The organism is Ensifer sp. 38_S197, assembly GCF_056924495.1.
This window is the reverse complement of record NZ_JBXOVZ010000001.1, coordinates 172,077-229,747: the sequence shown is the minus strand read 5'-3', so window position 1 is coordinate 229,747 and position 57,671 is coordinate 172,077. Positions and strand designations below refer to the sequence as shown.

At 57.5% G+C, this 57,671-nt stretch carries 45 protein-coding genes, 2 pseudogenes and 1 riboswitch (3 of these 48 running past the window's edge); of the genes and pseudogenes, 27 read left to right on the top strand and 20 right to left on the bottom strand.

Translation table 11 applies throughout. The annotated features are described in order from the left end of the window. Positions 1 to 24 carry the final stretch of a class I SAM-dependent methyltransferase gene (locus tag AC1Z3V_RS00860; protein WP_483496676.1) on the top strand. Its footprint begins 813 nt before the window's first position, so only the last 24 of its 837 coding nucleotides appear in the window; the start codon falls outside the window, past its left edge; it ends in the stop codon at positions 22 to 24. Further along, positions 1 to 1,111 carry the 3' portion of a hypothetical protein gene (locus AC1Z3V_RS00855; RefSeq protein ID WP_483496675.1) on the top strand. It extends 32 nt beyond the left edge of the window, so only the last 1,111 of its 1,143 coding nucleotides appear in the window; its start codon lies beyond the left edge, outside the window; it ends in the stop codon at positions 1,109 to 1,111. The genes AC1Z3V_RS00860 and AC1Z3V_RS00855 overlap by 56 nt, the downstream gene beginning before the upstream one ends. A 77-nt stretch (positions 1,112 to 1,188) precedes the next feature. Next, on the top strand, positions 1,189 to 2,400 hold the full coding sequence (locus AC1Z3V_RS00850; protein WP_483496674.1) for a KpsE/RkpR family capsule polysaccharide export protein: 1,212 nt from the start codon (positions 1,189 to 1,191) through the stop codon (positions 2,398 to 2,400). A 9-nt stretch (positions 2,401 to 2,409) separates the two neighbouring features. Then, positions 2,410 to 3,063, top strand: a complete 654-nt coding sequence (locus AC1Z3V_RS00845) for an ABC transporter ATP-binding protein (protein ID WP_483496673.1) — start codon at positions 2,410 to 2,412, stop codon at positions 3,061 to 3,063. 39 nt (positions 3,064 to 3,102) lie between these two features. Continuing rightward, complete coding sequence (locus tag AC1Z3V_RS00840) at positions 3,103 to 4,371, top strand: KpsE/RkpR family capsule polysaccharide export protein (RefSeq protein WP_483496671.1); 1,269 nt, start codon at positions 3,103 to 3,105, stop codon at positions 4,369 to 4,371. 102 nt (positions 4,372 to 4,473) lie between these two features. After that, the gene (locus tag AC1Z3V_RS00835) at positions 4,474 to 6,657 is read left to right on the top strand and encodes a glycosyltransferase family 2 protein (protein WP_483496670.1); all 2,184 of its coding nucleotides are present in this window, start codon (positions 4,474 to 4,476) and stop codon (positions 6,655 to 6,657) included. A gap of 780 nt (positions 6,658 to 7,437) precedes the next feature. Further along, complete coding sequence (locus AC1Z3V_RS00830; protein ID WP_483496669.1) at positions 7,438 to 7,620, top strand: transposase; 183 nt, start codon at positions 7,438 to 7,440, stop codon at positions 7,618 to 7,620. Between the two features lie 45 nt (positions 7,621 to 7,665). After that, the gene (locus AC1Z3V_RS00825; RefSeq protein WP_483496668.1) at positions 7,666 to 8,052 is read left to right on the top strand and encodes a transposase; all 387 of its coding nucleotides are present in this window, start codon (positions 7,666 to 7,668) and stop codon (positions 8,050 to 8,052) included. Then, a complete protein-coding gene (gene tnpB / locus AC1Z3V_RS00820) occupies positions 8,049 to 8,393 on the top strand; it encodes an IS66 family insertion sequence element accessory protein TnpB (protein ID WP_483496667.1) in 345 nt (114 codons plus the stop codon). Before AC1Z3V_RS00825 ends, tnpB (AC1Z3V_RS00820) begins: the two co-directional genes overlap by 4 nt. A gap of 75 nt (positions 8,394 to 8,468) precedes the next feature. Beyond that, positions 8,469 to 10,088 carry an IS66 family transposase gene (gene tnpC, locus AC1Z3V_RS00815; RefSeq protein WP_483499495.1) on the top strand — a complete coding sequence of 540 codons (1,620 nt, stop codon included), beginning with the start codon at positions 8,469 to 8,471 and terminating at the stop codon, positions 10,086 to 10,088. A gap of 234 nt (positions 10,089 to 10,322) precedes the next feature. Here tnpC (AC1Z3V_RS00815) and AC1Z3V_RS00810 read toward each other — a convergent pair. After that, a pseudogene (locus AC1Z3V_RS00810) lies at positions 10,323 to 10,514 on the bottom strand (transposase domain-containing protein); the annotation flags it as partial. Positions 10,515 to 10,707: 193 nt separating this feature from the next. Between AC1Z3V_RS00810 and tnpA the strand changes: the two are divergent. The 4 genes and pseudogenes from tnpA to AC1Z3V_RS00790 form a co-directional block, all read left to right on the top strand. Next, positions 10,708 to 11,055, top strand: coding sequence for an IS66-like element accessory protein TnpA (gene tnpA / locus AC1Z3V_RS00805; RefSeq protein WP_483496666.1), 348 nt, complete (start codon positions 10,708 to 10,710; stop codon positions 11,053 to 11,055). Next, a complete protein-coding gene (gene tnpB, locus AC1Z3V_RS00800) occupies positions 11,039 to 11,392 on the top strand; it encodes an IS66 family insertion sequence element accessory protein TnpB (protein WP_483496665.1) in 354 nt (117 codons plus the stop codon). Before tnpA ends, tnpB (AC1Z3V_RS00800) begins: the two co-directional genes overlap by 17 nt. A 44-nt stretch (positions 11,393 to 11,436) precedes the next feature. Further along, a complete protein-coding gene (tnpC, locus tag AC1Z3V_RS00795; protein ID WP_483496664.1) occupies positions 11,437 to 13,029 on the top strand; it encodes an IS66 family transposase in 1,593 nt (530 codons plus the stop codon). A gap of 48 nt (positions 13,030 to 13,077) precedes the next feature. After that, positions 13,078 to 13,650: pseudogene (locus AC1Z3V_RS00790) on the top strand (transposase); the annotation flags it as partial. Between the two features lie 7 nt (positions 13,651 to 13,657). Here AC1Z3V_RS00790 and AC1Z3V_RS00785 read toward each other — a convergent pair. Continuing rightward, a complete protein-coding gene (locus AC1Z3V_RS00785) occupies positions 13,658 to 13,942 on the bottom strand; it encodes a class I SAM-dependent methyltransferase (protein WP_483499493.1) in 285 nt (94 codons plus the stop codon). A 211-nt stretch (positions 13,943 to 14,153) separates the two neighbouring features. Here AC1Z3V_RS00785 and AC1Z3V_RS00780 point away from each other — a divergent pair, with 211 nt between their 5' ends. The 3 genes from AC1Z3V_RS00780 (at position 14,154) to tnpC (AC1Z3V_RS00770) (ending at position 16,509) form a co-directional block, all read left to right on the top strand. After that, the gene (locus AC1Z3V_RS00780; protein WP_483496663.1) at positions 14,154 to 14,501 is read left to right on the top strand and encodes a transposase; all 348 of its coding nucleotides are present in this window, start codon (positions 14,154 to 14,156) and stop codon (positions 14,499 to 14,501) included. A gap of 11 nt (positions 14,502 to 14,512) precedes the next feature. Further along, entirely contained in the window at positions 14,513 to 14,842 is a 330-nt protein-coding gene (tnpB, locus tag AC1Z3V_RS00775) for an IS66 family insertion sequence element accessory protein TnpB (protein ID WP_483496662.1), read from the top strand. A 74-nt stretch (positions 14,843 to 14,916) separates the two neighbouring features. Next, positions 14,917 to 16,509 (top strand): IS66 family transposase, encoded by a 1,593-nt coding sequence (tnpC, locus tag AC1Z3V_RS00770; RefSeq protein WP_483496661.1) that lies wholly within the window; start codon positions 14,917 to 14,919, stop codon positions 16,507 to 16,509. Positions 16,510 to 16,825: 316 nt separating this feature from the next. Here the strand turns inward: tnpC (AC1Z3V_RS00770) and AC1Z3V_RS00765 are convergent, their stop codons facing one another. After that, positions 16,826 to 17,671, bottom strand: coding sequence for a hypothetical protein (locus AC1Z3V_RS00765; RefSeq protein WP_483496659.1), 846 nt, complete (start codon positions 17,669 to 17,671; stop codon positions 16,826 to 16,828). Between the two features lie 339 nt (positions 17,672 to 18,010). On the opposite strand from AC1Z3V_RS00765, the gene glmS reads away from it, so the two are divergent. Beyond that, on the top strand, positions 18,011 to 19,837 hold the full coding sequence (gene glmS, locus AC1Z3V_RS00760) for a glutamine--fructose-6-phosphate transaminase (isomerizing) (protein ID WP_483496658.1): 1,827 nt from the start codon (positions 18,011 to 18,013) through the stop codon (positions 19,835 to 19,837). Positions 19,838 to 20,126: 289 nt separating this feature from the next. Beyond that, positions 20,127 to 20,267, top strand: a complete 141-nt coding sequence (locus AC1Z3V_RS00755; RefSeq protein WP_483496657.1) for a hypothetical protein — start codon at positions 20,127 to 20,129, stop codon at positions 20,265 to 20,267. Here the strand turns inward: AC1Z3V_RS00755 and AC1Z3V_RS00750 are convergent. Both AC1Z3V_RS00750 and AC1Z3V_RS00745 read right to left on the bottom strand, forming a co-directional pair. Beyond that, positions 20,248 to 20,892 (bottom strand): class I SAM-dependent methyltransferase, encoded by a 645-nt coding sequence (locus AC1Z3V_RS00750; RefSeq protein ID WP_483496655.1) that lies wholly within the window; start codon positions 20,890 to 20,892, stop codon positions 20,248 to 20,250. The two genes, AC1Z3V_RS00755 and AC1Z3V_RS00750, sit on opposite strands and share 20 nt — an antisense overlap. Positions 20,893 to 21,141: 249 nt before the next feature. After that, positions 21,142 to 22,476, bottom strand: coding sequence for an ISNCY family transposase (locus tag AC1Z3V_RS00745; protein WP_483496654.1), 1,335 nt, complete (start codon positions 22,474 to 22,476; stop codon positions 21,142 to 21,144). Positions 22,477 to 22,917: 441 nt separating this feature from the next. Between AC1Z3V_RS00745 and AC1Z3V_RS00740 the strand changes: the two genes are divergently transcribed. Continuing rightward, on the top strand, positions 22,918 to 24,651 hold the full coding sequence (locus AC1Z3V_RS00740; protein ID WP_483496652.1) for a hypothetical protein: 1,734 nt from the start codon (positions 22,918 to 22,920) through the stop codon (positions 24,649 to 24,651). A 70-nt stretch (positions 24,652 to 24,721) separates the two neighbouring features. Here AC1Z3V_RS00740 and AC1Z3V_RS00735 read toward each other — a convergent pair whose 3' ends face one another. From AC1Z3V_RS00735 to AC1Z3V_RS00710, 6 genes are all read right to left on the bottom strand, one after another. After that, positions 24,722 to 26,776: a polysaccharide pyruvyl transferase family protein gene (locus tag AC1Z3V_RS00735; protein WP_483496650.1), complete on the bottom strand. Its 2,055-nt coding sequence runs from the start codon at positions 26,774 to 26,776 to the stop codon at positions 24,722 to 24,724. A gap of 74 nt (positions 26,777 to 26,850) precedes the next feature. Beyond that, a complete protein-coding gene (locus AC1Z3V_RS00730) occupies positions 26,851 to 29,667 on the bottom strand; it encodes a glycosyltransferase (protein ID WP_483496649.1) in 2,817 nt (938 codons plus the stop codon). 92 nt (positions 29,668 to 29,759) lie between these two features. Next, positions 29,760 to 30,716 carry an NAD-dependent epimerase/dehydratase family protein gene (locus AC1Z3V_RS00725; protein WP_483496648.1) on the bottom strand — a complete coding sequence of 319 codons (957 nt, stop codon included), beginning with the start codon at positions 30,714 to 30,716 and terminating at the stop codon, positions 29,760 to 29,762. 271 nt (positions 30,717 to 30,987) lie between these two features. Continuing rightward, positions 30,988 to 31,791 (bottom strand): ABC transporter permease, encoded by an 804-nt coding sequence (locus AC1Z3V_RS00720; RefSeq protein WP_483496647.1) that lies wholly within the window; start codon positions 31,789 to 31,791, stop codon positions 30,988 to 30,990. A gap of 139 nt (positions 31,792 to 31,930) precedes the next feature. Continuing rightward, positions 31,931 to 33,544, bottom strand: coding sequence for a glycosyltransferase family 2 protein (locus tag AC1Z3V_RS00715; RefSeq protein WP_483496646.1), 1,614 nt, complete (start codon positions 33,542 to 33,544; stop codon positions 31,931 to 31,933). Between the two features lie 43 nt (positions 33,545 to 33,587). Further along, a complete protein-coding gene (locus AC1Z3V_RS00710; RefSeq protein ID WP_483496645.1) occupies positions 33,588 to 34,757 on the bottom strand; it encodes a glycosyltransferase family 4 protein in 1,170 nt (389 codons plus the stop codon). Positions 34,758 to 35,598: 841 nt separating this feature from the next. Next, positions 35,599 to 35,701, top strand: a riboswitch (TPP riboswitch). A 253-nt stretch (positions 35,702 to 35,954) separates the two neighbouring features. Between AC1Z3V_RS00710 and thiD the strand changes: the two genes are divergently transcribed. Continuing rightward, positions 35,955 to 36,764, top strand: a complete 810-nt coding sequence (gene thiD, locus AC1Z3V_RS00705) for a bifunctional hydroxymethylpyrimidine kinase/phosphomethylpyrimidine kinase (RefSeq protein ID WP_483496644.1) — start codon at positions 35,955 to 35,957, stop codon at positions 36,762 to 36,764. Between the two features lie 156 nt (positions 36,765 to 36,920). Here thiD and AC1Z3V_RS00700 read toward each other — a convergent pair whose 3' ends face one another. From AC1Z3V_RS00700 to AC1Z3V_RS00660, 9 genes are all read right to left on the bottom strand, one after another. Then, entirely contained in the window at positions 36,921 to 38,222 is a 1,302-nt protein-coding gene (locus AC1Z3V_RS00700; RefSeq protein WP_483496643.1) for a glycosyltransferase family 4 protein, read from the bottom strand. Beyond that, entirely contained in the window at positions 38,219 to 40,438 is a 2,220-nt protein-coding gene (locus tag AC1Z3V_RS00695; protein ID WP_483496642.1) for a hypothetical protein, read from the bottom strand. The genes AC1Z3V_RS00700 and AC1Z3V_RS00695 overlap by 4 nt, the downstream gene beginning before the upstream one ends. Positions 40,439 to 40,446: 8 nt before the next feature. Beyond that, on the bottom strand, positions 40,447 to 41,178 hold the full coding sequence (locus AC1Z3V_RS00690; RefSeq protein ID WP_483496640.1) for a hypothetical protein: 732 nt from the start codon (positions 41,176 to 41,178) through the stop codon (positions 40,447 to 40,449). A 113-nt stretch (positions 41,179 to 41,291) separates the two neighbouring features. Next, positions 41,292 to 42,554 (bottom strand): glycosyltransferase family 4 protein, encoded by a 1,263-nt coding sequence (locus AC1Z3V_RS00685; RefSeq protein ID WP_483496639.1) that lies wholly within the window; start codon positions 42,552 to 42,554, stop codon positions 41,292 to 41,294. Beyond that, positions 42,551 to 43,396, bottom strand: a complete 846-nt coding sequence (locus tag AC1Z3V_RS00680; RefSeq protein ID WP_483496638.1) for a class I SAM-dependent methyltransferase — start codon at positions 43,394 to 43,396, stop codon at positions 42,551 to 42,553. Before AC1Z3V_RS00680 ends, AC1Z3V_RS00685 begins: the two co-directional genes overlap by 4 nt. Next, positions 43,393 to 45,645, bottom strand: a complete 2,253-nt coding sequence (locus tag AC1Z3V_RS00675; protein ID WP_483496637.1) for a glycosyltransferase family 2 protein — start codon at positions 45,643 to 45,645, stop codon at positions 43,393 to 43,395. Before AC1Z3V_RS00675 ends, AC1Z3V_RS00680 begins: the two co-directional genes overlap by 4 nt. A gap of 67 nt (positions 45,646 to 45,712) precedes the next feature. Continuing rightward, the gene (locus AC1Z3V_RS00670; RefSeq protein ID WP_334198563.1) at positions 45,713 to 46,372 is read right to left on the bottom strand and encodes a calcium-binding protein; all 660 of its coding nucleotides are present in this window, start codon (positions 46,370 to 46,372) and stop codon (positions 45,713 to 45,715) included. 293 nt (positions 46,373 to 46,665) lie between these two features. After that, entirely contained in the window at positions 46,666 to 48,084 is a 1,419-nt protein-coding gene (locus tag AC1Z3V_RS00665) for an HlyD family type I secretion periplasmic adaptor subunit (RefSeq protein ID WP_483496635.1), read from the bottom strand. Further along, complete coding sequence (locus tag AC1Z3V_RS00660; RefSeq protein ID WP_483496634.1) at positions 48,081 to 49,826, bottom strand: type I secretion system permease/ATPase; 1,746 nt, start codon at positions 49,824 to 49,826, stop codon at positions 48,081 to 48,083. The genes AC1Z3V_RS00665 and AC1Z3V_RS00660 overlap by 4 nt, the downstream gene beginning before the upstream one ends. A gap of 232 nt (positions 49,827 to 50,058) precedes the next feature. Here AC1Z3V_RS00660 and AC1Z3V_RS00655 point away from each other — a divergent pair, with 232 nt between their 5' ends. The 6 genes from AC1Z3V_RS00655 to AC1Z3V_RS00630 all read left to right on the top strand — a co-directional run. Beyond that, positions 50,059 to 50,631 (top strand): MarR family transcriptional regulator, encoded by a 573-nt coding sequence (locus AC1Z3V_RS00655; RefSeq protein ID WP_429817970.1) that lies wholly within the window; start codon positions 50,059 to 50,061, stop codon positions 50,629 to 50,631. Between the two features lie 45 nt (positions 50,632 to 50,676). Further along, on the top strand, positions 50,677 to 51,930 hold the full coding sequence (locus AC1Z3V_RS00650; RefSeq protein ID WP_483496633.1) for a glycosyltransferase family 4 protein: 1,254 nt from the start codon (positions 50,677 to 50,679) through the stop codon (positions 51,928 to 51,930). A 176-nt stretch (positions 51,931 to 52,106) separates the two neighbouring features. Continuing rightward, complete coding sequence (locus AC1Z3V_RS00645) at positions 52,107 to 53,579, top strand: DUF6212 domain-containing protein (RefSeq protein ID WP_483496632.1); 1,473 nt, start codon at positions 52,107 to 52,109, stop codon at positions 53,577 to 53,579. After that, a complete protein-coding gene (locus tag AC1Z3V_RS00640) occupies positions 53,566 to 56,247 on the top strand; it encodes a glycosyltransferase (protein ID WP_483496631.1) in 2,682 nt (893 codons plus the stop codon). Before AC1Z3V_RS00645 ends, AC1Z3V_RS00640 begins: the two co-directional genes overlap by 14 nt. A gap of 38 nt (positions 56,248 to 56,285) precedes the next feature. Continuing rightward, complete coding sequence (locus AC1Z3V_RS00635; RefSeq protein WP_483496630.1) at positions 56,286 to 57,464, top strand: polysaccharide pyruvyl transferase family protein; 1,179 nt, start codon at positions 56,286 to 56,288, stop codon at positions 57,462 to 57,464. Positions 57,465 to 57,616: 152 nt separating this feature from the next. Beyond that, positions 57,617 to 57,671, top strand: partial view of a polysaccharide pyruvyl transferase family protein gene (locus tag AC1Z3V_RS00630; RefSeq protein ID WP_483496629.1) — the 5' portion only. The gene runs 1,118 nt beyond the window's last position; only the first 55 of its 1,173 coding nucleotides appear in the window; the start codon lies at positions 57,617 to 57,619; its stop codon lies off the right edge, out of view.

Sequence of the window (57,671 nt, the reverse complement as noted above, 5' to 3'; positions counted from 1 at the left end):
TCATTATTGGCCAGACGCCGTTAGTGTCGCGAGAAGCTGTTACCTCGACTTGAGGCTGAAAAAAGTGCTGTTTAATGTCGAACGTGATCTCGGTGATCTCATCGAAGGGTACCTCATCCCCGACGGTTTTTCAGATCACCCATCGATCATTGTATCTGGTATTGAGGGAACACTCGCGCGGTTAGCATGCGATCAGTATCGTGAGGCAGTGGTGGAGTCTGGGCGCCATGGAACCGGCTTGGTAGGATTCAGGCTTGATAACTCTGTCGTTGCCGACCTTGCTCACCGAGAAATACTGGCGGTTCATGACGCTAAAAGTGGATTGCTCATTTACCGACGAATACCGGCAAGCAATAGGAAAAGCCTGAAGATTGTCCGTCTCGAGACACAAATAGTTCCCGCTACACGGTTGGATCGGTTTTGCAGTGAAGGATTCCAGTATGAACTTCATTCGGCGGAACGGTTTGGCCACGAAACAACATTGCAGGCATTCCACCTTGATACGTTGGATTCGGTATACATCAGTGGACGCTTGCTCCTGAAGAACTACGAGGCTTTCTTAGACCGTGGCTTTCAAGCGGTCGCACTGCTTACCGAACCGTACTACGAGATGGCTGCGCGCATTTTCGTTTTGAAAAAGATGGGGCGCGTGCCTCTGTCCTTTCTAGGGGATCGTGATCGTCTGATTTTGACCCCGGCGGCGGAACATTTCGCCGACGTGGATCTGCACAGTGAAGCGTCGCTTAAGTCGGCGCTTAAAAAAGCGCCGCCAAAAGTACGGAGTGTCTTGACCTCACCGATGACACGCCAGCTCGTTTGCACGACACCCGAGCAGTTTGTCACCAAGGCCGATGTGGCCGCCGCTATTGAGCTGCTTTCTCGTTTCACGGTAGTTGGCCACGACAGCGAACCCTCGCTGTTTCAGTTTGGTGTAGCTGAACTTTTAGGCCGTCCGGCCGAGGATATTCCGCTGCCAACGCGGCACAGAGTATTGGAAGAAGCGGCAGTTCGGTTGCGTGAGATACCTGCCGCCGAATCACTTGTGGAGCATGACCTTATTTTTGACCACTATGTGCGACAGGCGTTGCGAGTGGGGAACTTCGAAAGCTAGCGATGGGTGCGTGGCGGATACAACAGAAGCAAGTTGAAGGGAAAATAGTCGAGGCTCAGACTCGGCGCGAGCACTCCATGGGTGTGCGTCAGGTGCTACCGACAATCCTACGTCGACGAGCGCTGCGATCGCTTGGGAATGGAACGGTCGACTTAGAGGCAATTGATGTTGACCCTGGGGAAGCTCGTCCTCAGACCGGCGGGAAATTTCCTGTTTGGTTGTCGACCTTTCTTGCGATGGTTGTTTTGCCTTTTTTGCTAAGCTCACTCTATTTTCTTTTCATCGCTTCTGATCAATTTACTGCGGAGGCGAGGTTTGCCGTGAGATCGCTGGCTGACGACGCTTCCAGCGAAAGTCCGCAAAGTAGCAGCGTGCTGACAATGAGGTCTGCTAGTCAAGATGCATACGTCGTCACGAGCTTCATTCATTCAGCAGAGCTTCTAAAGCGGCTTGAGGGAAAGATTGACTATCGCGGAATGTTCGCGCGGAAGAGTATCGATTTCTTCTCGTCTTTTAGCACCGAAGGGGCAAACGAAGACTTCTTAGACTATTGGAAACAGCAGGTCACAGCCTATATTGACGGTCCGTCAGGCATTGTAACGCTTAAGGTGCGAACGTTCAGCCCCGAGGATTCAGTGACCCTCACTTCTGCTATTGTGGAAGAGAGCGAGCTACTTATTAATGAAATGTCTGCAAGGGCGCGCAACGATGTGCTTGCTAGCGTACGCGCAGAGGTCGAAAAAGCGGGGGACGTATATGGTAACGCCCTTGGAGAACTTAATCGTTTCCAGGATGACTCTGGTATTTTAAGTCCCCAGATGCAGGCTCAAGAAACCGGGAAGCTTGTTGCGAAACTCTTAGGCGAGAAGCTTGATATCGAAACTCGCCAATTTGTTGCCAAGCAATCGTCAGCCGATCAGTCACCTGCTTATCAGCAACTTACACTAGCGCGCGAAAGCGTAGATGGACAGATTGAGCGTCTCAAGGCTCAATTGACCGGAACGTCGGACGAAAGTCTCGCAAAGGCCCTTCTTCGCTATTCTGAACTAGAGACAAATCGGGTTGTAGCGGAAAAAATCTATGAATCGTCGCGACAGGCCTATGAGGCTGCGCTCGCGGAGTCACTTCGAAAGGCTCTCTATGTCGTTGTTTTTGTGCAGCCAACTCTCCCGGAGAAGTCCCTCTACCCGCTTCGGATCTTCTCGCCTCTAGTAATCTTTCTTGGGCTGTCTGTGCTGTGGTCAACGTTGGCGCTCACTTGGGCTTCCATACAAGATCACCGGCTCTAGAGGAAATCGATGATCCGATTTACAAACGTTTCGAAGCACTTCAAGACGCAGTATAATAAAAAAATAATATTGGATAGAGCAAATGTCGATTTTTTGCCGGGGTATTCTTATGGTCTACTTGGTGTGAACGGTGCCGGCAAATCAACGACGTTGCGAATGATTTCTGGCACGATACTGCCGAATGCCGGAAAAATTCACAAGGATTGTAGGGTGTCGTGGCCCTTGGGGTTCGCTGGGGGATTTCACGCGGCGATGACGGGACTAGACAACCTTCGCTTTGTTGCTCGTGCATATGGCGAAGATGTTCGGCGCGTCTCGCGTTTTGTGGAGGAGTTTGCTGAGCTTGGGGACTATATTCACGCCCCCGTGAGGACATACTCATCTGGAATGTTGGCGCGGCTTGCATTTGGTCTGTCAATGGCAATTGAATTCGATTGCTACTTGATTGACGAGATCACAGCGGTTGGCGATGCGCGATTTCAAGAGCGGTGTCGCGAAGCCTTTGAAAGACGTCGCAAGAATGCGGATCTTATAATGATCTCGCACGGTATGGACACGATAAAAAACTACTGTGATAAGGGTATGGTGCTCGTCGACGGACGATTAATCGTGTTCGATCAGGTAGAGCATGCCATAGAGGCGTATTATCGCCTGAATCGGTGAGGTGATCCATCGCCCATTCGCTCTGGAACTGAAAACACGATGCCTCATCAATCTGAATTTCGAGTAAACAGCGCTGAGCAAACTGCGCTTGAAGTGAGCCGGGGTGTTTCTGTCCGCTTGGCAGCAACTGCTCGAAAACTTCGCTTCTCAACATCGAGCCGTAGTGAACACTTCAAGGTTGCAGGGCTACGGCCGAAACTTTCTGAGCGACTAAATCGAATTGCGTTCGTCATCTGTACCGTTTTCCTTCTGATTTTCCCTAATATATTTTCGCTGGTTTACTATGGTTTTATTGCGTCTGATCAGTATCAATCGGAAACTCGGTTCACGGTACGTACGTCTACTCCGGCGCTGGGCAAGGATCAGCTTGGGAAGGCGACAGGCATACCAGCTGCGAAGATAGCTCAGGATACGCAGATCGTCGCCGAACTCATAACGAGCAAAGCGATGCTCGATTCCCTCCGGAAACGAATCGATCTTCGGGCTGTGTATGGACGTTCTGATATCGATATGATCTCGCGTCTGGCGAAGGACGCGCCGTCGGAAGATCTACTATCCTTTTGGCAAAAGATGGTCTCAACGTCGATTAGCCCTTCGAGTGGCATCATTACCGTGAAGGCTCGCGCGTTCTCTTCGGAGGAAGCACAGCGAGTATTGACGGAAATCGTTCGCGCCGCGGAGACTGCGGTCAATGACATGAATTACCGAATCTGGCGGGACGTAACAGACACTGCGCAGAAAAACCTAGATCGTGCTGCGGAACAACTGCGGCTCGCCAGAGGAAATCTGCAAGTCGCGCGGAACCAATCCGGGATGCTTTCCGTGGAAGGCACAGCGACCGTTATTGCGGCGTTGATTGAAAATGTTGAGCGCGAAAGGCTTGATCTTCAACAGAAGTACGATGTTCAGGTTCAATCTGTCGGCAAAGATGCGCCCCAACTGCGTGTGCTGCGGAGAGAGATCGCAAGCAAAGAGCAGCAAGTCAAGGAACTGCGTGTTCAGCTCGCGGGTGGGTTAAGCGAAGGGGAGAATCTTGCGCAGACCTCTACAACTTTCGCGCAGCGCCAGATGGAGCAGGCGCTGGCAGAGCAGCAGTTTGCAAGCAGCGTGAAGACGATGGAACAAATTAAGTTTGTAAGCCGGCAGCAATTGCTATATCTCGACGCATTCCTCCTCCCGGACAAGCCGGATAAAGCGAAGTTCCCAAAGCGGGTATTTTGGATATCAGTAACATGTGTTGGTTCGCTTGTTCTGTGGGCAATGGCGATAGGTACGCTGGCGCTTGTTAGGCGACGCATTCACCAATAGTGAAAATTAGAGTGGGTAAGCCGACTTAATTGCGGACCCACTGCCTCTGGAATCCGACGTGTTCTACTGCGGTCGGTCGGACGATCTTTGAGAGTGACAATAATGGCACTGCTAGTAACACCAAACGATGAATTGAAACAAAGCGGTGAAAGTACTACTGGCGCGCAAATCTGGAGCGCGCAGGGCGATGACCCGGCGTTTAAGATCTCTTACTCGTTTCTGCGGAAACCGATTGTCATAGTCAGTATATTCGGGATTTCGGGTGCCATCGACCCAAAGATCTATATTAACCGCGGAAGCGGATTTGCCGAACAAGACGCCGTCTCCTTTCAAAAACGAAACGGTTTTGTCTTCATTCTGGATGTAGGAAAGATTGGGTCGCTTCGCGCGCTGCGCGTCGATCCAGCAAGTTTACCAATTGATTTCGAGTGGCGGGTTGAGTCGTTTGAAGACCGCCGAGCAGGTATGCATCGAGCGCGGGAATTAATCGGGGGGCGGCCTGACGCACAACTCGTTGACGTCGGGCGCATACCCTGCTTCACGCGACCGAAATTCAAACTCCCATCATTTCGTCGAATAGAGGACAGCGTCAAAACCTATATTCAAGCCAACTATGCGCTCGCCGCGACCAGGGCGACGCCTGCGTTCTGTGAAAACGGCTCGTGTTGGTTGAGCGTGGTAGTGCCGGTTTATAACACTCCAGTCAGATACTTGGACGAATTGCTTGCTTCGTTTCGATCCCAAGGAGTGGAGGGAGTTGAGCTAATCCTTAGCGATGATGCCTCAACGTCGAATGACACGCTTACCTGGCTTGAGGCTCATGGAGGCGACGGGGTCGTCCAAGTGGTCTTCAACCCGCAAAATAAAGGCATTGCAGCGGCGACGAACGCTGGTTTGAAGGTGGCTCAAGGGAGCTGGATAACATTTCTCGATCACGATGATCTAATTGCTCCTCATGCATTGAAGGTTTTGGCGACCGAAATCGAAGCCTTCAAAGAAGCTTATTTCTTCTTTACAGACGAAGTAGTCGTAGATGACCGGCTCCACGCGAAGGGTTTGATGCTCAAGCCGAGTTATGATTCGGTCCTCCTGTCCGGGGTGAACTACATCAATCATTTCTCCGTTTATCGGCGTAGCCGCCTCGTTGAGATCGGATTTTTGAGGCTCGGATTCGATGGATCGCAAGACTACGATCTTCTCCTTCGGTATTTGGAAAACATCCCTGAGGACAAAATTCGCCACATTCCCTATCCTGCTTATTGGTGGCGCCATACGGGACAGAGTTATTCCGCAAAGTACATTGATAAGGCGACGCACAACGCGCGAAAGGCAATTGTAGATAGCTTTGCGCGATCTGGGAAAACGGTCGATGTCCTCGAAGCCGCGACTAACACCCTCCATAGAGTCTCGTTTCAACAACCTGAATGGCGGTGGCCAAAGATATCCATCATTATCCCGAGCAAGAACTCATTAGATCTCGTCACACGAGTTTTGGGGGGGATCTTTTCTCAGACAGACTATCCGAATTTTGAGGTAATTGTTGTCGACAACGGCTCTGACGACGGCCGAGTTCTTGAACTTTATCGGCGTTACAAGTTGCAATACAACAACTTCACTTACGATATCTTCCGATCTGAGTTTAATTTCTCATATTCGGTGAACCGTGGTGTTCGAATGGCATCGGGAGAACATGTTCTGTTGCTAAACAACGATATTGAGATCATTGAGGCAGACTGGCTTAAGGAGATGGTACAATGCTTAGCATTCCAGCGGACGGGGATTGTCGGTGCAAAACTATTGTATCCCGATGATACAATCCAGCACGCGGGGGTTATTGTCGGATTTGGCGGATTAGCCGGGCATTGGTATTCTAGAAAACCAAACAATTTTGGGGGACCTATGAACCGGCTGCATGTGCGCAATTCCATGAGCTGTGTGACGGGTGCGGCAATGCTGATATCGGGAGATTGTTTGAAGCGTGTGGGTCCGTGGGATGAGGTGAACTTTCCAGTAGCCTACAACGATGTAGATTATTGTCTGCGAGCTGGAAGTGCGGGATACCGAATTGTGTGGACGCCGTTCGCCTGCTTGTATCACCATGAATCAGTTTCGCGCGGTTCTGACGCTACTGGTTCGCGCCGCAGACGATTCGAGCGCGATAAGGAACGTTTGCGCTCTATTCACGCGACGTCTTCTTTTCGGGATCCAGCGATCAATCCTGGGTACTCAATAGACCACTCGGAACCGGTAGTACTGGAACCTACGAGCCTATTTTCATCACGCTGACCTGTTCTGATTAATGGCAACAATTCGTGCTTGACGAAGGGCGCGAGCACCTTAGAGGTTATGGATCTAGTTTCCGTAGGACTCGAACAGGCCCGCCGATAAGTATCTCTCGGTCCATAGCTGGGATATCTAACCAATAGGATCTGATCGCAGCTTCGGCGGAGGCAAAGCTTGCGTCTTGGCGTGTGCCGAATAAGTTCCATGAAGCGAGATGTCTGGGCGCGTCAGGGTCGATCGGCCGGATTGCATATATTATTGAAGTTGGCGCTTGTGACTGATGATAAATTCTTGCCTCTTCCTCTGTGGGAAGTGCAAAGACACTGCTGAGCCGAGAGGGCGCGTTCGGTCTAAGCGCGAGTCGGGCGAATTCGAAGATCAACTCGGCCTGGGTGGTTCTATTGCTTTCGTGGGGAAGGAAGGTGCGCTTGGTGATCCTCCCCCAGTTTCCGGGTTCTATGATTGCATCGGGGGCCAGCAGAATAGGAGCACAGTGAAAAAATGTATCCAACATCTGCATGCCACGTTCAAATCGGTAGTCGGGGTCGTTTAGCATGGCTTCCCCCTTGGGCTTGGCCGTAGCTACAAGGGATGTCTAATTTAGGCATGACTTGCAAGCGATTCTTTATTGACCGCTCGGTGGCGGCGCGATGCACTCCGATGCGCACTATCAGTTTTCCGGTTGAGAAGATATTGGTATCCCTTCGGCGTGAACAGCCTTGCGAAGTTCCGCGTCTCCCGTGAGTCTGCACTCTTAAGAGTGGACTTAAGAGTGCATTGAGCATGGGACATGCAGTTTGGCTGGCGGGGCCGGAGCGGCGTCGGCGATGGTCGTTGGAAGATCGCGCCCAGATACTGGCCGAGGCTTTCGCACCAGGCGCGGTGGTTTGCGAAGTCGCACGCCGTTTCGATGTTGCGACTGGGCTGATCTATAGTAAGCGGGTAGGTCACCCCACGTATCTTTAAGGCCGCTGAGCGCGCATTCTCTGCATGAGTCATGCGGAGAAATCTATGAGCGACAGTGTGAATCATCATCGAACATTCGAGGTCCTGACGGCCGAGCCGGTGCGGTCTCGACGCAAGCCGCGTCATTGGTCGGACGAAGAGAAGGCACAGCTTGTCGCCGAGGCGCTCACGCCGGGGGCCAACGTGTCGGCGATTGCGCGGTCTCAGGGATTGGACCCGTCGCAGCTCTATGCCTGGCGTCGTAAGGCGCTCTCGTCGGGAATGGTCGCGCCATTAACGGAGGGAGCGCACGCACCAGTCAAGTTCACGCGCTTTGAGGCGGTGGCCGGTTCCATGGTGGAGATCGTCGTGGGCGATGTTGTGGTGCGCGTCGGCGGCGATGTCGATGCCGATCACCTGACCAAGATACTCCGGGTGGTCCGCACGGCATGATCGCTTCCGGTGTGGTGGTTTACGTGTCGTGCCAGCCGGTCGACTTCCGCAAGGGGGCCGCGTCTTTGATGGCGCTGGTCCGAGACGGCGGTCTCGACCCATTCAATGGCTCGCTTTACGTGTTCCGGTCGAAGCGGTCGGACCGTGTTCGCATTGTCTGGTGGGACGGCTCAGGCGTCTGCCTCTATTCGAAAACCCTGGAGGAGCAAGGCTTTTGCTGGCCGGGTATCTCGGCGGCGCGGATGCGTCTCGACCATTCGCAACTGATGGCGCTTCTGGCGGGGCTCGATTGGAAAAAGATCCGGCCGGCCAAGATCAGGCGGCCGTTGTCGACGGGCTGAAACCGGCCTGCGGCAAGATGAATCATGTGGCTGTAATGATTGGGAAAGCGGCTGTTCTTGTGCTCTATTGCCTCCATGGATTTGCCCGTTTCCGATCTGCCAGACGACGTCGATGCGCTGAAAGCGATGATCCTTGCGATGGCGCGCGAGCAGGCTGCGAACGAGACCCGGCTTGCGGCCGCGGCGGCAGAGGTCAAGCGGCTGAAGGCCGTCGAAGTGAGCGCCAACGAGCGGATCGCCAACCTCACGGCGATCCTGAAAGTTTTGCAGCGCACGCAACATGGCAAGCGATCCGAGCGGCTGCGCCTGGCCGTCAATGACGAACAGGTTTCCTTTGCGTTCGAGGAGGTCGAGACCGGCCTTGCAGCAATCCAGAGCGAACTCGACCGCGCGGCCGGGGACAAGCCGAAGCGTGCGCCGCGTCCGCGCAAGGGCTTTGCCGCTCATCTCGAACGCATCGAGGAGGTTATCGAGCCGGAAATCCCGGCCGACTGCGCGGGGCTGGAAAAGGTTCTGATCGGCGAGGATCGCTCCGAGCGGCTGGACGTCGTGCCGCCGAAGTTCCGGGTGATCGTGACGCGCCGCCCCAAATACGCTTTCCGGGGCCGCGATGGTGTGGCCCAGGCCCTGGCACCGGCACATCTTATCGAAAGCGGCCTGCCGACGGAGCGGCTGCTCGCCTATATCGCCGTGTCGAAATACGCCGATGGCCTTCCGCTTTACCGGCAGGAGGCGATCTATCTGCGCGATGGCGTCGAGGTCAGCCGGTCGTTGATGGCGCAGTGGATGGGGCATCTGGGCTTCGAATTGCAGATGGTCGCCGATTATATCCTCGAGCGGGTCAAGGAGGGCGAAAGGGTCTTCGCCGACGAGACGACCTTGCCCACGCTTGCCCCCGGTTCCGGGAAAACCACCAAGGCCTGGCTGTGGGCCTACGCACGCGATGATCGACCCTACGGCGGAACCAGCCCGCCGATGGTTGCCTATCGCTTTGAGGACAGCCGGGGCGGCGATTGCGTGGCGCGTCATCTCGCCGGATTCAGCGGCATCCTGCAGGTTGACGGCTACTCGGCCTACACCAGCCTGGCCAAGACGCGGGCCAAAACCGGCAGCAATGAACCCATCCAGCTCGCAGGGTGCTGGGCACATCTGCGGCGCAAGTTTTACGATCTGCACATCAGCGGGGTCTCTCAGGCCGCAACGGAATCGATCGTCGCCATGACCGAGTTGTGGAAGCTCGAGGACAAAGTCCGCGGCCAGAATACCGAGAGCCGCGCGGCGCGACGCCAAGAAGAATCCGCGACCATCGTCGCCAGCCTCTTCGAGCTTTGGGAAAAGGAGCTTGGCAAGGTCTCGGGAAAATCCAAAACCGCCGAGGCGATCCGCTATGCGTTCACCCGGCGAGAGGCACTGGAATGCTTTCTCACGGACGGTCGCATCGAGATCGACTCCAACATCGTCGAACGGGCGATCAGACCCCAAACGATTACGAGAAAGAACAGTCTATTCGCCGGCAGCGAGGGCGGTGGACGAACCTGGGCGACGGTGGCCACCTTATTGCAAACGGCCAAAATGAACAGCGTCGATCCGCTCGACTGGCTCTCGCAGACCTTGACCCGCATTGCTCAAGGCTGGCCAGCATCCGAAATCGAAGCGCTCATGCCCTGGAACTTCAAGCCCGACGTTATCGGCTGACCGCTTACGATCTATACTTGGCGATGGCAAGCTTTGGCGTATGCGCCGCCTCCACCCCATTGATTTTGCGTGTTTGTGACCATTGAGGTTTCTGCCTTTCTGCCAGAATGTTTTCGGCAAGAGCTGGAGATTATACGTATGCGGCGTCTCCGCCCCATTGATTTTGTGGTTGCAACGTTGATGTCGATCGCTTGCGGAAGGTCCTGTGAGCTCATCGGGGAGTCCCGGACGAGCTCATTGTGAGGCGCTGCGTTGCGCATAGGCCCAGGGCATGAGGGCCTCGATGTCTTTGGCGAGGTGGCCGTTGGCGAGGCTGATGAAGAGATCGCGCAAATAGGCATAGGGCTCGACACCAATCATCTTGCATGTGCCGATCAGGCTGGCGAAACGGGCCCAATTACGGCCGCCTTCATCGTGACACAAAAACCGAAGGACAAGAACAAGCGTAAGCGCGGAATTCGCCGCACCTGTTCATAGACGTGGCAGTGAGGGATTCTGTGTCCACAACGGAGACTATGGACACATGACATTGGATGGCGCGGGAAGATCAGGGCCGCTTCGAGTGGTTCGGGTTCTTGGCAACGGTAAGCGACGATTTGATCCGGTTGAGAAGGAGCGCTTGGTCGATGCGGCCCTTGAGCCGGGAGTATCGATTGCAGGGCTTGCGCTTTCGCACGGGGTCAACGCCAATCAGTTGCGCAATTGGGTGGCGCTACGGCGACGCCGGCAAGCGAGCGAGAAGGAATTGACGGTTCTGCCGAACAGCGCGCCGCCGGCCTTCGTTCCGGTGGTTGCGGCCGCGCCGATTGCGCGACCGCCGGCTCCGTCGGCTCGGCCGACATCGCCACGGCTGCGGTTGAGGGCGTCACTACCGAACGGTGTGCGGCTTGAGCTTGAAGATGCGGATGCTGAGGCTCTGTCGGCGATGATCGAAGCACTGGGGCGTTGCGATGTTCCGGCTGGCTGATGATCTGCGCGTCTATCTTCACCGGGAGCCGATCGACTTCCGTGCGGGAATCAACAGCCTTGCGATCCTGGTGGAGCAGTCTATGGGCCTCAACCCGTTCGAGCGCGCGGTGTTCGCCTTCTGCAATCGTCGCAGAACCCGGATGAAATTGCTGTTCTTCGATCGGTCTGGCTTTGTGCTCGTGTTGAAGGCGCTGTCGGAAGACAAGTTCCGCTGGCCGCGGCGGCAGGAGGCGGTGGTGGCGCTTGACGCTGAACAACTGCACTGGTTGCTCGACGGCATTGATCTCGACGCGATGGTGCGCCATCCGGTGCGGCAATATGAATTTGTCGGCTGAACTTTGCCGTTGACGTAAGGGAACGGCTCAGATTCAAGACTATGATGACTCGAGCCGACACCCCTGATGTTGCGGAATTGATGGCGCTTTTGGCGGCGAATGCTGCAGAAATCGCCGCGCTGAAGGCCGAGAAGGATATCCTCGCGCAGCGCGTCTTCAAGCTTGAGGAAGAACTGGCGCTGGCGCAGTTGCATCGTTTTGCTCCTCGCAGCGAAAAGCACATGGATCGCATCTTCAACGAAGCCGAGCAGGCTGCCCTTGAGGGGGACGAGGACAGCGAAGACGCCGATGATGCCGTCGCTCTACCGGACACGGGATTGCCGGAGATCGAAAAGCCGGAGGGCAGGAAACCCGGCCGCAGGCCATTGCCGGCGAACCTGCCGCGCCAGCGCGTCGAATATGACCTTGCCGACGACCAGAAGGTCTGTCCGTGCTGCAGCCACCCGATGCATCGCATGGGCGAGCTCGTTACCGAGCAGCTTCACATCGAGGTGAAGGCCACGGTTCTGCAGAATGCGCGAGCCAAATATGCGTGCCGTAACTGTGACCGCACCGGGATCAGCACGCCTGTTATCATCGCGCCGATGCCGAAGCAGCCGCTTCCGGGTAGCATCGCCACGGCCTCAACGCTGGCCTTCGCGCTCGTTCATAAATATGTCGACGGCACGCCGCTCTATCGTTTGGCGCAGGCCTTCGAGCGCGCTGGGGTTCCTGTCAGCCGCGGCGCTTTGGGCCACTGGGTGATCGGTTCGAGCGAAAAGCACCTGTCTCGTATCTATGACAGGCTGAGGCTGCGGCTTCGATCGCAGACCGTCATTCATGGTGACGAGACCACAGTCCAGGTGCTGAAGGAAGCGGGCAAGGAAGCGACCAGCACGTCGTATATGTGGGCCTTTCGCAGCGGCGAGGACAGCAAACAGCCGATCGTGCTGTTCGATTATCAGCCCGGCCGCGGGCAGGAGCATCCGCAGGCCTTCCTTGGCGACTACTGCGGCATCCTGATGAGTGACGGTTATCAGGCCTGGCGCACGTTGAAAGGCGCCACGCATGTCGGCTGCATGGCCCATGCCAGGCGGAAGTTTGTCGATGCTCTCAAGGCGCGCAAGAAACCCGGCGGGCCGCCGGCACAAGCCATCAAGTTCTTCGACCAGCTCTACCGAATTGAAAGGCAGGTGCGGGACGAGAGGCCGGATGACGGTGAAACGCCAGATCACTATATGCGGCGCTTTCGCCAGAAACACAGCGTCCCAGTCCTGAACGCCCTCAAGGCGTGGCTCGACGCGATCGCTCCAAAGGTCGTGCCCGACACCAAGCTTGGCGACGCCGTCTCCTATACGCGCAATCAATGGGAATATCTGACCCGCTATACCGACGACGGTAGGATGCCGATTGATAACAATTTACTCGAGCGCGACATTAGAATTTTTGCCACTGGGCGAAAATCGTGGTTGTTCAGCGACACCGTCGATGGAGCCAAGGCCAGCGCCGTCATCTATAGCCTGATGTTGACCTGTCGCGCCTGTGGCGTCGAACCATTCGCGTGGTTGCGCCACGTCCTAACCGAACTGCCGCAGCGTCCCGACAACGCCGACATCGATGACCTGCTACCATTCAACTTCAAAAGGCAGCCTGCCTGACCGCCGGCTCAAGCCCACTTATAACGCGCAGCGAAATGCGCGCTTACGAACAAGCTCTATTCGCTGCATGCTCCCGAGGTCGTCTGCATCTCGAAGGGCAAGGCTCGCACGCCATACGAGTTCGGTTGCAAGGTCGGTATCGCGGCGACGAACCGCGAAGGGCTGGTGCTGGCGGCCATGGCGTTCGAAGACAATCCCTATGACGGGCACACGCTCTCACGCACCGTCGAACAGGCTGTTGCCATGGGTGGTTTCGATCCGGATCGCATTTACGTCGATAAGGGCTATCGCGGTCATGATTACACCGGATCGGCGTCGGTGATGATTGCCGGAAGCCGGCGCGGGCTGACGCCGACCATGCGACGGGAGCTGAAACGACGATCGGCCATCGAGCCCACCATCGGCCATATGAAGACCGATGGTAGGCTGGACCGGAACTTCCTTCTCGGGCACGATGGCGACACCATCAATGCGCTGCTCGTGGCCGCAGGTCACAATCTGCGCCTCATCCTGGCCAACCTGGCCCTTTGGCGTGCCTTCATCACGGCCGCGCTTACCGTTCTCATGGCGAAATCGGATACTTCTCCAGATCTTCCCACCGCCAGAAGATCAATGATTTAGCCTTTGTTCAGGGCCGACTAAATACGGACGAAGCAGACCCGCTTGGTATGAAAGGCAAGCTTTCTCCGTCTTCTGAATGGTGGCATCGGACGTTTTGCTTGTTGCGGAAGCGTTTACGGGCGAAGTCGATCGCATCTCTCGATGTATCGACCAGCACGAGATTTCCACACCGCTCAACGATTTGGGCCGCGTGGCGACCTTTGCCGCACGCTATCTCCACCACGGAGGTCAAATCCAACGTATCGAAACGCTTCCTGAAGGCGCCCCCCTCGGTCCAAAAGATTTCGAGCATGTTTTCGACGGTGTCAAAATATCCGAAGTCGGCACTATTCTCGGTGCGCCATTTGTCGATGACTTTGTCTTTATGGTTCAGTGTCATCGCTGTAAGCGGCAAGCAGACCCCGTCTGGCGGAAGGGGTGAGCGGTCGGATATCGGTAGCGGACACAATGAGCTGCTGTGAGCTTCTATGTCTGCGCCTAGTACTGGAACTAGAACCTTCCATATGATCGAAGCTGTTGCCGAGCGCCTTGAGGGTGCGCCGCGGCAGCTTCGCCGACGCTGGTCGGATGAGTTCAAGGCACGGGCTGTGGCGGAGGCATTGGAGCCAGGCGCGAGCGTCTCGGCGATCGCGCATCGGCTCGGCATTCACCCGTCGCAGCTCTTTGGCTGGCGCCGTGGGGTCTTAGACGCTCGGAAGGTGTCCACGGAACCGGCCCATTGTGAGATAGCCGCGGCGTCTACTGGCGAAGCGGTGATCGAGGTTGTCATTGGCGACGTGATCGTGCGTGCTCGCGCTGACGTCAGTGAGGAGCACTTGCAACGGGTGATCCGAGCGGTGCGCTCGGCATGATCCCCTCCGGCGTGAAGGTGTTCCTCGCCAGTCATCCGGTCGACTTCCGCAAGGGGCCGGACAGCTTGCTGTCGCTGATACGTGACGCCGGCAGTGATCCGTTCAACGGTGCGCTATACGTCTTCCGGGCCAAACGAGCGGATAGAGTGAAGATCGTCTGGTGGGACGGCTCCGGCGTCTGCCTTTATGCCAAGCGGTTGGAAAAATCGCGGTTCTGCTGGCCGCGGATCGGTCATAACCGGGTTCAGCTCAACCATGCCCAGCTTCTGGCGCTGATCGATGGCATGGACTGGAAGCGGGTTCGATCTGTGCCGGTGAAGCCGCCGGAAATTGTTGGGTAAAAGCCCTGCGGCGAAGTGAATCAGCGGCCTGAAAGGGCAGGAAAACCGGAGCAAAATGTGCTCTGGTCGAACCGATGACGCCGCCCGATCTCAAACTCCCGGATGACGTAGAAGCGCTGAAAGCCATGGTGCTTGCCATGGCCGAGAAGGCGGCGCGGGCCGATGTCCTGGAGAGCGAGGTCGCTGATCTCAAGGCGCGTAATGCCGATGCCGACGAGCGCATCGAGCGGCTGACGCAGATCCTGAAAGCTTTCGATCGCGCCCGCTTCGGCCGGCGATCGGAAAAGCTCGGCTCCCCCACCACCGACGACGAGCAGCAGGCCTTTGTCTTCGAGGAGATCGAGACCGGCATCGCCGCGATCAAGGCACAGGTCAACAAGGGCCGCGAACGCGCGGATGGCAAACGTCCGCCGCGTCCGCGCAAGGGCTTCGCACCCCATCTGGAGCGGGTCGAAGTGGTGATCGAGCCTGAAGATCTGCCCGAGCATGCCGGCAAGCAGAAGGTGCTGATCGGCGAGGACATCTCGGAACGGCTGGATGTCATGCCGGCGAAGTTCCGCGTCATCGTCACCCGGCGCCCGAAGTATGCCTTCAAAAACGAGGACGGCGTCATCCAGGCACCGGCGCCGGCACACATCATCGAGAGCGGCATTCCGACTGAAGCGCTTCTGGCGCAGATCGCCGTCTCCAAATATGCCGATGGCCTGCCGCTCTACCGACAGGAAGCGATCTACGCCCGCGACAAGGTCGAGCTCGACCGCAAGCTGATGGCGCAATGGATGGGCAAGCTCGGCTTCGAGCTGGAGATCCTCGCCGACTACCTCTTCGATGAAATCAAGAAGGCCGAACGGATCTTCGCTGACGAAACCACCTTGCCGACGCTCGCTCCCGGTTCCGGATCGACGAAGACAGCATGGCTTTGGGCCTACGCCAGGGATGACCGAACATTCGGGGGCAGCGGTCCGCCGATGGTGGCCTATCGCTTCGAGGATAGTCGAGCCGGCGAATGCGTCGCCCGGCATCTGAACGGCTATCGCGGCATTCTGCAGGTGGACGGTTATGCCGCCTACAACAAGCTGATCCGCTCCGATCGCGGCAATGACGGCGTTCTGCTGGCGGGCTGCTGGTCGCACAGCCGGCGGAAGTTCTATGAACTGCATGTCGCGGAAAGCTCAAAGGTCGCAACGGAGACGGTCGAGCGGATGGCGAAGCTGTGGCAGGTCGAGGAGACCGTGCGCGGCCAAAGCCCTGACGCCCGTGTCGCGATGCGTCAGCAAACCTCCGCCGCGATTGTCACCGAGCTCTTCGCCCTCTGGCAGAAGACCCTGCCGCGGATCTCCGGCAAATCGAAGCTCGCCGAGGCGATCCGCTACGCGATCTCGCGTCGCGCCATCTTCGAGCGCTTCCTGGCCGATGGCCGCATCGAGCTCGACTCCAACATCGTCGAGCGAGCAATCAGGCCCCAGGCCATCACGAGAAAGAACTCACTCTTCGTCGGCAGCGACGGCGGCGGAAGGAGCTGGGCAACCGTCGCGACGCTGCTGCAGACGGCGAAGATGAACAACGTTGATCCGCTCGCCTGGCTCACGCAAACGCTCGAGCGGATCGCCAGTGGCTGGCCGAGCAGCGAAATCGACGCGCTCATGCCGTGGAACTACGCCGGCTGAACGGCCTCAGCTTGCCGCTTACTCATCGCTCCCTCCGCTGCGTATTCATCGCACAGTAGAATCAGGCTGGAGCAAAGGCAATGAGGTTGTTACCCCGATAGTCCACAACAAGAAAGTGAAACTCCCATATTGAGGATCCGAGGTGCTGCTTCAAAACGGCATTTCGCTGCTGTTGCGGAAAAGGTTGCGCTGCACCACGCTTGCCACCACGAAGGCTTGGGAAAGATAGCGGCACTATGGAGAAATTCCGTAGCATTGCTTAGGAGGGGGAGGGCGCCTTAGCTCAATACCTAAATCGAACACAAGGCTTGCGAAATTAGGGAATCCATTTTCGAAGTTGCAGTTTTAGACTATCGACCTGGTAAGTTCCGTGGAACTTATCGAGTCCGCCGAAGCGCCCTAGAGCGTTGTGCAGATAGGAGCCTTTCGGAGGCGCGAGGTGTTTGTTGTAACCAACCACTTCGAACATGTGATGCCAAAGATGGATGAGTTTTGAACAGCGCACTGCTGATTCAACGTTGGTCAGTTCTACTGGCAACAACAATTTCCAGAAATGAGCATAAGAAATGGGGTAGAAAGCAGCCATTTCGCTAGCGAACCCGGAAAGGCCGGCGTCGTGAAGTTTGGGAGAAAGAAGCCTTGGACCTATAGTTCCCCAGCGCTGGTCCAAGTCAACGACAGCGCGCGCGTGTAAAACCAAATCCGCAAGCACATTGTGCTCTCGGGGGAGTTTAAGCACAGCCCCGTTAATCGCAGCCGGGTTTTCCTTCGGTAGCTGGTAGCCAAAAACCATTTCCATGTGCTGAAATTCGGGGCGCTCCAGGCAAAGAAAATCGCAGTCGACCCAGCAACAGCCGGTTTTCTGAATCAAAAGGTAACGGAAAAGATTGGAAAACTTTGAGAATTCAACCTTTCCATCTGCGATGTATCGCTCCACCAAACTTGCGTCCGTGCAAATTTCGCGGGCATCAGCCAGTTCGATGCCGGGTGGCGCGTCAGTGCGGTGATCGTAAGTATAGAGCCGCAGGCGCGCGCCGTGATATGCAAAAGACGAAAGACAACCGTACGTTAATCCATCAATAGGGCCGTGCCAGAATGATACAAAATCTGGCGATCTTGCACGTCGGACTCTCCCGAGGAACGGAGCTAGTATGTTTTTCATTTCGTCCCTCTTTTTCGGCCTGTCATGAGTGTCCACCGTCCTTATTGCCTAATAGATACTTGTCAATAACTGGCGCAGGACGGAGATATTGGCGGCGTTCTCCGCTTGCGGGAACCGCGATCAAGACCGCCGTGCGTTGAAGGAACACTTGCTGCGTGCATGGTCTGCAGTGCTCCATTTAGGCATGCGACAGTTCCGCTCAAAGAATCTTACTAGATAAGCTGGCGGATTGGATTGCCTCACCCGGCAAATGCTTTACCAAGGCAGCGCGTCGGGCGGGACATCTGCCCTCATTGACTGAGGCGCCGCGACGGGCGCGGGGACAAATCGGAGACGACTATGTGCGGTATTGTGGGCATCGTTGGCAATCAGCCGGTATCGGAGCGACTGGTCGATGCGCTGAAGCGCCTCGAATACCGCGGCTATGATTCCGCCGGTGTGGCGACCATCAATGGCGGAACGCTGGAGCGCCGGCGCGCCGAGGGCAAGCTCGTCAATCTCGAGATCCGGCTTCGCGAACAGCCGCTCGCCGGCACGATCGGCATTGCGCACACGCGCTGGGCGACCCATGGTGCGCCGACCGAGCGCAATGCCCATCCGCACTTCACCGACGGCGTCGCCGTCGTCCATAACGGCATCATCGAGAACTTTGCCGAATTGAAGGACGAACTGATCGCCGATGGCGCCAGGTTCGAGACCGACACCGACACCGAGGTCGTGGCGCATCTGCTCTCCAAGTTCCGCCGCGAAGGCCTTGGCCGGCGCGAGGCGATGCATGCGATGCTGAAGCGGGTCACCGGCGCCTATGCACTCGCTGTGCTCTATCAGGACGACCCGTCGACGATCATGGCGGCGCGCAATGGCCCGCCGCTGGCGATCGGCCACGGCAGGGGCGAGACGTTCCTCGGCTCCGACGCGATCGCGCTTGCGCCCTTCACCAATGAGATCACCTATCTGATCGACGGCGACTGGGCGGTGATCGGTGCGAACGGCGTCCACATCTTCGATCTCGCCGGCAACGTCGTCGATCGACCGCGCCAGATCTCGTCGGCTGCCGCCTATATGATCGACAAGGGCAACCACCGGCACTTCATGGAGAAGGAGATCTATGAGCAGCCGGAGGTGATCGCGCACGCGCTGAGCCACTACATCGACTTCGCCGGCAACCGCATCAAGCCGCTCGCCGGCACGATCGATTTTGCCAAGGTTCCGAGTCTGGCGATCTCCGCCTGCGGCACGGCCTATCTCGCTGGTCTGGTCGGCAAATACTGGTTCGAGCGCTATGCCCGCCTGCCGGTGGAAATCGACGTCGCTTCCGAGTTCCGCTATCGCGAAATCCCGCTGTCGGCGCAGTCGGCGGCACTGTTCATCTCTCAGTCGGGCGAAACCGCCGACACGCTCGCCTCGCTGCGCTACTGCAAGGAGCTCGGCCTGAAGATCGGCGCCGTCGTCAATGCGCGCGAATCGACCATTGCGCGCGAATCCGATGCGGTGTTCCCGATCCTTGCCGGTCCGGAGATCGGCGTCGCCTCGACCAAGGCCTTCACCTGCCAGCTCGCGGTGCTGGCGTCGCTGGCGATCGGCGTCGGCCGCGCCCGCGGCATGGTCAGCACAGAGGAGGAGCAGACGCTGGTTCGCTGCCTCGCCGAGATGCCGCGCATCATGGGCCAGGTGCTGAACGCCATCCAGCCGAAGATCGAGCAACTGTCGCACCAGCTCGCCAAGTACGACGACGTGCTCTATCTCGGCCGCGGCACCAGCTTCCCGCTGGCGATGGAAGGCGCGCTGAAGCTCAAGGAAATCTCCTACATCCACGCCGAAGGCTATGCCGCCGGCGAGCTGAAGCATGGGCCGATCGCGCTGATCGACGAGAACATGCCGGTTATCGTCATCGCGCCACATGACCGCTTCTATGAGAAGACGGTTTCCAATATGCAGGAAGTGGCCGCCCGCGGCGGCCGGATCATCCTGATCACCGACGAGAAGGGGGCTGCCGCCTCGAAGCTCGAAACCATGGCGACGATCGTGCTGCCTGACGTCGATGAGGTCATCGCACCGATGATCTTCTCGCTGCCGATCCAGCTTCTCGCCTATCATACGGCGGTGTTCATGGGCACCGATGTCGACCAGCCCCGCAACCTCGCCAAATCGGTGACCGTCGAATGATCTGGCTTGACCATTGAAGGCATCGTTGCTCAACCCATCCAACGGCCATGAACTGTCAGTCCGCTCCCCGCAGAGTCGACGGTAATAGGCACCCGCAGAACACAAGTGGTTCAATGAAAACAGTCCTTGCTAAGGGCTCGGGCAAGGTCTGCTTGAGCCGTAGCCCGAGAAGACCTGCTATGCCATGTCAGCGTCACCTCAGGCGCCGCCCGCCCAGGTCATCCTCATGAAATTGCGAGAGGCCATTGCCTGACGCAGGGAGGAGATTTTGCTCGATGGGGAGGTCGATATGGATAGCAAGTACGCTAGCAGCCACATCCGCCCCGAGAACGAGGTCGACGATCGCATTGACCGCCGCCTTAAAAAGTACCAGAACATGGCACTTGAGGCGGCGGCTGCGCCGAACTGTACTATTCAGGCTTCTGCATAAGGGAGATAGCGTCAGAGTTGGGCTCCGCCCACGGGAATACCTGATGTTCAAGCAAATCGAGACCAGCTCTCTGAGCGAAGTGCCGAAACAAGTCAGACGTCATGTAATTTCGCCATCCTGGAGCTAGGTTGAAGTCCTCGTCAGGCTGTTTTGAATAGTTTGAATGATGAAAGAGCGCCCGCCCGCCTGGTCTAAGCACGCGGCTGGTCTCTTGCAGGTACGCAAAAACCGTCACGGGCTCAAAATGAACCATCGCATCGTAGCTGAATACCGCAGTCGCCGAACCGGTCGGAATGAACCCGAGGCTTTCACCGCCTTCTGAATGGACGCATTCGATATTCTTCTTTCCGCTGAAGCGTTTGGTGGCGAATTTGATGGCGTCCTTGGAAGTGTCCACCAGCACGAGTTTCCCGCATTGATCGGCGATCTGGGCCGCATGACGGCCCTTGCCACACGCTATCTCCACCACGGAGGTTAGGTCCAAAGTGTCGAACCGCTTTTTGAAGATGCTACCGGAGACCCAAAAAGACCCGAGCTTATCCTCGACCTCATCGAAATAGCCAAAGTCAGGGCTTTCTTCGTTACGCCATTTGTCGATGACTTTCTCTTTGTGATCAACGGCCATGATTCTCTTCCTTCAGAAGTGCATGTGGTAAAACCAACACGTTTTAGTGGTGCAATCAACTAGCTAGTTTCCGTCCATAAACACGCATATTTTATAGCGTTTGCAAGCACTTGTGTCAGGTTGGCGTCCTCTTGGAGGGCGTGGACGGGGTGCAGGGTGCGGGGTTTCGTCAGGGCGGAGTTGCTGGAGTAATTGCGCGCACGGCGCTGGGCCGACGCAAGGCCGGCTGAGCTGCAATACGGGTCGGCATCAGGTCGATTTGAGGCGCGTGAGGAGGACGAGGTTGTAGGCCACGACCGAGGACCAGACATAACTCTTGAAGTGATCAAGGCCGCGCCAGGTGCAGCGCGCCAAGCCGTAGGCGCGCTTTAGGCAGGAGATGCCGGCCTCGATGCCAGCGCGGAAGTTGCGCAGCTTGCGATAGACCCAGTTGCTTTTGACCATGTCCTCGATCCGCAGGCCGGCCTTTTTGTGGAAGGCCATATCGTGAACGCCCCAAGTCTTCGCTGCGACCAAGTTGTTGCGCGTCGCAAAGCCACCATCGGCCGCCGCCTGCCGTGGCGCGTTGCCATAGAAGGCGATGTGGCGTTTCAGCATCGGCAGCAAGCGATCGCTGTCGGCCGGATTGCCAGCCTCCACCACCAGATCGAGGATCATGCCGCTCCTGCCGGCGGTCAGATTGAGCTTGTGGCCGTATTCGACGTCACGACTGCCTTTGACGATGATATCGGCATGGGATTCGAACAGGCTGACCAGCTTCTCACCCGCCGGCACCGTTTCGCCGGTCAGGACGCGCCGCTCGCTCTGGGTGATGACGCGTTCGATCAGCGGCCGATAGTGACGGGCCTCGATCTGCCACGGTGCGATACGGGGATTGGTCGCGACAGCCAGGCTCTCGCTCGCCTGGTCCAGATAGGCCAAAGTCGTGCGGGCGATTGCGATCAGCTCACGGTAGAGTTGGACACGGTTGGGCCGACCGCGTGTGAACTGAATCTTGCGGGCCCGCTTCTTGGCCGCGCGGCAATGGTCTCGCCATGCCAGACCACCGACCAGGGTGTCCGCCCGCTTCAACAGGCGCACCATGACCCGCACAGCATCCCACAGCAGGCTGCTGTCACTCGGTTCATGGATCGGTGCTGCGGTGACGGTGCTATCCAATCGCACGACACTACCATCCTCCAGCCTCGCCTGCCGAGCGCTCAGCAGCAGTGCCCGGTTGATCTCTTCCCAGGTCTCTGGTCGGATTGCACTGATCGTCTTCTGCAGCACCGACTTCTGCGGGCACCATGACCACGGCAGTCGCGCAAAAGCGCGAAACGAGGCGGAGTCCTCCAGATGGAAGGCCAGTTCCTGATAGCTCAGTTGCCGGTATTGCTTCAGCAGCGCGCAGCGCAAGACCGCCTCAGCAGGCAGGCCTTGGCGTCCAGTTGCCTTGACGCTGTGTCGACACAGGTCTCGCGCCACCAAGCCAACCAGATCCCGATGCTCGTCCAGCCAGTCCGACATCGCCTTCAGTTCGCAGCCGATCTCGTGCGAGGCGAAAAGATCGAATATGCTGGCTTGGACGGTGCGTTCTTGGCGCATTGTCGGCTCCGGCGGTGGCAGGACTTGGAATCAGTGGCATGATCCAGGATACCTGAAACCGCCGGGCCTTGCCCGCAAAACTGCGATTCATCGAACAAAATCAATTGCTTGTTGTTTATGGATGGAAACTAGCTAGATTCTACAACAACAGGGTGACGAAATGGCTTGGGAAACGGTTCCCATTGATGGCCCTCGAACTCATGTTTGGGGATCTCGCGCGCAAGCGCTATCTCGCACATTCCGAGGTCATCGGGGTCAAGTCGGGGATAGAGACCAGAACGGCGACTGTTAGTCTTTGAAGGCGTCGGTGCTGACGAGCGTTTGGTGTTTCGAGTGGACTTAAGTGAAGTATTGGGCGATTCACATAACATCGGCTTTCCTGACGATTTTGGTAGCGCGTGCTTTGGTGGTTGAAAGATCACCAGCATCTGGAGAGATTTCATGAGGCGGCGATCTTTGCTACAAATTGGTCTCCTGGCTGCTGCTGAAGGAAGCGTTTCACCTTCGCACGGCAAGCCCACCCTCTACACTGCCTTGAACGGCGACGAAGGCGAAAACAAGGATGCCTCGCATCTCGACAACGGAGCCGGCCTAGCGACGGCGGCCCAAGGGGCTCTGGCCGACAGCGCGTTACAGCCGGATACCGGACTATTCTGTATAGCCAGTTTCGACAGGGCGTCGGGCTCCATTGTTCCTTCAAATGCCCGGCTGGTCTTCATCGAGGATAGACGCAGGACCTTCGTTAAGGTCGGGACCGAGCCGGCGCATGGTCTCAAATTCCAGAATGCTGAGGCATGGTTTGGAGTCGATGATTTGGGTATTGATCCCCTAGCGGCTGGGGCCGCCGGGGATGGGCATTTGGGCGCCGCCGCTGTGGACGATAGCGCCGCGTTACAGTCAATTTTGAGCTATTTCAAACTCACGCGACCGTCGTTTCCCCGCCAGCGCGACAACCAACGAAGCCTTGATTTGCGGGGACGGCAGTATCGCGTAAGTAGGCCCCTATCACTCGAGGGCTGTGATGGACTGGAAATCCGCAATGGGACGATGATTGTTGATCCATCTACACAATTTGCCCAGAACCGAGCGGTGTTGGAACATGATGTCCCGGACAGTGAGTTGTGGGGTTTTTCACTGAATAATGTAACTATTCAGTGTAACCAAGTAGCCAATGGTGTTTTGATCAATCGTCCGCAGGAGGGTTTCTTTACCAACCCGACAGTACTCGGCTGGGGCCAGCGCGAGTACGGTATCCGGCTTGGGCCCGTTGGCTATAGCGCGGACGTTAAGCTACAAAATCCACGCGTTTCGGGCTTCGCTGTCAGCTATGAGGATAATCCGTGGGCTACCCGAACCGGGATTGGCGTCGATCTTCAGATCGCTGACAGCGAAATCCTTGGCGGAAGTGTCGATACGGGACTGATACCCATTCGTATCCATTCCTCCGGATCGGTTATGAATGGCCATATCTGGAATGGACAGCCCGGAAACGAGGGTAGCGTTGGCGCGAACCCGATAGCAATTGAATTCATCGACGGACATAGGGCTCCATCGCTAATTTCCGGCAATATCGTCGACAACGCGTGCATTATCCTAAATGGGCAATCGCTATATAAGCAGATTGTTGGCAATAAGTTCTATGGCAACCGACAGAACCTCGAAGCGGGCGTGATCATCAAATCTACGGCCGCTGGGCAAGTGATCGCCGATCTGCTGATTCAGTCAAACCAGTTTCATAGCTTTTACACCCGCCCGGTTCTCGTCGATGAGACCGTGGCCCCATACGCTGCGCTTAATCGCGTCCTCGTGGCCGACAACCCACTGCGCTCATTTATTCCCACGAACGCTTCATTTACAGAGAGCCTCGCAGCTACCAGAGGATCGCTGCAGATCACCGTTGAAACTGAGAATTTCGATGCCAAAAACATTGTACGATTCAACCTCGGTAAGCGTGGCTTGTTGCTACCCGCCTATGATGCGGCACTTCAGGTCAGCGTTGCGCATATGCGGAACTCCCTGTTTGACCTAGAGGGTTCCAGTGTTGCCTTTCAGGGCTGGTGGTACGATAAAGGCACCGGAATTCTGCATATGAAGTTCTCGGCCGCCTTCGACGGACGCCTAAAGATCGATTTCGATCAGAGCTATATGTCACGTTTCTGGAGCCCTGAGCCTTAATCGGTCAGCCGATCACATTCAGCAAACCGCGATTGACGCCCCAGGTCGGACGACGGCCGAGATGTCCAAGCTAATCGTACGCAAAGTTCGGCACCTGAATCGGTGTCTCTTGATTTTTCCGTTTAGCTACGCAGAATTGGCTCGCCTGCCGAAGATTGATTATCGTGTGCGCGACAATGTCCAAATGTTGCGACACCAGACCTGCGAACTCCGTAGTTGTCCACTCAAAAACATGGGATGTGTTGGTCGGTGGACCCATTCTGCTAGACTGGCCGCGATCCGCAAGAATTTCTAACGCTGGAGTGGATAAGACAAACAGTTTAGCGCTCGATGCGGACATAGCACTTAGGAGGCGGTCCGGTTCAAATAAGTGCTCGATTACATCAGAGCAAATTACAAGGTCTCCGCTAAACGTATCCGGCGTTACATATTCGCCGCTAACCCATTCCCTCTCGGGATAAACAGCGTGCAGCTGCGAAAGTGCAGGTTCGATTTCTACGCCTACAGTCTCAAAATTGGCAAAGTATTTAATAAGTTTAAAGCCAGAACCGCAACCGAAATCGACAATCCGGCGACAGTTGTTCGCCTCTGCTAAGCGCATTGCGTTAATGTAGACTTCACGTTGCCATTGTTCTTGCATGCCGCGGTCGTCGTAAGCTACCGGTGTATTTTGATGCGAGTACGCGTCGGCTACTCCTTGCCGCGCCCTCCAAGATACTCGTGCTTGTGGAGGCACTTCGCCGAGTCGCTCAGATCTGGGGGTGACAAATTCAGCGCGATCGATTGCTTCGCCTTCATCGCGCGTTCTTAGAGGCAGCGCCCGCCGCATGCGCTCCATACCGTGTTGTTCTGGAGTAAGTCCCAAGGCGTGGGCATCCCGATCGAACCTCCGAATTGCGGCCTGAGAATCGTGTTCTTCGCCGTGGAGGTGGGATTCTGTAATCGACGCTTGGTCACGTAAAAATGACTCAGTTGGCTGGAGACCGTTCTTGCGCAAAAAGGCTATAAATCTTTGTTTCTTTAGAGGAAGGCTCTTCAAAAATAACGACGGATCAGCGAGTTCGTAATATGATTCGGGAGTAATACGCGCGTCAAAGTCAGTAAAGCGCATGTGAGGCATATTATAGTATTGGGCCAACTCCTCAGTCCGCGTATCCAGCGTCAGCAACAACGTGCGGGCGCCTTCTATGGCCGCAACAACGTTTCCATGGAAACGAGAACCAATCGCTAAGTCCACTCGGCTCATCGCAGCGCGCCACGTTTGTAAATCTAAATAGAATTCCGCGCGCTCGCTCAGCCATCGTAGCAGTTTCCAAGATTGAATATGATCCTCGGAATAGTGGCGCAACCGATACTGAAGACCAGCATCCATTTTGCGGCTATTCGCAAACTGAATCAGAGAGACTTCCGACTGTTCGACGAAGATCGCGTCGTTCTCACGACCGAAACGAAGCAACTCATTGATGGCATCGCGATAGTGGCCGTGCCATGTAGTGTGAACCGCAAGACGAGGCGAAGCGCCAGGCGGCACTGACCGAAACTGGCCATCAATCATAAAAACGGAAGGACAGCCGACAACGTCGACGTTCTTAACACCGAACCCGTCAAGAACTTCGGCAGTGTAGTCGCCGCGTACGCCAATTGATGTGGATCGCTCTGCAATCACGTCGAGAAAGCGACGAGTGCCACCAGACAGGGAAATTGGCTCGCCACGCGTTTGCGCTTGGGCACCAGCACCGAGCACAACGACTTTCTCAACATTGGATTGCTCTATTGCGTGTGCATGAGCCCCTAGATCATTATCAGGCGATATCCAGTTCCCCATGCTGAGGACAAGCGTCTTTACCTCGGAGGGGATGTCGTAAGCGTCCTTTATTCTAATCGAATAATTGAAAAATCCAGCCAGCGAATCCCAGAATAGAACGTTACCAGTATTTCCGGCAAGTCTAACAATGTGAGACGCGACATCGTCGCCCTTTGCCAAGGTCACGTCCGGATGGAAGAATGCCGTAGTGTCCACGTTACGTGGTGGCTGACGGACAACACCTGCTTCGTCAGCCTTGATGTCTGAATGTTCTGCGCCTGAGGCGGATGTTTTCCTATGGTTCGCTTGTTGTTCAATCATTGGGACGCCCTCGCTTGATACGATGAAGAGGAACCTGCGCTGAGTAGTACGGAGATCGAAGGCGGATCAGCCCATTATTTTGCGCCAACCAGCCGGTCAAAATCCGTGCGTAGTTGCCAGGGTCGAATTTCGCGCCCATTGCGTGTACCAACCGCAACCGCCAAACGCCGCAAGACTTCAAAGCCTTCACGACCTTCTAGGAATCCGTAACCTTGGTAATGCTTTAGGCCATGCTCACTTGCTCGACTTCCGAATGCGTCCTGCAGATCCTTATATCGCTCAACGTACTCTTTAGCTTCAGTCGCTGAAATAAACGCCAGGCCCGTTCTTGCTGCTTCAAGTCGGCCGGCTGCAATATCAAGTGCAGTAAGTGCGCCCTGAAGTTTCAAAACCAGGTTCTCTGTCGTTGTTATTGACGAGAGTGCATCAGACAAGCTTGCCGCCTGACTCGCCTTCAACTCTGGCGAACTAGCGAGAGTGAGGGCGAATTCAATCGTGAACTCGTTTGCTTCACCCGTCCTCTCGAGGAAATTCTCAAGTTCAGCGGAAGCGTCATCGAAACGACGCAATGCCCAAAGCGTCACGAGTTCGGTAGTCGTAGAGATTTCGCCGGTGTCATGGCGCGCAACCCAGTGGGCAAACGTACCTGCCACTGGGCGTGCTCTTCGCTCAATCTTACTTTCGCTGTTGGCCTCCGGTTTGCAAAGGGCCCGTTCCCAAGCTAGGGCGGCTGACGAAGCGCTTATCGCAATCGCATATTCACGAAGGGCCTCAACGTGGTCCGGTAAGCTGTCTCGTGTTGAGGCCACTCGGGTTAGCAAGGCAGCGTGCGGCGAACTTGAGGACAGCCAATGCGCCATGTTTTTTTCGTCTGAGATCGCCTCGATGCCTGCCGCAAGTTCAAGGGCATCAATCCATTCGGTTGCGTGTGGCGCTACATCAATTGCATTCGTAACGCGTTGTTTGTTCACGAGCCGCGATGTGCTAGAAATCATACTCGGTTTACCGACTTCGTACAGGTACAGAGGTTCGGGTACAATAGTCAGATGTCCGCCTTGCTGCGCCGCACGCAGGTAGAACTCATAGTCCTCGTATCCGACTCGCTTAATCTCGGTATAGCCACCAATCTTCTCGAAGAACGATCTTTTAATAAGGGCCGTCGCTGCTCCAAAATGGTTCGCTAGATGCGACAACGAAATTGGGCCACCCGTGGGAACGTAGGACACCTTTGTCTTCAGGCTTTCTGGGGCAAGTTCAAACTTGCTTCTGTCGCTAGCGTCCAAGTATAGATTCAAACAATTTACGATATCGGCGCCAGTGTGGCTCGCAACCTCGACTAGCTTTTCCACCGCGCCCGGCAGTAAGAGGTCATCATCGTCAAGGAAGATCACGTAGTCAGACGTGGTTTCCTTGACAATCGTGTTACGTGCGGCTCCAAGGTAGCCGTTCTCTCGCTGAATGAACCGCCCTCCGGTTCGCTCGATCAACTGTTTTAGGTGAGGTATGGCTTCTTTGGCTTCGTTGGAGCGTGAACCGTCGTCGACGACAACGAGTTCAATATTCTCGTACGTTTGCCGTAGGACAGACATCACCGCCCCGATTACTTTTCGGGGCCTTTCAAAATGCGTAATGCCGACCACTACCTTGGGCTTCGCAGTGAAAGGAACTGCGTCGCCTTCAACAGGCTGATGAGTCGAATGGAACTCGAGCCATTGTGCTGATATATCCTCCGGTGTTTCGGCGAATTGTGGAACTAGTGCTCCTTCACGAAGCAAGCGTTTCAGCCGTTCGGCTATCGCCTCCGGTTCCGCGTCGACAACTGCGTCGGGATGGTAGTCCGAATGAATAAGCTCTTTTCCTCCACCAGATCGGGAGGTTAGAACGGCCCGCCCAGCGGCCAATGTTTCGACAACTGTATACGGAGAGTTCTCAGCTGAGGAAGGAATGACTACTAGTGTCGCAGGGCGGGATGCAAGAAACGCAAGTGCCTCCAAGCGGTCGAGGTCAATCCGCGCTTCGATTGGGAAGCCCCATTTACGCGATCGTTCGCTCAAAAAAACGCCTGACGACCAGCCGTTGACTTCGCCGAGGCCACCAAGGAAGCAGACCGACGTACCGGTTTCAGCAAGCACCGGTTCTATCAGATCCAAAGCATCACAAAACGTAACAATACCCTTTCTAGCTTCGTGCCTTCCAAAAAAGATAAGCTGACGTATCTTCGTGCGTTCGTCAGTGGCATGGCGATTGCGGTGAGTGCGCACACTTTGGCTACACACGTTTTTGATCATGTGCACCCGCTCGTCTGCGGGTAGCTTGAAGCCGTTCTCCCGGAGCCATTCGATCAGGTAGTTACTTGGGCTCACGACGTGATCCGCAAGGCGAATCGCTTCGCGTTCCAAGTAGTCGATCAGAATCTGATTGGAGTGGGTGAAGAGTGCTCGATTGGCGTGGAGTGCCCAGCGCGTTGGGCCATGCAATTGAACAACCAGCGTTGTATCTGCAAACGCAATACCTTGCCGTTTCGCGGAGCAAGAGAAGAACCCAAGCCCTTTATAGTCGTGGAAGTGTATAAATTGGTAATTTTTCTTAGCTTCCTTAATATGTCTGTAAACACTGTAGGATCTATTTGCAACTTCTCCAGTATTCCAGACATATTTTGACGGATCGATAAACTCTAGTTTTACTCCGCGATCAGCAAAGGCGTCGATAGCACGGCGACGCCTTGCGTCATCGAAGTTCTCGTTAGGTATATAGAGAATATCGACACGGTGTCCATTTTCGGCAAGCATAATTGCCATCTCATAGATCGCCGCACCAATGCCGCCAGATTTTCCGTAGACGGCCAGCTCCTCGGTGACAAGTGCAATTTTGAAAGTCATCTTGGTATCCAATTATCCAATCCTCGCACGACTACATTTGTTGCAGTCACGCAGCGAAGGGTTAACTGCGTGCGATCTCTCTAAGTTTGGTTGAGCCTCACCATCTATTCATTAGACTTAGATTTAGCGGCGAATGTCCCAAGCAACCGCGACAGTCCGTCCCTAAGTGAAGTGCGGCATTCATAGCTAAGCGTTCTATGTAGGTTCTTGACACAACCCCTCGAATATTTGACCTCTCCGGCTAGGTTGCCATGATATTCGATCTTTGAGCGGGCGTTGGTTTCGCTGATCATAGCTTTTGCGAGCTCATTAATGGATGTCTCAATCCCACTACAAACGTTGATGACGTTAGCCCCTGTGGCGGCAGCAGATACCGCACAAATCAAGGCTTCAACGATATCATCGACATAAACGAAGTCGCGCGTCTGACTCCCATCGCCAAAAATAGTGATGTCCCGACCATTCGTAACTTGTTCGGCAAATTTTGTGATGACGCCGGAATACGGTGACAAGGGATCTTGTCCCGGCCCATACACATTGAAAAATCTAAGACCGGTCGTCGTGATACCGAAGACCTCATATGCTGCACGCGCGTGCAGTTCACAAGAGAGCTTGTCGACTCCGTAAGGTGATAGGGGAGTGCACCTCCCTTCTTCAGATAGGGGCAGGTCCTCACTTCCTCCGTAAACGGCCGCTGAAGAAGCGTACACTAATGGAATGGGCTTGCCCGCACGGACAATCTCTTCGACGATGCACAAAAAGCCAGTAATGTTGGTCTGGTGTGAGAGCTTGAGCTGCTGGTTGCATTTTTCTACCGACGCCACCGCGGCAAGATGAATACAAGCATCTACTGCAGTAAGTGCTCTTTGGACGGCGTGGCTGTCCAAAATAGACCCCTCAATGAAAACGGCAGCTTGGGGAATGTCCGCAAGCTTTCCAGAACTTAGATTATCCAGAATTACGACATCGTATCCGAGTTCTAATAATTTCCGCACGAGGTGTGTCCCAATAAAACCGGCGCCCCCTGTAACTAATATCTTCTTCAAAGTATCTTCCTTCAAATCCGAATCTCTCAATGAAATCATCTTCAAGGTGAGCGAGTACACCCTACACTTTACTCGCGACGCGCCGAGCCGAAGGAACAGCAAACGCAACACCGTCGGGTGTTATCGTTCTGATCCTAGATCGTCAACCGCTTGATGCTCTTTCGGGGGAGATCCTGCGTGTATGGAGCGGCGCGCCGGCGTTCTATAAATGGTCGAAAGGGCCCCTCGCGCCCGATTTCTGGTTGTTGGCCGCCCAGAAGTCGACGAAACCACAAGTTTATCACGCCTAACTCTCCAGCATGATTCTTCTGCAGGCTCGCTCGAGCAGTAGTCCTCCAAACAAAGCTGTGAGTGCGAAGCCGACAAGATAGGAACGATCTAAGAGGCGATCGGGATATGTCTCGAAGTAAGCAGTCCTCATCCATTCCACAGCTTGCGTGATCGGATTCCATGATAGCGGAATAGCGATGAGGTCAGGAAGATAAGCGGTAACAAAAAGAGTGCCGGAGGAGACGTATGCCAAGATCATTAGTAGGGCGTAGATAGTCACTGCGAAGTTGAAGAACATAGCGATTACGCCGACTAAGATACCTACGCCGACGGCGAGCAATGCGGTTGAAAGGTAAGCGAGAACGGCCTGTTCCGGATTCGCAGGCCAAGGGTTCTCGCCTAGCAGCAATAGAATTATAAACATGAAAAAAAGAGTTAGGAATGCCGCAGTTATTTCCAGATAAGCTCGAGCCATGAGAATATCTAGCACTTGAACTACAGGAAAGGCCAACATCGGCCTATTCAGTACTATGGAAAGGGACATAAAGCGCGAAACATACATGAACAGTAGCGTCGGGATTAGGCCCGTGGCGAAGAAGACATTGAGGCTATCTCCAAACGGAGCCTGGCGCCCAGCAAAATGATAGATGCCGAGGAGAATAATCATGTGCGCTAATGGCCATAGCGCTACAATGAGAAAACCGAGCCCGTGATCGAAAAAACGCGTCCGCATATCCCTGAGTACAACCGCTTTCATCACGTTGTACTTTTGACTTAACGCATAAGACAAGGTCGTTGGGTCGGTTTGATTTCTCGTCATGGGGAGCCACTAAGTTTGTATTTTAACTGTACTTCTGCTCGTTATTGAGGAATGGGAGCGCAATCGTTCTCGAAGCGAAACACCTGCAAGTTGAGCTATTGCCCTCGGTAGGTTCCTTTCCATGCCAAACGTTGCCGTTCTAATAGAAGTATACATCGACGGACGTGCCAAGCGGCAGATAAATGTCGACAGCGTCGCTTCGTTGATCTAGGCAAGGTATCACAAAGTGCTTCCTGTAAGATTGCGGTGATCCAAACTCTACAGCCGCACTATGCCACTTCACTGCTACATCTACCCCATGACCGGTGACAATTTCCATTTCTCCTTCCCAATTCTCGTCCTGGGGTAGTGACACGCGAATTGTGTCGCAGGCAACCATATTGTCAATGTGCCCTTTGAGTTGCGACTCTCCACATAGTAGCTTTGCATGACCGGACTTGGGCGTCACAATCTTTGCGCTTCTCGCGAAGGCAATTTTGTCTCGTAGTAGTTCATTTCGCTCTCGCTGTAGCAGTGCTTTCACCCCCAAATCAGCAGGATCGTCCAGACCCAGGGCGCGTTGCACGTCCGGCCGCTCGTAGCGCTCCACTAACAGTGGCTTGAAATACTCATTGCCAAACAACATTGCTTTTAGATCGCGGGGGTGACCACGTCGATCGACAAGCCACCCTCTCAGGATATACCCTTGCCCGCGGTCACCTGTCCGGATCGTTTCGTGTCGGATTTCCTGCCTATGAAGGCGTGGTTTTAACTTGCCTTGCGATGTCTGGCGTATGAGCTCCTCGCGCTGCCGGCCCACGCTAATATTGATAGCATCGCGAGTGCGGCCAAGCCGCACGGCGAGTTCAGCAAGTATCTCCCGCGCTTCAGGGGAATTGGGGTCGATACTCATCAGCCTGCGGTGATGATCGGGCGCGCGTTCTTTGGACAGGTTGTGCCAAGTTAGATCGGTAATCTGCTCGGAAAGATCTCTGCTGATGGCGTATCGAAGAAGATCGCCATCCGTTGTTGATCTCACGCTGTCGACAGCTTCGAAAATTCTTTGGATGTTTTGAGCCATATCACCCGTGGCCAACATACCGCCGCTGCTGACGCGGTAGTGAAATAGTGGTTCCGGGACAATCCCTAGCTTGTAACCCATCACATGGGCCCGTAGAAATAGTTCCCAGTCTTCGAAGCCGACGCCGCGCAATTCGGTAAAACCACCAAGTTCAACGAAGACGCTTTTCTTAATGAGGGCATTCGCATCGCCAAAGCGGTTGCGAAAATAGGAAAAGATCCCCCCAATGCCGATTGGGTAAAATTCGATAGATCTTCTTTCCTTTCCCTCTATGTCATCTACAAATGGGCCGCGATCGTCATCGGCGCGGAACACGAAAGCTTGACAGGTCAACACATCGGCGCCTGAGCTTAGCGCCGCCCTGACGAAAATTTCAATTTCCTGCCTTTCGGCGACATTGTCGTCATCGTGGAAAAGTAGGTAATCCCCCTTGGCGTGACGTGCCGCCGTGTTGCGTGCGGCCCCTAGATACTTGTTTGGTTCTCGTAGAATTTTTATCGGGAATCGGAAATTAGTTCGCTCGATGATATTGAGTTCTTCATGAGACTCTTTTGTTTGGCTGCCATCGTCAACTATAATGATTTCGATGTTATCGTAGCTTTGCGCCTCAAGCTGCTGGAGTGCCAGTCGAAGAAATTTGGGCCGTTCGTAGTGCGTGATGCAAACACTGACCAAGGGGTCCGAAAACTCCACTTTAGCGATTTCTCCAGCCGGTAGCTGCAGCGACGCATGTATTTCAGTCCATGCTTCTTTGATCCGACGTGGGACGAGAGTTCGACTCTATTCGGTCGATCCCCAAAAGTGCTGCACGCTGAATTGCGTCGGCGAGTGCCTTAGGTTCGGCTTCCGGTAGGCAGGCTTCCCGGCTATCGGGCGCTATGAGTTCCGCTATACCGCCTACATTGGTTGCGATGAAGGGTGTGCCTATCGTGAAGCATTCTCCTACAACACAGGGGCTGTTTTCAACCAAGGAGGGCATCACGCAGAGCGCATTCGTGGCCTTCTGAATGAATCGGATCGCGTCTTGTTGATGTAGGTCATTAACGAAATCAATTTCCCCGCCGTAGCCCTGTAGCTTTCTAAGGGCGGCAGAACCGGAGAACTCCTGGTTAAGGCGATCAAAACGCCCAAGGAAAACCAAATTCGGTTGAAAACTCTTGGGGAACGCCGCCACTGCCCTAAGGAAGAGTTCAAAGCCTTTTCGACGCTCATGTCTTCCAAAGAAGATCAGGGTATCTATGCTGCCAGAGGCTACGGGTGCACAACTTAAGGGGCGGTCGCCGTTGAACCCCTCACTAAACCATTGGGGTAGCAACCAATTGCACACCTTTGATTTTGGGAGTCGAATTCCTGAAGCGGCATACCAATCGAGTAGATACTCGCTTGGGCTGATCACTAAGTCCGAATTTTCGATCTGGCTCTTCTCGATCGCTTCTGTTTCGAACTCTTCAAGGCGAGGAAGGTTCTTATTGTGCCTCCGAACCCACTCAGAACTACCATGCAAATGGGTCACGATGACACTCGAGATGAGGCCTTGGCGACGCGCCATTGCCGTATAGAAGCCTGAACCGAGCCAGTCGTTGAAATGCACAACGTGATAGTTCTGCGATTTGACATACCGATAGACGCAATATGATTTCGATATTGCGTCAACAGGCTGTGATACGACGTCGTCTGCGTCAACGAGATCTCGAAGAAAACGAATTGTAAAGTCGCTGTGGTTTCTCAGCAGTTCTCGCTGTGTTGCTTGATTGCAGTCCAGATCAGTAATTAAAATATCGACGTGGTAGCCTAGCGACTGCAGATGTAAGCTTTGACCCAGCGCGCATGCGCCGATCCCACCAGATCTGTTCAAGCCAGCAAGCTCTTCGGTGACTATCAAAATCTCGCCAAGCCGCGATGACATTCTTGGTTTCCTTTACTAACGTCGGCAATTCAAATTAGCGTCCATAGATCAACTATGATTGAAATCGGTATCCCGCTATATTGAAATGCAACTTTGATGCTCCACGACTCTAGTAGTTTTGGAATACTGGCTGGCTCGTGGCTCGCAATAGGCGTTACCTGCTTTGTTCGCAGGTGTTGATGGGGCTGGGGGATCTCTTCCGTACAGCCGGCAGCTCGAGCAGGAGCCCGTATTCCTTGGATCGCATATCGTGCCTTAGTTGGCATTGCCTCGACGGCAAACGTTGTTGCGGCCGATCAGCACGCAACGCGAACTGATCACTTTAGAGGGCTGCAGGTACATTCTTCTCTACGATTTGTCCACAACGCGTTGCGCAACGCGTCCCTGGCAAGTTCCAGCGACCACGCGGACGATATTGTCCGGAATGGGGATATTAGGCTCTCGTACGAATCGCCAAGGTCTGGAGCGCGCGGGAGAATGGTCGCAAACATGTCAAGTCGCGAAAAATAGCTTCAGGATGAACGCCTTCTGGGCGTCCGAAAACTGCGATGCCTTCATCGTCTTCCGTCCCTTTCCCAGCCAGGAATAGACACCGGAAAACTCTAGCCAAAACTGGTTCAGTTTGAAGGTTCAGATCAGCGCTTGCATTGCTGGGCAAGAAAAGTAAAAGTCTGAATGTCTGTGAAGTCGAACGCTCAGATAGAAGGCCCTTTGCGCTCTCAAGGCAATAGGGGCCTTTTTCATTGCGGAGCACCTTGATTCGCCCATCTTCCTCATCGAGCCGATGTGTCCCGCCCTGAACTCTGGCAGTTGACATCCCGCCTCGTGCCCCCCAGTAATCACGCATGCCGAGGGGCGCACCTGACGGTGCTGAGATGGCGGTGAGCCAGACCCTTGTACCTGATCCGGATCATACCGGCGTAGGAACGGCGAGGCCTCCTTGGGATATCAGCCGCGCCTCCGTCGTTCATTTGGATCTCCGTCATATGCTTTTGGGAGATCGTTGGTGCCTACACGTAGTTTACCATGGCGCGAGGCACGGTTCCGGAAGCCGAGCCGCCCAATGCGCCTGCTCGATCATTCGGTTCCCTTGTTGATTGCTAGAGGATGCTCGGGAACGGGCCGTTTCTTGGGTGCCTGGATTGTGAGCGCATTCGTCCACATTGAACGCATCTCTGCTCTCCAGAGGAGCCAGGCATGACCGCTATCGCCGTTACTATCGCAGGTTCGGATTCCGGCGGTGGCGCCGGCGTCCAGGCGGATCTGAAGACGTTTTCGGCGCTCGGCGTCTACGGTGCCAGCGTGATTACTGCCATCACGGCGCAAAATACCCGCGGGGTCAGAGCCGTCGAGGATATCTCTCCAGCCGTCGTCACAGCTCAGATGGATGCCGTGTTTTCAGATCTCGCCGCTGGCGCGGTGAAGATCGGCATGGTGTCTCGCCAGGAGACCATTACGGCGATCGCGTCCGGCTTGAAGCGACATGGGCATATGGCAGTCATCGATCCGGTGATGGTCGCTACTTCAGGCGATGTTTTGTTGCGCCCAGATGCGATCGCGACGCTCAAGGAGGAATTGCTGCCGCTAGGGCTGATTTTGACGCCGAATCTGCCCGAAGCGGCGCTGCTGACCGGGCGCGCGATTGCCGAGAACGAGACGGAAATGGCGCGGCAGGCGGAGATGCTGCTGAAGCTTGGTGCGCGTGCAGTGTTGATAAAGGGCGGGCATGCCGAGGGCGACGAAGCCGTCGATATTCTCTTCAACGGGGACACCGCGTTGCGTCTGTCTCGTCCGCGGGTCGAGACGAGGAATGATCATGGCACCGGCTGCACGCTCTCAGCCGCCATCGCCGCTGGTCTTGCCCGTGGGCTGGAGCTTCAAGACGCAGTAGTAGCCGCCAAGACCTATCTGCATGACGCGCTTGTCGCGGGAGTTGCGTTTAAAATCGGGCAAGGGCGGGGGCCGGTTCATCACTTCCATCAGTGGTGGGGAAACGGCGGCGATTAATATCCATCCCGAAACCTTGTGCCGGTCCATTGTTCATGTTCCGCTTTAAAAAGTAAGGTCATTCCATTGTTTAATAAGAGTAATGAAATGATCTGAGGCGGGAAGCTCGTCGTCCGCGGGCTGCAGTTGCTTGAGGGGGCGTGCCCCGGTTTTGGTTCAGGCCACTGCTACGTTGGCGTGAAACGGATGCTCCGCCTTGAGCAGTTTCCGGTAGAGAGCGACATGCTCGCGGCCGCAATCGACATGGCTCATCGGGCGCCTGAGGGTTGCCCGAAGGTTGTCCCAGGATCGCGGCGTGCTCAGTACATCGATCATCCGATCCGCTAGGTCTTGTGCGCTGCCGGCTCGGAAATGATAGCCGTCCAGGCGGTCGCGAACTTTCTCGGCCATGCCGCCGATATCTGAACACAGGATCGGCCGGCCATGGTGCAGCGCCTCCTGGATGACGACCGGGGAGTTCTCCCACCAGACCGAGGGCATCACCACCCAGTCGACCGAGCGCATCAGCCGCGGCATATCCTGGTTTTGATAGGCACCGTAGAAACGAACCCGGCGCCCTGCATCCTCGATCAGTTTCGCGACGCGGTCCTGATAGTCGGTCGGCTGGCGCTCCAGGTTGCCGCCAAAAATCATCAGCGTCGAATCGTCTCCCCAGATCTCCTCCGGCACGCGCGACACGGCGTCGATCAGCACATGCACGCCCTTGAAAGGGGTCATCTGACCGAAATAGGCAAAGCGGTTGCGTCGTGCCGTCGCCGTCGGCAGTTCGCGGGCGGGCGTCTTTTCCCCCATGACGATGCCGTTTTCGATCACAAAGATCTTTTCGGCGGCGATACCCCACTCGACATAGCGATTGGCAAGGAAGGCACTCGGGGCGATGAAGGCGTCGGCAAGGTTCAGCATGCCCCGGACGAATTGCTCGCGGCGGACGAAGCGCGACACAGGGATTTCCGGGAAGCACGTGTGGCAGTTGATCGGCGAGGCGCCATTGCAAAGCTGACCCGAGGGCCGCTTCACCATTTGTCCGTGGTTGTGACAGATCGGCAGGTACTCATGAAAGGTTACGACGATGCGTGCTTTCGGCAGAGCGTCACGCACCGCATAGAGGGCTTCCAACCCAAAGCCCATGACATGGTGGAAGTGGACGATGTCCGGCTTGATGTCTCCCACGAAGCGCAAGAGGTCTCGGCGGATCGCGTCTGTATCGCCATTGGACAGGAAGAAATGATCAAAGTCCTCGGCATGGTAGAGCACCTCGTCCATCGCCAGCCTTAGGCTCATCAGTGCCGACGCGCCGTGGCGCGGCACGGGATTGCCGACGCGGGCAAGGTAGATCGATTCGATGCCCGGCAGGCCGTTCAATGCCTTGTGCAATCCGTGGGAGGCGATCTCGGCGCCACCGAGCGAATGGGTCGGGTGGCCGTGCGAAACGACCAGCACGCGGAGTTTTTCACTCATGCCGAAACCTCGTTGTGGGCCGTTCCTTCTGTTTCCACCGTCTGCATCCAGCGTCCCCGGAACAGGGCCTGATCGACACGCTCCACGTATCTGGCCGTGGCTGGCGAAACAGCGCCTGACGCCTCATCCGATCCGAGCATTTGAAGAGCAGGCAGCCAATAGGATTCGTAGCCCCGGCGGCTCAGCCGCAAGGCGAGATCCAGCCCCTTGAGCGACGCGCCGAGATAGGTCGGCGAAACGCCGGTCTCATCGAGAAGTGCCGTGCGCGGCATGATGCAGCATTCGAGCGAGGCGGTCTGAACCCGCGTCAGCTTCAGGCGGTTCACGGCGCCAACCGGATAACCGGCATAGCGGCTCGACTGAAGATGATCGGCACGCTCGAGCGAGGTGTTGCCGGCCCAGCGGATCGAATGATCTTCATAGGCAAGCGTCGGCGATATAATGCTTCCGCTCGTTGTCTCGTAGTTGGCAACAAGCGTCTGGTACCAACCGGGATTGGCAGGCGTAAGCGAGGCTGAAAGCAGGATGACGGTCTCATTGTCGATTGCCTGCGCCGCGGCCCGAGCCAGGTCACTGGCATCGCCTGAACCTTCGACGGACACCAGCCGCAGCGGCAGGTGATAAAATTCCGCAAGCTGGCGGATACGGGCGGCGCGGCGGCGAAATTGTTCCGATTGCAGCACGAGCACAATCGGCGCCTGCCGCGTGTGCGGTTCGAGCGCCAGAAGACCCAATAACGGGGCAAAATCCTCCTCGGCGTCTCCCACGGCAACAAGGATTGCCGCCCCCACGGCCTCACCGTACCGGCCTATGTCGATGACGGTTTCGATCGTTGGTGCGTTCGCGCGCGCAGCGGTGAGGAACGGGACGATCTGCCGATCGACGATGTCAGGCAAGGCCCAACTGGTCGGGTCGATCGCGTTTAAGAGCCGCAGCGCCGCATGTCTTGCCAAAAGCCGTGTCGGGTGAAGCGGCATATAGGCGCGGCGGGAATCGCGAAGTGTGACCTCGAGGTAAAGGGGTGCCGTCGGGTCGCCGAGGAGGCCATCCGCGAAAGCGATGAAACCATGCGAACGACGATGTCCGGATATGGCGCTCTTGAATTCCGGCCGGTCCGCAAAAGCATCTTCGACGTCCAGCCGTTCGGTGCGCGTCCACCTGCCATCAAGACGCGCCTCGGCGCGCCCGCGGCGCAGCCGAACGCTTTGCACATGATCGTCAGGATCGAGCATCCAGCCCGAGATCAGGAAGGTGCCTTCGTCCCCCTGGTAGAGCGCGTCGACGCCGAACCGGACGGGAAGGGGGAGGCTTGAGATCGTTTCTGTGCCGTCGAAGCCATTGGCCGCGTCGCGCAGGCGCAACAGCACCTGCGGCGCGCTTTGGCTCTGAAGCAGCATCGCGCGAATATGTCCCGGCGTTTCAAGCGGCCCGGCAACGAACTTGCGCTCGTGAACGGCCAGGTAGCGCCAGGCGCTGCGGCCGCGATAGAATATGCCCTGGATGTCGCGGGCTCGCGGCAGGTCGTCCGCCGACAGGAGCCCCAGAAAGCCGACGGCATCTTCCGGTGCATCGTTTCGTGGGAAAACCGCAATGTTGCAATCGACGACAGACGTATTCTCGCCCCTGATGATGGCGCGGCAGACGCCGGCGGCCATGTCATGCGCCCAGCCCTTGAGCGCGATCGCATCGTCGTGGCTTTCGCCGAGAAGCTCGATATAGCCGTCTCTTGCGGTTCCCGCCTTCAGCAGGGTTGTGATTGCGCTAAGCTTCCTCGGATCGAGCGGCGGCTTCATCAACACGTCCACCAGGCGGCCAAGCACATGGACGACCTGCGGGCCGGCAAGCTCCTTCAGCATCGCGGCGACATCTCCGGTCGACACGGTGCGCGGCGCAACGATGTAGCGTTTGCCGCCGCCATCCTTACCGAAACGCAGCGTTGCCGGCGTGCCACTCTCGGGATCGACAGGGATGAGTGCTGCGAAACCGTGTGTGGCGGATGCCTGCGGCGCGGCAAGCCGCCAGCCGATGATGGAGGCGATCGCCTGGATCGTCGTGTCTTCGTCGATCTCCACCGGCACCTGATCTGCCAATGGGCCGCCGGCGCCGATCACGAGCAACAGCGTTTCATCGATCGGGCACGCCACGACCCGTCCGCTGCGCAGGATCCGGGCAAGCGGTGCAGGGGTGGGCGAAAGGGAAAGCTCCGGATTGGGCATGAGGCGCCTCAGGTCCGCAGAAGAAGCGTCAGGATCGCACCTGCGGTAAAGCCCGCAAGCACGAAGAGCAGCAGGAACGCCGGCTTCAAGTCGCCGTTTGAGCGTTGTTCCAGAGCATTGAGGCTCTTTTCCATGCCGGCGACGACGCCATCAAGACGCATCAGGTGCACGTCGAGATCGGTCAATCGCTGGGTGATTTCCGAGCGGAGGCTTGCGATATCTTCGCCGACTGCGGTGAGCCCCGCAGCTTCGCCGTCCTCGCCATCGTCGAGCTTCTGCCGGATGGCCGAGCGCTGAGAGACCTGGAGTTGACGTTGTGCCGCCATCAGCACATCGAGCTTGTCGAGCACCTTGGCGAGCGGAGCGGCGATCAAGGCTTCGGCTGCCTGTTCGTCGGGCTTCGGAACGCGAAGCGGCAGTTCGCCGCCCTTTTCCGTCGAGGCCATGACAATCAGTTCGCCGGCGCGTGCACTTGCCAATTCGGGCAGCGCGATCTCAAAGGCGTGGTTGCCGTCGCCGATCCCGTTTCGCTTGAGGTCGGGCCGGTTGCGGTCGGCGAGCGCCTCGGCAATCACCTTGCCGTCCAGGAGCACGCGAATAGCAAGCCTCTTCTCGGGCGTCTCGGGATCGAAGGCCCAGCCGAAAACGCGGCCTTGATCGATCGCGTCCACGCGGCCCTTCAGGGGCTTTGCATTGTTTTGTTCCGGTGCGACATCCGGTTTGTCGGCTGCTACAGACATGGTCTTCCTCTAAAGCATTGCCAGCAAAAGTGCGTAGCGGTTTTGCGGCCGGAAATGCGTATAAACAAATGCTTGGAGCGGTTTTCTATTGTTCTGTTTCAACTTGATCCGCTCTATGCCGCGGCGGTTCTTGCCGGCTCAATCGCGTCAATGAGTGCAAGATAGCGGCGTGCCGTGGCATCGATATCATCGGGTTTACGGGCGTTCGCCGACAGGCGGCGCCGAAGGTCAGGGTTCTCCGCAATGCGGCGGATGGCGGCGGCGAGGGCGCGCGGATCGTTGGGCGTAACGGTCAGGCCGCTGACCCCGTCCTGAACCATTTCGGCCATGCCGCCGATATTGCTCGCGATCACAGGCTTGCGCTGGGATTGCGCTTCGCCGATCACGAGCGGCGCGTTCTCCCACCAGATCGAAGGCACGATGGTGCAATCGACGGCGGCGATGAGGTCGGCGATATCCTCGCGCCTGTAGGCGCCGCGCTGTTGGACGGTCGGCGCCGTCTTCTTGAAGAGCCGCGCGATCTCGTCCTTGAAGCCGTCGCTCTGGAACGGCGCGCCGCCGTGCACCCTGAGCTCGAAGCGGAGGCCCTCATCGATCAGTTGCCTTGCGGCCTCAAGCAGGACAGTGGTGCCCTTCCAAGGATTGAGATTGCCGAAGTAACCAAAGATCGGACGGTCGTTCTCCTGTCGATCCTTCTTCGTCGGAACGTCTCTCCGCGGCAAGCCATTCGCGATGACGTCGATCTGCTCTCCATCTAGGCCCCAGTCGATAAATCTCTGCCGCAGGAATTGGCTCGGCGACACAAAACGGTCGACGGTGCGGAGCAGTGCCTTGATGTGCTGCTCACGAAGCACGAAGCGGTCGAGCGGGATATCCTTGAAACACGCGTGGCAGCGGTCGGGCGTCGACTTGTGGCAAAGCTCCTTGCCGCTGGTGCGCACCATCAGCCCGTCATGGTGGCAGAGCGGATAGTAGTCGTGCAGTGTCATTACGATGCGGCACTCGGGCAAGGTCCGGCGCACGATGTGCGGAAACTCGGCGCCGAGCAGCAGCAGGTGGTGGATGTGGACCACGTCCGGTTGGAAATCGCGCAGAAGTTCGGTGAGATCGGGAACGACGCCATAGAGGTCGATCTGGCTCATGAAGAAGCGGTCGAAATGACCGGACCACAACAGCACCTCGTCGCCCTCGGAGCCGATCGCCTGGAAGCTCGTGCCTGGGCGCACCTGCCGGTGGGTCTGGTTGGTGGCGCCGAGAAAGAGCACCTCATGGCCGGCGCGCTGATAGGCTCGGAAAAGGTCGTGCGCGAAAATCTCCGTGCCGCCAGGATGGAGTGCTGGATGATTGTGCGCGGCAACCAGAATGCGCTTCTTCATCCGATTGCACCCCGGCGTTCGGCAACGAAGACATCCTGGTAGTGACCGGCATCCTGCCCGCGCCAATGGCCAAGCGATTTCAGGATGGTTGAAAAGCCCGCCCTTTCCAGCGCCCGATCGAGAAAGCCGTCGTCGAAACCAACGGCGGCGAGCGGCGGCAGGCCCGGAACGAACCAGCAGGGGCCGTCGCCGCTACGGTTGAAGCCGAGGCGCGGATCCCGCCTGCCGTTCTCATTCTTCGCGGCGACCCGGTCGACCACGAATGCCGTCACGAAGAGCCGGCCGCCGGGCTTCAGCATACGGCTGATTTCGCTGAAATAGACGAGCACTTCGTCCGGCGGCAGATGCGTGACGATCGACGTCATGATCGCGAAATCGAACGTGCGATCCGGATAGGGGAGCTTCAGCGCCTTGCCGTTGATCTTGCCCATGGGATTATAGAGTTCGTGGGCAATGTCCACATGGTCGAACGTGAAGTTCGGGTAGACCGGCGTGACGGACTTGCGGCACCAGGCGACACCGCCTTCGACCGGATCGACGCCGACGTAGCGGGCGCGATCGGGGTCAAGATACTGCGTCAGCGGGACCGCCATCCGGCCGATGCCGCTGCCGATGTCGAGTACGGCGCTTTCCGGCTGCAAGCCGCCCATGCGAATGAAATGGCCTAGAAATTCGGCGCCTACCGCCCGGTAGTTGCCGTCTCCGACGAAGACGCTGTTGCTGTCGGGCTGCGGCAGGAAACGATTGGCAAGAACCGTTTGAAGCATCCCGTCGATACGGTCCTCGTTCGGCTGCCATGCCATTTGCAGGCTGTCTGCGTGGCGAAGTGCGGGTTGGTTCATGCGGCGCTCCTGGCGGCAGACTTGAGACCGCTCGACGCTGCCGCCTCTTCGGCGCCGAGGTAGGCCGGCATCAGCGCACTGATGTCGTCGTTCCAGCGTTCGGTGTGCAGCCAGGCATTGTACTGGCTCGCCACACCGCGCGTGTAGTCCTGGCTGCGGCTGATCGATCGCCGCTCGAGATGGTAGAGACAGGCGGCCGGTTCATAGACGATGTCAAAACCGGCCTGCCGGATCTTGAGGCAGAGATCGCTGTCTTCGTAGTCGCCGATCACGAAGTCTTCCGAGTAGCCGCCGACGCGTTCCCAGACTTCCCGGCGCATCACCTGGCACGCACCGGTGATGCCAGGCACGTTGCGTGCTTGTTGCGCGGGCGCGTAAGCCCCGGGCATACCCTTGTAGAAATGATGGTTCAGCCAGATGCCCTGCTTGTTGCGGCCGAAATAGAGACCCGCATGTTGCAGCGATCCGTCCTCGAAAAGCAGCTTCGGACCGATCGCGCCGAGCGACTTCTGTTTGAGAACGGGGAGCGCCAGCGTCTCGAGCCAGCCCGGTCCGCAAGGCACGACATCGGAGTTGAGCATAACGACGACGGGACCGCGGGCATAACGTGCGCCGGCATTGCATGCACGGGCATAGCCTCCGTTGCGGTTCATCACCACGAGCTTCATCGAGAGCCCGTGCAACAGGTGAAAGCCGCCGAGCAGATGTTCCGTTTCGTCGTGGATCTCGGGAGAATCCAGCACATAGATGATCTCGGCATTGGCTGCGACAAAGGGGTCGGTGGCGAGGCCAGAGAGTTGGAAGCGCAGGAAATCGAGAACGCGGTAGAGTGGCACGACGATCGAGACCAGGGGCGCTTCCAGCATCGGACCGAAGTCCTTCGTCTGATCGACCCTGATCGTCTTCCCCAATCTTTCCTCCACGTCCTTGAGCGCGGGTGCAAGGATCGTGCGGAAGGCTGCGTCGATGGCATGCTGAGGCGGGACCGCCCTTAAAATGCGGTTGCGTTGTGTGACGGGATCGAAGGGCTGCGGCTTCGGCACGAGCGATTTGACGGCGCCGGAAGCAAGCCGCATCTGGAAACGGGGCTGAAGCAGGGCGCCGAGGGGCTCGCGCATAGGCACCCAGCTGACGAAGCCCGTTACGTCCGTCTTCGAGCCTTCCTCCGCTCCGCGGGCCCAGCCTGGGAATTCATACCAGTTGCCGTCAAGCGGAAGCGCCGTGCCGTCTTCCTGGAGATAGTCGATGCCGGCAAGCACACCGGACGGGTCACGCGTCCAGCCGCCGACAAGCAAGCCATCGGCAAGCGCAAGCGCCAGATCGATCTCTGCACCGGGATGGAGCGGGGATTTGCCGGCCTGGCGCGCCTGCAAGGGCGAACGAAGCTGCAAGTCGGTTGCGAGTGCCGTTCCACCCTCTGGCATTGCCGAGAGACACCTGACGACGAACTCCCGCAGCCCTGGGGCGGCGCCGTGCTCGGGCCACCACTCCTGCAGGCTTGGAGAGCGTGCACCGCGATCCGCCACCTCACGGATCGCAATCCCGCGCTTGCCCATGATCATCAGGGAGAGCGCCTGCGGCGCACGCGGCGTTTCGATGACGAAGTGGCAGCGGCGCCAGCCGCGCTCCGCCCGACCGGTGACGGCAAACTGCTGCGGCAGCGGAAGAACTGCGTCCGCGCTCAACGCATAAATCGCGCTGATCTCGCCGAATTCGGCGCTTATGGTCGTTTCCGCCAGATATCGGCCATCGGCGAGACGGCAGGCAATCGCCGCAGGGCGCTGGCCAAGGTTCAGGGCGTGGATCGCGTCGTCGACAAGGCCGGTAAAGAACTCATCGCGGGAGAGCCTGAATGCGCTCCTCCAGACGGTGAGCAGGGTGTTGAGAAACTTGAAGCGCCCCTCCGGTATAAGGCCGGCGAACTGGCCTGCCATGTCGAGGAACGGAAGCTTGCCGGCTGGCTCAAGGACGACGGTTTGAAGGACATCCTGACCGACGGCGATTTCCGCAAGTTCGCGTTCGCTTCCCGCACGCATTGCCCAGAAAACACGTTGCCCGCCATCGGCGCGCGGAAGGGTCATGCTGACCAGGGGAACGAGAGACCGGGATGCATTTAGCGCGTATTTCGTTTTCGCCGGCAGTTCTGCAGGTGCGTCCCAGATCAACACAGCAACATCAAGGCTGAGCCTGAATGCTACAGCCGTCGTGAATTCTGCACCGAGGCTCCTGATACGGTCGTCTGCCGCCACGCGCTACTCCTGAAGGACAGAAGGGAGGGCGCGCCCCACGGGAGGAAGCAGGGCGCACCGGTCAATCTCAATGGATCGTGAAGTAGTGGTTCGGGTTGGCCTGGATGTCTTCGGCATCGGCATTGACGAGCGTCAGAGTGTCGCCATGGCCGAAATCGATCACCACGTTGCCGCCAACCTGGGTGACGCGCGATGCCAGATCTTCCGGAGAAGAGATGTCGAGACCGTTGATGTCCTTCGAAACCTGCAACAGGTCTTCGCCGGGCGTGAAGTCGAGGATGACGTCGTTGCCGCCACCGCCGTCAAAGACGAACACATCGCTGCCTTCGCCGCCAGCCATGACGTCGTCGCCGTGGCCGCCGTTGATGATGTCGTTGTCGGCACCACCGAACAGGATGTCGCTGCCGCGGCCACCCATGAGCAGGTCGCTGCCGCCGCCGCCAATGAGAATGTCGTTCCCATTGTCGCCGTAGAGCAGGTCGTCACCCTGGCCGCCAAACAGGACATCGTTCCCGTTATCGCCATGGAGAACATCGCTGCCCCAGCCGCCGAACAGGGTATCGCTGCCGTTACCGCCGAACAGCAGATCATCACCTTCGTCACCGAAGATGGTGTCGTCGCCATTGCCTCCGTTCACGAAGTCATCACCGCTACGAGCATGGATGAAGTCGTCAAAGCGCGAGCCAAAAAGGGCGTCATCATACGCGCCGCCTTCCAACGTGGCCATATGCTACTCCTCTTAGTTGTTGCTTACGCTCATCACTGGTCTCAAAACCTTGGATGAGCGCCGCGACATTGCACTGCAATAAAACAGAAGGCAACAGCAAAAACAAAAGAAATACAGATGTACTGTATTATTGTTTTCTACCTAGGATGTATCTTGTGTGTCAATTTGATGTTTATCCCCACGATATAAGGGGTAAGTATCTTTGGTATTACTTGGAATTAAATTCAAAATTAGAAGCAAATTGCCGGCGAAATTGAATTTCGCCGGCGGCTGCCGAATTTGGATCTCTTGCTTCAGTCTTCGCGAAATGCGCGGTTCAGGCTATCTGCAATCGGTGAGACCATGTAGTCGATCGCCGAACGTGGCTTGTGGACGATCAAAACCTCGGCGGGCATGCCTGGATAGAGCCGAATGTCAGGGTTGGCGCTAAGCGACGAGGGCGCAATGCGGGCACGCGCCACGTAGTATGAGACATTCGACTTCTCATCCACCGACTGGTCGGCCGCAACATAGCTGATCTCGCCGTCAAGGGGCAGATGCGTGCGCTGGTTGTAGGCCGTCAGCCGAATCTGCGTCTTCGAACCGATACCGATGCTGTCGATGTCGCGGGTGCCGACATGCATTTCGACGAGAAGCGGTTCGTCCTCAGGCACAATATCGAGCAGCGGCTGGCCGGCCGAGACGGCGCTACCCGGCGTGCGTAGCTGAATATTGGTGACGATACCCGCCTGCGGCGAGCGGATGTCGAGACGCGTCAGGACGTCCTTGGCGGCGACCAGTCGTTCTTCGACGTCGGAAAGCTCGAGCCGGGCCGTGGTGATTTCCCCGGCAATCTCCGACTGGAATTCATTCTCGATCCCGGTCAAGCCGAGCTCGGCGCCAGCTTCCGCCTTTTCGGCTTGGGCCTTGTTGCCCGCAAGCTCGCCGCGGGTTGCGGCCAGTTCGCTGAGCTTGGCGTCGATCTCGATCAGCTTCGAGCGCTGTGCGTATTCTTTCTCGACCAGTGTCGCGATTGACGCGCGCTGTTCGGAAATCAGTTCGATCTGGCGATCGGTTGCGCGGATCTGCTCCGTGAGCGATTTCGCTTTTTCGGAAAACTCCTCGATCGTCTTGCTCTGAACCTCCAGGCGGCCGGTTTTGGCTTCGCGGCGCCTGTCGAAGAAGTTCGTTTCCGCTGTGATCGCATCCTCGGCCGTAGCGTCAGACGTTGCGGTCAGGTCGTTCGGAAAGGCGATTGATTGTGATCCGGTCTGCTCCGCCCGCAGGCGCGCAAGTTTTGCGATCAAGCCGAGGCGGCGACTTTGCAGCGCCTGAAGGTCAGAGCGAGCACGCGTGTCCTCCAGCTTGAGCAACGGTTGCCCAGCCGCAACCCGATCCCCCTCCTGGACCAGGAGCCGGTTCAAGATACCGCCCTCGAAATGGCTGACGGTCTTGCGTTTCGAATCGACCACGATGGTGCCGCTTGCGACCGAGGCACTGCTGAGCTCCGTCGAGAAAGCCCAGCCGAAGAAGCCGCCAAAGGCGACGAGAATCGTCGTGAGCCCTGCGAGGAACACGCCACGCAGCGGCGCGGTAGCGCTGCTTTCCCTATCGACCTCCAGCCCGTGCAGCGGATGAGGCCGGTCGACGATGGCAGGCAGGTTCTCCGCGCCACGCGTTGTCACCGCGTTCTTTGAATCCCGCGCGACCGGCAGTTTTGGCTTGTTCGTCATGCGGAAGCGCCTTCCCGTCTCGGTTCGCCAGGAGTCATGGATGCGACAACGTCAGTGCGCGGTCCGAACTGGGTGATGCGGCCGTTTTCGAGGACGAGCAGTTTGTCTGCCGCCTGCATGATGGTCGGCCGGTGGGCGATCATGATGACGATCGCGCCGTCGTTGCGAGCCCTTTCGATCGCGCGAATCAGCGCGCGCTCGCCGATCGCGTCGAGGTTGGCGTTCGGTTCGTCGAGGACGATCAGGCGAGGGCGGTCATAAAGGCAGCGGGCGAGTGCTATTCGCTGCCGCTGACCGCCGGAAAGTGTCAGATGGCCGTCACCGACAGGCGTATCGTATCCAAGCGGCAACCGGCCGATCATATCGTGCACGTCGGCAAGGCGGGCGGCCTCGAGCACCTTTTGCGGCTCACCTTCCTCCATGCGCGAGATGTTGTCGCGGATAGTCCCTTCGAGCAGCGAGACCGATTGCGGCAGATAGCCGGTCATCTGTCCGAACGAGGAACGCTCCCAGAGATAGACGTTGTTACCGTCGAGGAAGACGCCACCGGTGGTCGGCTTCAGAATACCGACGAGCAGGCGCGCGAGCGTCGATTTGCCCGCGGCCGACGGGCCGACAATGCCGAGCACCTCGCCCGGAGAAAGCGTAAACCCGATACCCTTGATGATCGGAACATCGAGGCCGGGAGCGGCGTAGACCAGCTTGTCGACGACGAGATCTCCCTGAGAACGCGGCTGCGGCATCGTCTGGCGTACGGCCAGATCTTCCTTGAGCGCCGCCTCGATGCGGCGCCAACTCGCAATGGCAAGCACCCATTGGCGCCAGTTTTCGATCATCGAATCAAATGGGGCGAGCAGGCGTCCCGTCAGAATGGTTGTCGCCATCATCGCGCCAGGAGAAATTTCCTGCTTCATGACGAGGATTGAGCCGGTGGCCAGCGCGGCCGCCTGGATCATGAAACGCAGCGAACGGGTGATGGAGGCCATCGCCTTGCTTCGGCTGCCGCTGACTTCAAGCGCATCCAGCGCATGCAGTTGCGCCGCGCGCCAGCGGCGGGCGAGAGCCGGCAACATGCCCATCGCCTCGATGGCCTCGGCATGGCGCAAGCTCGCACCAATTTTCGAGACGGCCTCGATATTGGCTTGATTGGCCTCTTTCATCATCCGGCGAGTCAGCAAATCAGTCAGCAATCCACAACACACGAGCAGGGCAATCGAAATGGCGCCAAGAAGGCCGAACATTGGGTGCAGAGCGAAGAGCACGCCAAGGAAGATCGGCGACCAGGCGGCATCGAGCGGCGCACTGACGGCTGAGGTCGTGAGAAAGCTGCGCAGCTCCGCCAGGTCGCGCAGCGACTGGGTCGCGCGGGTCAACCCTTGATCGGCGGCCGCCTGAACGGCAGCCGTCAGCACCGGCAGGTTCAGCCAACGCACGACCGCACTGCCCATCGCCTGGAATGTCAGCGCCCGGATATATTCGAGCACGCCATAGACGATGAGCGCGCCGACGACCAGAATCGTCAGCATGGTGAGCGTGTCCATGCTCTGGCTGTTGAGAACCCGGTCGTGGACCTGCATCATGTAAAGCGGCGTCGACAGCTGCAAGATGCCGATGCAAGCGCTCAGCACCGCTGCATAAATAAGTGCCAAAACGAACACGCGGCGCGCCTTCAAAATAAGCAGCCGTGGATCATTTGCTCCATTTTGCGCCGTCTTTGGCCCAATTTGGTTCTTGCTAATCATATTGCCTCGTTTGCTGTCACGCGTGGCGATTTTCTGGATAAGTTCGTTGGGGTCTTGAGCGAGCTATTTTGTTTGTTATCACTTAAATCACAGTGTTGCCGTGACAAGTGTGACACAATAATGGTGGAATGCTCAAGATAATCATATTCGGGGGGAGTAAAGGGGGCCGGAAATTGCTTCAAAATTTGAAGCAATTTTTGAATATTGTAGTAATGCTTAGTTGGAGAGAGGGATGAATCAAAAGATTCTCTATCCGTTCGCAGACTTTGGCGGCGCTGTTGCCATCCGCCCCGGGGATGACGCAGTTGGTAGTGCCGCTGAACACGAAAATATTGGCCAGGAGAGTGAAGCCTCCGTGGTCACGTATTTCGAGCTGGCGCGGATGATGGAGCGAGCCAGCAGACGCTTTACCGGCCTGTTACGCGCCGAGCTGACGAAGCTTGGCGTCGACGATATCGGCCCGGCGCAAGCCATGGTCCTGCTCGCGATCGGCGATGCCGAAGTGTCCGTCGCGGAGCTTCTGGATCGCGGCCACTATGTCGGTTCCAACGTTTCCTACTATCTGAAGCAACTGGGCGATGGGGAGTACATCGACCGGGCTGCATCGCAGCGCGACCGGCGTTCGGCGCGCATCCGGCTTTCGGAGAAGGGCAAGAAGCTCTGCGATTCGCTCCGCAAAGCCGCCGGCGCTTATGAGCGGGTGCTCAGTCACGGCGATCAGGACCGACGCAATCTCGAAACCGCATTTCAAACGCTGCACCGGCTTGAGCTGGTTTGGGGGAATGCGACGCGCTACGGCATTTGAGCCGCAGCGCGAACGCTCTCCTTTCATCGGCAAAAGGCTAGGAACATGCACGTAGCATTTGTACACCGGCGCGGCTTCTGCCAGTTCGCCGCTCTCGCAGCCCATTTGGCGCAGACGGGAAACGAAGTAACCTTGGTAACGGAAACCGTGGACCAGCGGATTCCGTCCACCAGGGTCATCCGCCACAGGGCCGAGCCGGGAGCACAGGCCAATGCGCAAATGGCAAGGCATTTGGGCGTCCCGGACCATCACGTCCGGATAGGTCATCGGGTTGCAGAAACCTTCGAGGCGATGGCCAAGCAAGGCCAGGTGCCCGATGTCATCGTCGGGCACACCGGCTGGGGCAGCATGATGTTCGTCAAGGACGTGCTGCCGAACGTCCCAGCACTCGGTTATTGCGAATTCTTCTACCGCGCCGAGGGGGCGGACATCGGTTTTGCCCCGGATGACCAACCCGATTCGGACACGCGAAAGCGGCTGCGTCTGCGCAACATGGCGCAGCTTCTGTCGCTGGAGGCGCTGGATGGCGGCATCAGTCCGACCCAATGGCAAAGAAGCCTCTATCCGGCCGAGCATCGCGGACGCATCGCCGTCTGCCATGAGGGTGTGGATACCCGTGTCTTTCGCCCGGATGCATCGGCCTCCCTCAAGCTTCCGGATGGGCGGGTTCTGAAGGCCGGCAGCCCGCCGATCGTCACTTTCGTCGCCCGTGATCTCGAGCCCTATCGCGGTTTTCCACAGGCGCTTGCCGCGGCTGCGAAAGTCGCACGCGAGCACCCCGACGCGCTCTTCGTGTTCGTCGGGGGTGATGGCGTCAGCTACGGCGCTCCGCCACCGGGCGGAGGCTCCTGGAGAGACTATCTCCTCCAGACCCTGGATGTGCCGGCAGACAGGTTTTTGTTTCCGGGCGTCGTGCCGCATGCGGTGTTGCGGCAACTCTTCCAGATCTCTGCAGCCCATATCTACCTGACCTATCCCTTTGTCCTTTCCTGGTCGGTGTTGGAAGCCATGGCCTGCGGCGCACTGGTCATCGGGTCGGATACCGTCCCCATTAAGGAAGTGGTGAGTTCCGGTCGCAACGGCATGCTTGTGCCGTTCTTCGATACGGACGCGCTCGCGAGCGTCGTCTCCGAGGCGTTGCGGCATCCGGAAAAGTATACCGAGATGCGTGCGGCCGCCCGTCGGACGATCGAGCAGCGGTTCAGACTGGGTGATTGCATCGCCCGACAGATGATGTTGCTGGATAAGGCAATAGGCAGTGCCTCGACCTCTAATATTTCACTGGTTTCATCTGCATAATACTTCAAAATCCGAAGTATTATTTCACGAGAAACACAAATATAACTTATTGTGCACTGCAAATAACCTTGGTATGATTTCCGTAGAAGGTTGAATTCGCCGATTTATTTCGTCTCGGCGAATTCAACTTCAGAGGGAAGTTGTTCATTTTATGAAGGTGGCGCGTGCAAGAGTTGATGTCTTCTGGCGTGAGGTATTCGCAGGCGAAGCGAAAGCTGGTGGTGGCATCGGATCGCGACAGGGCAAGTGTCGCGGGTAGCGGCATCGAGCACCTGGTCCATTTCCTTCCTGCAGGGGATCGGGAGAAAGCCACGCTCGAAAACGTATTCCCGCTGATCGGGCTCGCCTTCTCGAAAGAGGGGGAGGAGGACCTTGCGGAGCGGCTCGTCTCGCTCCGTGCGCTGGGCACCGTGCCGGAGTTTCCGGTCAAGCGGTTGAGCGCGCACACGGCGACGGAAAGTGCAGCCCTCATTCAGGCGCTCGTCGATGGCGGTGTCGGGCGTCTCGCGCGCTTTTCGAGTGCAATCACCTCGGAACTTGCGCTGTTGCGCCGTGAGCGCGAAACGCTGCTCGAAAACTACCGTGCGCTCGAAGATGCCTTCCAGGCACGTAACTGGGAACCGGTCACCGAGGTCTTCGCGCATGACCCCTATGTCGATCCGAAGGACGAGGGCATCGGCCATCTGATCGCCAATGCCTTCGTCGAACAGCTCTTGCCGGTCTCAAGCCATGGGGTGGCCGGCATTGCGCTTCACTTCAATTCGGTTCCGCGAGACGGGGGCGAACTGGTTGTTGTGCTGAGCTATGTCGAAAGCGGCGAGGGTGTCGCCGAATGGTCCGTGCCGTTTTCGCAGTTGGTTCCAACGTGGAATTTCTTCGCCCTGCCGCGCACCTGTGGAGGCGGCGCAAGAACCTTGCGGGTGAGGGTGTCGACGACCGGCTCTGAAACCATCGGCCTTTCACTCGGCTATCCCATTGCCAGCGAGCATTACACGGCGCGCTCTGAAACGCGTCACGCCGACCTCGATCTGCGTCCGCTCGCCTTCCGTATCTATACGGGTCTTCCCGGCGTCAAGCCGGCACGCATGCCCAACATGATCGCGCCAACTGCGTTGCTCGACGGCCACTTCATCGAAGACTACCGCCTGTCGGTGGATCTCTTGAGCCAGATCGTCGATGTCTCGGTCACCCCTGTCGTGCCGGAGTTCCAGACGGTACGCTTCCTTGAGCACGAACACGCGGTGGTCTGCCATCCGCTACCAAGCGGCGTGTCGGCCGGCGCGATCGGCCGTGCCGTGGAGCCCGGAACCATATCGTTTTCCGCAAGCGCCATCATCGATCATCCGAAGGGGGCGCCAGCGGCCGTCAGCTTCCTGCTGGCGCCCGCCAACTCGAACGCGCGCTCGGAAGTCGCCGAGCTCGCCCGCAAGGGTTCAGCCAAGCCTTCCGCCTTTTTCAGTGGCTGGCGCGAGGTGACGAACCAACAGCCGATCAACATCAATTTCCAACTGGACGAGCCGGTGCGCCAGCCCATGGATCTGATGATCCTCAGCCGTGCGGTTACCGACTCCGTCGATTTTTCCTGGCTCAAGGTGTCGGGCTTCCGGATGGTGAAGCAATCGGGTGGTGCATCTCATGTCCAGCAATAGCGATCCCCGCGACCTTATCGCAATTGCCATGCCGCTTTACGGGCACGCGGCACTGGCACTCGAGGCAATCGAATCCGCTCTGGCTTCGGTGCTTTCAGAGTGCCGGATCGCCATCGTCGTCTCCGTCGACGGCGATCCGCGGCACGAAACCTTCGATCAGTTGCTGTTGTTTTCTGCCGTCCATCCCGACATCCATGTGGTCTTTGGCCGCAATGCTGGGCCGGGCGGAGCGCGCAATCGCGCCATCGACTATGTGCTCGAAAACCTCTCCGAAGCGAAGGCGGTCTATTTTCTCGATGCCGACAACCGCGTTCTGCCGGGAACGATCGAAACCCTTTACCGGCAACTGCGTGTGAGCGGCGCGGGCTGGGTCTACACCAACATCGATACCTTCTCGGTGAGCTGGCGGGCGCATTACGGCAACCACTATTCCAGACTGGTTCACTGTATCACCGACAACATCTGCGACACTGGCTCGATGATCTCCATCGACGTCTTCCGGGAGGGCGTTCGTTTCAACGACGACCGGCAGAACGGTTTCGAAGACTGGGAATTCTGGCTTTCCTGCGTCGAGCACGGTTTCGTCGGCACGCCTTGCCACGAGACGACGTTCGAATACCGGCTTCGCGCGGAAAGCCGCTTTAAGGAAGCCAATCGCGACCGGGCGACCTCCGTCAGCTTCTTAAAAAAGCGTCACAGGGCACTCTTCCAACGGCCGATGCTCGTCGACTTCGAACACGAGGAATGCCCCCGCTATCTCTTCGCCCGCACCGAAGACGCGGCGATCTCGTTCTTCACCGACCCGACCAAGCAGCCGAAGCGGTTGCGCCTCGACGACATCATTCCGGCCTTCTGGGCAAATACCGGCGAGCCCGACAACGTGCACTTTCCGCCCTTCGTGATGGCCGGCAGCGGCGCGACGATCGATCTGCTCCTGCGTTCGCGCATGTTGCCGAATGTGCTTTGCCATCTGGAGCGCCTGAGCGAAAAGGCCAACGTCGTCTTCGTCCATCTCGGCAACGACGCCACGCAGCGCAAGATCGAGCCGACCTTTCGCGACGCCGGATCGGAGCATGTCGGCCAGCCGGATCTCATCTTCATTTCGACCGCGCTTCTGCGCGACGTCATCCGCAACAACGCGCTCGACTGGTTCGCCTCAATCGGCAGCCAGCAGGTCTGGCCGACGTCGGCGGTTCTCAATGTGCGGTTTCCGTTCCCGCGGGCTCTGCCGCGACGGACACTGATTACGCCGCAACAGGTCATGATCAACTGCGTCAACGCGATCGCCACGAGCCCGCTGCGCCGCACTGCGGGCCGCCGCTGGACCTGGCGGCCGCCACGTCTCATGCCCTATTCCGATCTGCACAGGGCCTTGCGTACGGAAATCGGCGGTTCGCCGGTATTGCCGCTCGGGCACAGCGAAGCCGGAAAGAAGACGGCGGCGCTGCTCGTGCCGAACGCCTCCTTCGGGGGTGCTGAGAAGGTCATCTATGCGGCCTCTCGCGAATTGCGCGCCGCCGGCTATGAGACACATCTGTTCGTGCTCGGCACCAGCCGGATGGACGTGATCGACGAATTCGATGCGAGCTTCGACTATGTTCACTTCTGGGATCAGGGCATCCCGGCCTGGGGCGGCTCCGGTTCGTTCCTTGGGCAAGACTTCATCGCCGAACATCATGAGGTCGACTGGGGCGCGCTGAAGGGGCAGCTTTCGGGCTTCGACCTCGTCATCAACAACCACGTCATGGCGATGCACCCGCTGATCGCCCGCCTGCGCTCAGAAGGCACGCGCACAGCCTGCTATCTGCACGTCGTCGACAACACGCCGTTCAAGCGCCCGGCCGGCCAGCCTTTCGCAGCGATCGCGCATGAGCATTGCTACGACGTCTTCCTGACCTGCTCGGAACAGCTCAAGTTCTATCTGCACAGCTTCGGCGTGCCGCTTGAGAAGATCTTTGCGGTTCCGAACGGTGCGAGCTTCTCGGTCCCGCCCAAGGTGCTTGCGGAGGTGCTGCAGGTGCGGCGGATCGAACGCAAGGATGATCGGTTGCGGCTCCTCTATATGGGCCGCCTCGACCAGCAGAAGGGCATCGACCGGCTTGCCGCGGCGATTGCGGAACTGCGCGCAGCACATGTGCCGTTCGACGCGCGTGCAATCGGCGGCGAGATCCTGGCCGACGCCAGCTTCTCCTGGACGGACCGGCTCAAGGAGCTTGGCGTCGACGTGCGTCCGCCCGTCTTTGCCAGCCGGGATCTGATCAAGGCGCTCGGCTGGGCCGACGTGCTGGTCATGCCGTCACGCTGGGAAGGTGCGCCCTTGATGATCGCGGAAGCACAGCAGCTTGGTTGCGTTCCGATCGCGACCGCCGTCGGTGCTGTCGACGAACTCATCGTCGATCGCGAGGACGGTATCCTGATCGACGCTCCTTCCGATCCGCAGGTGGTACGAGACATGGTGAAGGCAATCACCGAGGTTGCCCGCGACCGCAACCTGCTCGCCCCCATCATGGAAGGCTGCCTCAGAACGGCGGCGCGACGCGCCTGGCCCAACTCCTTCGCGGAATTCCTCGGCTGGTGCGACGGCGCCGTGAGCAATTCATCTCTTTCGCGCGCCAAGGTCATCCGTGCGCGTGAGACAACCAATACCGGCGTTGCAGCAGCAGTTTGAGCGCGCCGGGCGACTATTCAACGAGAAGGGACATACGCATGCGTCCAAGAATCCTCCTGACGGGAATTCCTGGTCATTACACGCGCCTCGCCAATGGCGCGAATGGCCTGTCGGTTTCCTATTCGGAACGGCAAAAGCAGCCCGAATCCAAGGACGAGTTTCTTCAGGAGCTTCGCAACATCAGCAACACCGGTAACTATCTGATCGGTGAGGGGGCCTTGCGCGCCATCGCGCCGCACGCCAGGCAGATTCCGTTCTGGCACCTCTATAATTGCCACAAGAACGGCACCGGTTTCGAAGAGTTCAACAACAACTTCGATATTTGCGTCTTCACCTGCGCGAACCTCTTGCGCAAGGGACTTTCCGCGGATGCGGAGGCTGATGTTCTGAGCAAGCTCAAGATGCCGATCGTCATGCTCGGCATCGGCCACCAGAACCGCAAGGATCTGGAAACCGGCCTGCCGGAAGGAACGAGGCGGCTGCTCGACGTCCTGAAGGACCGTGAACATTATTTCCTGACCCGCGGCTATGAAACGGCCGGTTACCTGAAGGATCAGGGCTTCAAGTTCGTTCGGCCGACTGGTTGCCCTTCGGTCTACTTCGCGCCGAACAACATGCGCGCGTCGATGCGCAAGCTGCCGAACGTCAAGATCGGCCAGGCAAAGACGATCTTCTCGGGCTATCTCGGTGCCAATCACGATTGCATCGTCGATGCCCTGGCCTTGAACCCCGAGGGCGCGAAGCCGCAATATGTCATCCAGGATGAGTTCCTGCACTTCGACATGAAGGTCGAGCCGGATGCCGATGGCAGGGTTTTCGACTCCTGCTCGGGCAAGATGCTCGGCGATCTCACTTTTCCGGGCGCCGACCGCCAGAAGGTGCCGTTCGATGTGCGCACCTTCTTTGACACCAACCAGTGGCGCGCCTGGGCCTCGCACATGGACTTCAACTTCGGCCGGCGGTTCCACGGCTCGATCATCGCCATGCAGGCGGGCGTTCCCAGCCTGATGGTGGCGGTCGACGACCGCATGCGCGAAATGCTGGGCTTTACTGGTCTGCCGGCGGTCGACGTCCTGGAGCTCGAAAAGGCGGAAAACCGTGCGCAGTTCGTCGCCGACCATCTGGCCGGTCTGAACGCGTCGGAACTGGTTGACCGCTACTCCGACCGCGAACGCAACTTCCGCACGGTGCTGCGCGAAATCGGCATCGGCCAGTAAATCGCATGCGCCTCGGGTGCGTTCGCACCCAAAGCTGAATGCGATCGATTTCATAATGTTCGGGCGGAAAGAGGAAGACCGCACATACGTCACCTCATTCCGCCCGCGCTCTTCGTCAACTCTGTCGGTCAGTCCACAACTCAGGTGTATCGATGCGTATCCTGCTCACCGGAATCCCGTCTTATCTCCAGCGTACCGTCTCGCGCG

Coding starts and splice junctions, on each gene's coding strand:
- AC1Z3V_RS00850 (WP_483496674.1), top strand. CDS start 1,189: ATGGGTGTGCGTCAGGTGCTACCGACAATCCTACGTCGACGAGCGCTG.
- AC1Z3V_RS00845 (WP_483496673.1), top strand. CDS start 2,410: ATGATCCGATTTACAAACGTTTCGAAGCACTTCAAGACGCAGTATAAT.
- AC1Z3V_RS00840 (WP_483496671.1), top strand. CDS start 3,103: ATGCCTCATCAATCTGAATTTCGAGTAAACAGCGCTGAGCAAACTGCG.
- AC1Z3V_RS00835 (WP_483496670.1), top strand. CDS start 4,474: ATGGCACTGCTAGTAACACCAAACGATGAATTGAAACAAAGCGGTGAA.
- AC1Z3V_RS00830 (WP_483496669.1), top strand. CDS start 7,438: ATGGGACATGCAGTTTGGCTGGCGGGGCCGGAGCGGCGTCGGCGATGG.
- AC1Z3V_RS00825 (WP_483496668.1), top strand. CDS start 7,666: ATGAGCGACAGTGTGAATCATCATCGAACATTCGAGGTCCTGACGGCC.
- tnpB (WP_483496667.1), top strand. CDS start 8,049: ATGATCGCTTCCGGTGTGGTGGTTTACGTGTCGTGCCAGCCGGTCGAC.
- tnpC (WP_483499495.1), top strand. CDS start 8,469: ATGGATTTGCCCGTTTCCGATCTGCCAGACGACGTCGATGCGCTGAAA.
- tnpB (WP_483496665.1), top strand. CDS start 11,039: ATGTTCCGGCTGGCTGATGATCTGCGCGTCTATCTTCACCGGGAGCCG.
- tnpC (WP_483496664.1), top strand. CDS start 11,437: ATGACTCGAGCCGACACCCCTGATGTTGCGGAATTGATGGCGCTTTTG.
- AC1Z3V_RS00785 (WP_483499493.1), bottom strand. CDS start 13,942: ATGCTCGAAATCTTTTGGACCGAGGGGGGCGCCTTCAGGAAGCGTTTC.
- AC1Z3V_RS00780 (WP_483496663.1), top strand. CDS start 14,154: ATGATCGAAGCTGTTGCCGAGCGCCTTGAGGGTGCGCCGCGGCAGCTT.
- tnpC (WP_483496661.1), top strand. CDS start 14,917: ATGACGCCGCCCGATCTCAAACTCCCGGATGACGTAGAAGCGCTGAAA.
- AC1Z3V_RS00765 (WP_483496659.1), bottom strand. CDS start 17,671: ATGAAAAACATACTAGCTCCGTTCCTCGGGAGAGTCCGACGTGCAAGA.
- glmS (WP_483496658.1), top strand. CDS start 18,011: ATGTGCGGTATTGTGGGCATCGTTGGCAATCAGCCGGTATCGGAGCGA.
- AC1Z3V_RS00755 (WP_483496657.1), top strand. CDS start 20,127: ATGGATAGCAAGTACGCTAGCAGCCACATCCGCCCCGAGAACGAGGTC.
- AC1Z3V_RS00750 (WP_483496655.1), bottom strand. CDS start 20,892: ATGGCCGTTGATCACAAAGAGAAAGTCATCGACAAATGGCGTAACGAA.
- AC1Z3V_RS00745 (WP_483496654.1), bottom strand. CDS start 22,476: ATGCGCCAAGAACGCACCGTCCAAGCCAGCATATTCGATCTTTTCGCC.
- AC1Z3V_RS00740 (WP_483496652.1), top strand. CDS start 22,918: ATGAGGCGGCGATCTTTGCTACAAATTGGTCTCCTGGCTGCTGCTGAA.
- AC1Z3V_RS00735 (WP_483496650.1), bottom strand. CDS start 26,776: ATGATTGAACAACAAGCGAACCATAGGAAAACATCCGCCTCAGGCGCA.
- AC1Z3V_RS00720 (WP_483496647.1), bottom strand. CDS start 31,791: ATGACGAGAAATCAAACCGACCCAACGACCTTGTCTTATGCGTTAAGT.
- AC1Z3V_RS00710 (WP_483496645.1), bottom strand. CDS start 34,757: ATGTCATCGCGGCTTGGCGAGATTTTGATAGTCACCGAAGAGCTTGCT.
- thiD (WP_483496644.1), top strand. CDS start 35,955: ATGACCGCTATCGCCGTTACTATCGCAGGTTCGGATTCCGGCGGTGGC.
- AC1Z3V_RS00700 (WP_483496643.1), bottom strand. CDS start 38,222: ATGAGTGAAAAACTCCGCGTGCTGGTCGTTTCGCACGGCCACCCGACC.
- AC1Z3V_RS00695 (WP_483496642.1), bottom strand. CDS start 40,438: ATGCCCAATCCGGAGCTTTCCCTTTCGCCCACCCCTGCACCGCTTGCC.
- AC1Z3V_RS00690 (WP_483496640.1), bottom strand. CDS start 41,178: ATGTCTGTAGCAGCCGACAAACCGGATGTCGCACCGGAACAAAACAAT.
- AC1Z3V_RS00685 (WP_483496639.1), bottom strand. CDS start 42,554: ATGAAGAAGCGCATTCTGGTTGCCGCGCACAATCATCCAGCACTCCAT.
- AC1Z3V_RS00680 (WP_483496638.1), bottom strand. CDS start 43,396: ATGAACCAACCCGCACTTCGCCACGCAGACAGCCTGCAAATGGCATGG.
- AC1Z3V_RS00670 (WP_334198563.1), bottom strand. CDS start 46,372: ATGGCCACGTTGGAAGGCGGCGCGTATGATGACGCCCTTTTTGGCTCG.
- AC1Z3V_RS00665 (WP_483496635.1), bottom strand. CDS start 48,084: ATGACGAACAAGCCAAAACTGCCGGTCGCGCGGGATTCAAAGAACGCG.
- AC1Z3V_RS00660 (WP_483496634.1), bottom strand. CDS start 49,826: ATGATTAGCAAGAACCAAATTGGGCCAAAGACGGCGCAAAATGGAGCA.
- AC1Z3V_RS00655 (WP_429817970.1), top strand. CDS start 50,059: ATGAATCAAAAGATTCTCTATCCGTTCGCAGACTTTGGCGGCGCTGTT.
- AC1Z3V_RS00650 (WP_483496633.1), top strand. CDS start 50,677: ATGCACGTAGCATTTGTACACCGGCGCGGCTTCTGCCAGTTCGCCGCT.
- AC1Z3V_RS00645 (WP_483496632.1), top strand. CDS start 52,107: ATGTCTTCTGGCGTGAGGTATTCGCAGGCGAAGCGAAAGCTGGTGGTG.
- AC1Z3V_RS00640 (WP_483496631.1), top strand. CDS start 53,566: ATGTCCAGCAATAGCGATCCCCGCGACCTTATCGCAATTGCCATGCCG.
- AC1Z3V_RS00635 (WP_483496630.1), top strand. CDS start 56,286: ATGCGTCCAAGAATCCTCCTGACGGGAATTCCTGGTCATTACACGCGC.